The 55,206-nt window shown below is 67.6% G+C and carries 57 protein-coding genes and 2 pseudogenes (2 of these 59 cut by a window edge); 31 read left to right on the top strand and 28 right to left on the bottom strand.

The genetic code is table 11. The annotated features are described in order from the left end of the window. Together LXT13_RS10315 and LXT13_RS10320 are read left to right on the top strand one after the other, a co-directional pair. Nucleotides 1-572: the final stretch of a putative bifunctional diguanylate cyclase/phosphodiesterase gene (locus tag LXT13_RS10315; RefSeq protein ID WP_233371832.1), read on the top strand. 1,648 nt of this gene lie to the left of the window's left edge; the window shows 572 of its 2,220 coding nt (coding positions 1,649-2,220); the start codon falls outside the window, past its left edge; it ends in the stop codon at nt 570-572. Between the two features lie 3 nt (nt 573-575). Continuing rightward, complete coding sequence (locus LXT13_RS10320; protein ID WP_233371833.1) at nt 576-2,414, top strand: GGDEF domain-containing protein; 1,839 nt, start codon at nt 576-578, stop codon at nt 2,412-2,414. A gap of 18 nt (nt 2,415-2,432) precedes the next feature. Here the strand turns inward: LXT13_RS10320 and LXT13_RS10325 are convergent, their stop codons facing one another. The 6 genes from LXT13_RS10325 to flhB all read right to left on the bottom strand — a co-directional run bounded on the left by LXT13_RS10325 (nt 2,433) and on the right by flhB (nt 10,464). Then, entirely contained in the window at nt 2,433-3,767 is a 1,335-nt protein-coding gene (locus tag LXT13_RS10325; RefSeq protein WP_233371834.1) for a methyl-accepting chemotaxis protein, read from the bottom strand. 63 nt (nt 3,768-3,830) lie between these two features. Next, a complete protein-coding gene (locus LXT13_RS10330) occupies nt 3,831-4,544 on the bottom strand; it encodes an RNA polymerase sigma factor FliA (RefSeq protein WP_233371835.1) in 714 nt (237 codons plus the stop codon). 16 nt (nt 4,545-4,560) lie between these two features. Further along, nucleotides 4,561-5,340: a MinD/ParA family ATP-binding protein gene (locus LXT13_RS10335; protein WP_233371836.1), complete on the bottom strand. Its 780-nt coding sequence runs from the start codon at nt 5,338-5,340 to the stop codon at nt 4,561-4,563. 11 nt (nt 5,341-5,351) lie between these two features. Continuing rightward, nucleotides 5,352-7,001 (bottom strand): flagellar biosynthesis GTPase FlhF, encoded by a 1,650-nt coding sequence (flhF, locus tag LXT13_RS10340; protein WP_233371837.1) that lies wholly within the window; start codon nt 6,999-7,001, stop codon nt 5,352-5,354. Nucleotides 7,002-7,080: 79 nt separating this feature from the next. Continuing rightward, nucleotides 7,081-9,171, bottom strand: a complete 2,091-nt coding sequence (gene flhA, locus LXT13_RS10345; protein WP_233371838.1) for a flagellar biosynthesis protein FlhA — start codon at nt 9,169-9,171, stop codon at nt 7,081-7,083. A gap of 117 nt (nt 9,172-9,288) precedes the next feature. Next, the gene (gene flhB, locus LXT13_RS10350; protein ID WP_233371839.1) at nt 9,289-10,464 is read right to left on the bottom strand and encodes a flagellar biosynthesis protein FlhB; all 1,176 of its coding nucleotides are present in this window, start codon (nt 10,462-10,464) and stop codon (nt 9,289-9,291) included. Nucleotides 10,465-10,643: 179 nt separating this feature from the next. Here flhB and LXT13_RS10355 point away from each other — a divergent pair, with 179 nt between their 5' ends. After that, on the top strand, nt 10,644-11,387 hold the full coding sequence (locus LXT13_RS10355) for a substrate-binding periplasmic protein (RefSeq protein ID WP_233371840.1): 744 nt from the start codon (nt 10,644-10,646) through the stop codon (nt 11,385-11,387). 195 nt (nt 11,388-11,582) lie between these two features. Here the strand turns inward: LXT13_RS10355 and LXT13_RS10360 are convergent. Then, a pseudogene (locus tag LXT13_RS10360) lies at nt 11,583-11,762 on the bottom strand (IS630 family transposase); the annotation flags it as partial. Between LXT13_RS10360 and LXT13_RS10365 the strand changes: the two are divergent. The 3 genes and pseudogenes from LXT13_RS10365 to LXT13_RS10375 all read left to right on the top strand — a co-directional run. After that, nucleotides 11,760-11,888, top strand: a pseudogene (locus LXT13_RS10365) (IS6 family transposase); the annotation flags it as partial. The pseudogenes LXT13_RS10360 and LXT13_RS10365 overlap by 3 nt on opposite strands. 121 nt (nt 11,889-12,009) lie before the next feature. After that, nucleotides 12,010-12,282: a helix-turn-helix domain-containing protein gene (locus tag LXT13_RS10370; RefSeq protein ID WP_233371841.1), complete on the top strand. Its 273-nt coding sequence runs from the start codon at nt 12,010-12,012 to the stop codon at nt 12,280-12,282. Further along, nucleotides 12,282-13,517: a type II toxin-antitoxin system HipA family toxin gene (locus LXT13_RS10375; protein ID WP_233371842.1), complete on the top strand. Its 1,236-nt coding sequence runs from the start codon at nt 12,282-12,284 to the stop codon at nt 13,515-13,517. The genes LXT13_RS10370 and LXT13_RS10375 overlap by 1 nt, the downstream gene beginning before the upstream one ends. Before the next feature lie 380 nt (nt 13,518-13,897). On the opposite strand, the gene LXT13_RS10380 is transcribed toward LXT13_RS10375, so the two are convergent. The 6 genes from LXT13_RS10380 to LXT13_RS10405 all read right to left on the bottom strand — a co-directional run bounded on the left by LXT13_RS10380 (nt 13,898) and on the right by LXT13_RS10405 (nt 18,740). Beyond that, the gene (locus LXT13_RS10380) at nt 13,898-14,533 is read right to left on the bottom strand and encodes a protein phosphatase CheZ (RefSeq protein ID WP_419964661.1); all 636 of its coding nucleotides are present in this window, start codon (nt 14,531-14,533) and stop codon (nt 13,898-13,900) included. A 13-nt stretch (nt 14,534-14,546) separates the two neighbouring features. Continuing rightward, nucleotides 14,547-14,939: a chemotaxis response regulator CheY gene (cheY, locus tag LXT13_RS10385; protein WP_233371843.1), complete on the bottom strand. Its 393-nt coding sequence runs from the start codon at nt 14,937-14,939 to the stop codon at nt 14,547-14,549. A 53-nt stretch (nt 14,940-14,992) separates the two neighbouring features. Further along, a complete protein-coding gene (motB, locus tag LXT13_RS10390; RefSeq protein ID WP_233371844.1) occupies nt 14,993-15,967 on the bottom strand; it encodes a flagellar motor protein MotB in 975 nt (324 codons plus the stop codon). Between the two features lie 15 nt (nt 15,968-15,982). Continuing rightward, complete coding sequence (gene motA / locus LXT13_RS10395; RefSeq protein ID WP_233371845.1) at nt 15,983-16,840, bottom strand: flagellar motor stator protein MotA; 858 nt, start codon at nt 16,838-16,840, stop codon at nt 15,983-15,985. A gap of 89 nt (nt 16,841-16,929) precedes the next feature. Continuing rightward, a complete protein-coding gene (locus LXT13_RS10400; RefSeq protein ID WP_233371846.1) occupies nt 16,930-17,685 on the bottom strand; it encodes a class I SAM-dependent methyltransferase in 756 nt (251 codons plus the stop codon). Next, nucleotides 17,679-18,740: a glycosyltransferase family 2 protein gene (locus tag LXT13_RS10405; protein ID WP_233371847.1), complete on the bottom strand. Its 1,062-nt coding sequence runs from the start codon at nt 18,738-18,740 to the stop codon at nt 17,679-17,681. The genes LXT13_RS10400 and LXT13_RS10405 overlap by 7 nt, the downstream gene beginning before the upstream one ends. A 131-nt stretch (nt 18,741-18,871) precedes the next feature. Here LXT13_RS10405 and LXT13_RS10410 point away from each other — a divergent pair, with 131 nt between their 5' ends. From LXT13_RS10410 to LXT13_RS10420, 3 genes are read left to right on the top strand one after another with little or no spacing between them, the layout of a single operon-like run. After that, the gene (locus tag LXT13_RS10410) at nt 18,872-19,513 is read left to right on the top strand and encodes a glycosyltransferase family 32 protein (RefSeq protein ID WP_233371848.1); all 642 of its coding nucleotides are present in this window, start codon (nt 18,872-18,874) and stop codon (nt 19,511-19,513) included. Beyond that, nucleotides 19,510-20,178, top strand: coding sequence for a class I SAM-dependent methyltransferase (locus LXT13_RS10415; RefSeq protein WP_233371849.1), 669 nt, complete (start codon nt 19,510-19,512; stop codon nt 20,176-20,178). The genes LXT13_RS10410 and LXT13_RS10415 overlap by 4 nt, the downstream gene beginning before the upstream one ends. Next, nucleotides 20,175-21,752 carry an O-linked N-acetylglucosamine transferase, SPINDLY family protein gene (locus LXT13_RS10420; protein ID WP_233371850.1) on the top strand — a complete coding sequence of 526 codons (1,578 nt, stop codon included), beginning with the start codon at nt 20,175-20,177 and terminating at the stop codon, nt 21,750-21,752. Before LXT13_RS10415 ends, LXT13_RS10420 begins: the two co-directional genes overlap by 4 nt. Here the strand turns inward: LXT13_RS10420 and LXT13_RS10425 are convergent. The 4 genes from LXT13_RS10425 to LXT13_RS10440 all read right to left on the bottom strand — a co-directional run bounded on the left by LXT13_RS10425 (nt 21,749) and on the right by LXT13_RS10440 (nt 25,455). Further along, entirely contained in the window at nt 21,749-23,836 is a 2,088-nt protein-coding gene (locus LXT13_RS10425) for an O-linked N-acetylglucosamine transferase, SPINDLY family protein (RefSeq protein WP_233371851.1), read from the bottom strand. The two genes, LXT13_RS10420 and LXT13_RS10425, sit on opposite strands and share 4 nt — an antisense overlap. 20 nt (nt 23,837-23,856) lie before the next feature. After that, complete coding sequence (gene flhC / locus LXT13_RS10430) at nt 23,857-24,393, bottom strand: flagellar transcriptional regulator FlhC (protein ID WP_233371852.1); 537 nt, start codon at nt 24,391-24,393, stop codon at nt 23,857-23,859. A gap of 49 nt (nt 24,394-24,442) precedes the next feature. Further along, the gene (flhD, locus tag LXT13_RS10435; RefSeq protein ID WP_233371853.1) at nt 24,443-24,763 is read right to left on the bottom strand and encodes a flagellar transcriptional regulator FlhD; all 321 of its coding nucleotides are present in this window, start codon (nt 24,761-24,763) and stop codon (nt 24,443-24,445) included. A 221-nt stretch (nt 24,764-24,984) separates the two neighbouring features. Next, nucleotides 24,985-25,455: a hypothetical protein gene (locus LXT13_RS10440; protein WP_233371854.1), complete on the bottom strand. Its 471-nt coding sequence runs from the start codon at nt 25,453-25,455 to the stop codon at nt 24,985-24,987. A gap of 440 nt (nt 25,456-25,895) precedes the next feature. Here LXT13_RS10440 and LXT13_RS10445 point away from each other — a divergent pair, with 440 nt between their 5' ends. From LXT13_RS10445 to LXT13_RS10480, 8 genes are all read left to right on the top strand, one after another. Next, on the top strand, nt 25,896-26,759 hold the full coding sequence (locus tag LXT13_RS10445) for a flagellin N-terminal helical domain-containing protein (RefSeq protein WP_233371855.1): 864 nt from the start codon (nt 25,896-25,898) through the stop codon (nt 26,757-26,759). 235 nt (nt 26,760-26,994) lie between these two features. After that, nucleotides 26,995-27,861 carry a flagellin N-terminal helical domain-containing protein gene (locus tag LXT13_RS10450; RefSeq protein ID WP_233371856.1) on the top strand — a complete coding sequence of 289 codons (867 nt, stop codon included), beginning with the start codon at nt 26,995-26,997 and terminating at the stop codon, nt 27,859-27,861. A 198-nt stretch (nt 27,862-28,059) separates the two neighbouring features. Continuing rightward, nucleotides 28,060-28,941 (top strand): flagellin N-terminal helical domain-containing protein, encoded by an 882-nt coding sequence (locus LXT13_RS10455; protein ID WP_233371857.1) that lies wholly within the window; start codon nt 28,060-28,062, stop codon nt 28,939-28,941. Between the two features lie 85 nt (nt 28,942-29,026). After that, nucleotides 29,027-30,478 (top strand): flagellar filament capping protein FliD, encoded by a 1,452-nt coding sequence (gene fliD / locus LXT13_RS10460; protein ID WP_233371858.1) that lies wholly within the window; start codon nt 29,027-29,029, stop codon nt 30,476-30,478. A 175-nt stretch (nt 30,479-30,653) separates the two neighbouring features. Then, nucleotides 30,654-31,088 carry a flagellar export chaperone FliS gene (gene fliS / locus LXT13_RS10465; protein WP_233371859.1) on the top strand — a complete coding sequence of 145 codons (435 nt, stop codon included), beginning with the start codon at nt 30,654-30,656 and terminating at the stop codon, nt 31,086-31,088. Between the two features lie 41 nt (nt 31,089-31,129). Next, nucleotides 31,130-31,429 carry a flagellar protein FliT gene (locus LXT13_RS10470; RefSeq protein ID WP_233371860.1) on the top strand — a complete coding sequence of 100 codons (300 nt, stop codon included), beginning with the start codon at nt 31,130-31,132 and terminating at the stop codon, nt 31,427-31,429. A gap of 142 nt (nt 31,430-31,571) precedes the next feature. After that, entirely contained in the window at nt 31,572-32,306 is a 735-nt protein-coding gene (locus LXT13_RS10475; RefSeq protein ID WP_233371861.1) for a flagellar brake protein, read from the top strand. Continuing rightward, complete coding sequence (locus LXT13_RS10480) at nt 32,303-32,788, top strand: pilus assembly FimT family protein (protein ID WP_233371862.1); 486 nt, start codon at nt 32,303-32,305, stop codon at nt 32,786-32,788. The genes LXT13_RS10475 and LXT13_RS10480 overlap by 4 nt, the downstream gene beginning before the upstream one ends. A gap of 17 nt (nt 32,789-32,805) precedes the next feature. Here LXT13_RS10480 and LXT13_RS10485 read toward each other — a convergent pair whose 3' ends face one another. Together LXT13_RS10485 and fliE are read right to left on the bottom strand one after the other, a co-directional pair. Beyond that, nucleotides 32,806-33,762, bottom strand: coding sequence for a cytochrome P450 (locus tag LXT13_RS10485; protein WP_233371863.1), 957 nt, complete (start codon nt 33,760-33,762; stop codon nt 32,806-32,808). Nucleotides 33,763-34,160: 398 nt separating this feature from the next. After that, entirely contained in the window at nt 34,161-34,487 is a 327-nt protein-coding gene (gene fliE / locus LXT13_RS10490) for a flagellar hook-basal body complex protein FliE (protein ID WP_233371864.1), read from the bottom strand. A 147-nt stretch (nt 34,488-34,634) separates the two neighbouring features. Between fliE and fliF the strand changes: the two genes are divergently transcribed. The 14 genes from fliF (at nt 34,635) to fliR (ending at nt 46,033) form a co-directional block, all read left to right on the top strand. Next, the gene (gene fliF / locus LXT13_RS10495) at nt 34,635-36,329 is read left to right on the top strand and encodes a flagellar basal-body MS-ring/collar protein FliF (RefSeq protein WP_233371865.1); all 1,695 of its coding nucleotides are present in this window, start codon (nt 34,635-34,637) and stop codon (nt 36,327-36,329) included. Beyond that, nucleotides 36,326-36,454, top strand: coding sequence for a hypothetical protein (locus LXT13_RS28455; protein ID WP_255719359.1), 129 nt, complete (start codon nt 36,326-36,328; stop codon nt 36,452-36,454). The genes fliF and LXT13_RS28455 overlap by 4 nt, the downstream gene beginning before the upstream one ends. Before the next feature lie 9 nt (nt 36,455-36,463). Next, the gene (gene fliG / locus LXT13_RS10500; RefSeq protein ID WP_233371866.1) at nt 36,464-37,459 is read left to right on the top strand and encodes a flagellar motor switch protein FliG; all 996 of its coding nucleotides are present in this window, start codon (nt 36,464-36,466) and stop codon (nt 37,457-37,459) included. Nucleotides 37,460-37,478: 19 nt separating this feature from the next. Further along, a complete protein-coding gene (locus LXT13_RS10505; protein ID WP_233371867.1) occupies nt 37,479-38,246 on the top strand; it encodes a FliH/SctL family protein in 768 nt (255 codons plus the stop codon). Beyond that, on the top strand, nt 38,233-39,663 hold the full coding sequence (fliI, locus tag LXT13_RS10510; RefSeq protein WP_233371868.1) for a flagellar protein export ATPase FliI: 1,431 nt from the start codon (nt 38,233-38,235) through the stop codon (nt 39,661-39,663). Before LXT13_RS10505 ends, fliI begins: the two co-directional genes overlap by 14 nt. Before the next feature lie 74 nt (nt 39,664-39,737). Further along, on the top strand, nt 39,738-40,193 hold the full coding sequence (gene fliJ, locus LXT13_RS10515) for a flagellar export protein FliJ (protein ID WP_233371869.1): 456 nt from the start codon (nt 39,738-39,740) through the stop codon (nt 40,191-40,193). A 7-nt stretch (nt 40,194-40,200) separates the two neighbouring features. Beyond that, entirely contained in the window at nt 40,201-41,454 is a 1,254-nt protein-coding gene (locus tag LXT13_RS10520) for a flagellar hook-length control protein FliK (protein WP_233371870.1), read from the top strand. A gap of 115 nt (nt 41,455-41,569) precedes the next feature. Next, on the top strand, nt 41,570-42,163 hold the full coding sequence (locus LXT13_RS10525) for a flagellar basal body-associated FliL family protein (protein WP_233371871.1): 594 nt from the start codon (nt 41,570-41,572) through the stop codon (nt 42,161-42,163). 6 nt (nt 42,164-42,169) lie between these two features. Continuing rightward, entirely contained in the window at nt 42,170-43,174 is a 1,005-nt protein-coding gene (gene fliM / locus LXT13_RS10530; RefSeq protein ID WP_233371872.1) for a flagellar motor switch protein FliM, read from the top strand. Next, nucleotides 43,164-43,610: a flagellar motor switch protein FliN gene (fliN, locus tag LXT13_RS10535; protein ID WP_233371873.1), complete on the top strand. Its 447-nt coding sequence runs from the start codon at nt 43,164-43,166 to the stop codon at nt 43,608-43,610. The genes fliM and fliN overlap by 11 nt, the downstream gene beginning before the upstream one ends. 188 nt (nt 43,611-43,798) lie before the next feature. Continuing rightward, nucleotides 43,799-44,122 carry a FliO/MopB family protein gene (locus LXT13_RS10540; protein WP_233371874.1) on the top strand — a complete coding sequence of 108 codons (324 nt, stop codon included), beginning with the start codon at nt 43,799-43,801 and terminating at the stop codon, nt 44,120-44,122. Next, nucleotides 44,112-44,858 carry a flagellar type III secretion system pore protein FliP gene (gene fliP / locus LXT13_RS10545; protein ID WP_233371875.1) on the top strand — a complete coding sequence of 249 codons (747 nt, stop codon included), beginning with the start codon at nt 44,112-44,114 and terminating at the stop codon, nt 44,856-44,858. Before LXT13_RS10540 ends, fliP begins: the two co-directional genes overlap by 11 nt. A 13-nt stretch (nt 44,859-44,871) precedes the next feature. Continuing rightward, on the top strand, nt 44,872-45,141 hold the full coding sequence (gene fliQ, locus LXT13_RS10550) for a flagellar biosynthesis protein FliQ (protein WP_233371876.1): 270 nt from the start codon (nt 44,872-44,874) through the stop codon (nt 45,139-45,141). Between the two features lie 127 nt (nt 45,142-45,268). Beyond that, nucleotides 45,269-46,033: a flagellar biosynthetic protein FliR gene (gene fliR / locus LXT13_RS10555; RefSeq protein ID WP_233371877.1), complete on the top strand. Its 765-nt coding sequence runs from the start codon at nt 45,269-45,271 to the stop codon at nt 46,031-46,033. A gap of 9 nt (nt 46,034-46,042) precedes the next feature. On the opposite strand, the gene LXT13_RS10560 is transcribed toward fliR, so the two are convergent. The 9 genes from LXT13_RS10560 to LXT13_RS10600 form a co-directional block, all read right to left on the bottom strand. Next, on the bottom strand, nt 46,043-47,359 hold the full coding sequence (locus LXT13_RS10560) for an ABC transporter permease (protein ID WP_233371878.1): 1,317 nt from the start codon (nt 47,357-47,359) through the stop codon (nt 46,043-46,045). A 2-nt stretch (nt 47,360-47,361) separates the two neighbouring features. Then, nucleotides 47,362-48,531 (bottom strand): ABC transporter permease, encoded by a 1,170-nt coding sequence (locus LXT13_RS10565; RefSeq protein ID WP_233371879.1) that lies wholly within the window; start codon nt 48,529-48,531, stop codon nt 47,362-47,364. Between the two features lie 16 nt (nt 48,532-48,547). Continuing rightward, the gene (locus LXT13_RS10570; RefSeq protein ID WP_419964662.1) at nt 48,548-49,249 is read right to left on the bottom strand and encodes an ABC transporter ATP-binding protein; all 702 of its coding nucleotides are present in this window, start codon (nt 49,247-49,249) and stop codon (nt 48,548-48,550) included. After that, nucleotides 49,246-50,460: an efflux RND transporter periplasmic adaptor subunit gene (locus LXT13_RS10575; RefSeq protein WP_233371881.1), complete on the bottom strand. Its 1,215-nt coding sequence runs from the start codon at nt 50,458-50,460 to the stop codon at nt 49,246-49,248. The genes LXT13_RS10570 and LXT13_RS10575 overlap by 4 nt, the downstream gene beginning before the upstream one ends. A 526-nt stretch (nt 50,461-50,986) precedes the next feature. Next, nucleotides 50,987-51,484, bottom strand: coding sequence for a hypothetical protein (locus tag LXT13_RS10580; protein ID WP_233371882.1), 498 nt, complete (start codon nt 51,482-51,484; stop codon nt 50,987-50,989). A 110-nt stretch (nt 51,485-51,594) separates the two neighbouring features. Continuing rightward, on the bottom strand, nt 51,595-52,875 hold the full coding sequence (locus LXT13_RS10585) for a type II toxin-antitoxin system HipA family toxin (protein WP_233371883.1): 1,281 nt from the start codon (nt 52,873-52,875) through the stop codon (nt 51,595-51,597). Further along, the gene (locus LXT13_RS10590) at nt 52,865-53,209 is read right to left on the bottom strand and encodes a helix-turn-helix domain-containing protein (RefSeq protein ID WP_233371884.1); all 345 of its coding nucleotides are present in this window, start codon (nt 53,207-53,209) and stop codon (nt 52,865-52,867) included. The genes LXT13_RS10585 and LXT13_RS10590 overlap by 11 nt, the downstream gene beginning before the upstream one ends. A gap of 607 nt (nt 53,210-53,816) precedes the next feature. Then, nucleotides 53,817-54,464: a response regulator gene (locus tag LXT13_RS10595; protein WP_233371885.1), complete on the bottom strand. Its 648-nt coding sequence runs from the start codon at nt 54,462-54,464 to the stop codon at nt 53,817-53,819. Continuing rightward, nucleotides 54,461-55,206: the 3' portion of a hybrid sensor histidine kinase/response regulator gene (locus LXT13_RS10600; protein ID WP_233371886.1), read on the bottom strand. 415 nt of this gene lie beyond the right edge of the window; only the last 746 of its 1,161 coding nucleotides appear in the window; its start codon lies off the right edge, out of view; its stop codon occupies nt 54,461-54,463. The genes LXT13_RS10595 and LXT13_RS10600 overlap by 4 nt, the downstream gene beginning before the upstream one ends.

Raw genomic sequence — 55,206 nt, forward strand, 5'->3', positions numbered from 1 at the left:
TCAGCGACTCCATCGCCGTGAACCTGCCCAGCCGGTTGTTCGAGCGCACCGATCTCGTCGAGCACATCCACCAGTGCGTCAGTGCCTATGGCGTGCCGCACCGGTCGATCCAGCTGGAGATCACCGAGAACAACCTGATGAAGGATCTGCAGAACGTCATCCCGTCTCTGCACCGCCTCAACGAAGTCGGCGTCGAGATTTCCATCGACGACTTCGGCACTGGCTACTCGTCACTGGCCTACCTGACCACCCTGCCCATCTCCGAGGTCAAGGTGGACCGCACCTTCGTGCGCGACCTCGGCATCACGCCGCAGAGCTCGGCCGTCGTCACGGCCATCATCGCGCTGGCGCGGGCGCTGGGCCTGCGCGTCATCGCCGAGGGCGTGGAGACGCTGCGCCAGATGGAAGTACTGCACCGCCTGGGCTGCTCGCTGATGCAGGGCTTCCTGTTCAGCAAGCCGCTGCCCGCCGACGAGCTGGAACGCTGGATCGCCCAGACCGTGCTGCCGCGCAAGGCGCCCTGGATCACCCAGGCCGACGGTTCGACCGACCTGGCCCGCGGCCACCGCTGAGCGATGCGCTCGACGCTGCCTCCGGCCCAACTTGCCAAGGCGGCGCTGCAGCGCCTGGCCCAGGCGCGTCTGGAACCCACCCCGGAGAACTACGCCCGCGCCTATGCCATCGAGGCAGGCGGCGAAGCGCCCCCGGCCGGCAACGGTGCCGTGCCGGAGCGCGCCCAGCAACTGATGGCCCGGCTCATCAGCCTGGCGCTGCCCTCGGGCACCACGCGCCAGGAACTGCAGACCAAGCTGCGCGAACAACGCTACGACGACCTGCAACGCCAGGTCGACAAGCTGCTCGACGAGGCCGGTCCGGCCGCCCAGGCGGAAGCGCTGGCGCAGGCCATCGAGCGCCTCATGCGCGGGCTGGAACGCGGTGGCCGGCAGTGGACGCTGGCGCGCAAGAAGGAAGGCGTGCAGCGGGCGCTGGAACTGGGCCGCAGCGACGGCACCAAGCTCGTCAAGCGGTTGATGCAGCTGGTTGCCAGCTGGGACAAGGACGGCGACGGCAGCGAAGTGGAGACCGACGAGGACGGCGGCACGCCAAGCCAGCTCTTCGTCGACAGCGGCTTTGCGGATACCGGCTTCAAGGACAGCGGTGAACTGGACGAGCCGGCCCGCATCGGCGACCTTGCCCTGCCCGTGGACCTGGCGCCGTGGCGGGATGTCAGCGCCGAACTCAACGGCACGGTGCGCCATGCGCTGCGTTCGCCGCAGTCCGAGGCCACGCCGGCCGACGCGCTGATCCGCGAACTCGACGCCGCCCAGGCCGAATTGAAGGACCAGAGCGCGAGCCCGGAGCGTGCCGCGCAGATGGCCGCACTGTGCCTGCGCGCGCGCCACCTGCTTGACCACCGCCGCCATCTCTTCGACGAAATGGGCGGACTGTGCCGCGAGCTGAGCGCCAGCCTGGTGGACCTCGCCGAGGACGATTCCTGGGCCAAGGGCCAGGCCGAGGCGATGAATAACACGCTCGCCCAAGGTCTGTCCGGCCGCGGCGTGCGCACCGTCTCCGAGCTGCTGACCGGCACGCGCGAACGCCAGAGGGCGCTGCGCGAGGAACGCTCCAAGGCGCGCGATGCGCTGAAGGGCCTGATCCAGCGCATGCTGGCCGAGCTGGGCGAACTGGGCCAGCACACGGACCGTTTCCAGAACAGCGTAGGTCGCTACGCCGACGCCATCGAGCAGGCGGACTCACTGGAGAGTCTCGCCGGCACCGTGCGCGAGATGGTGGAGGAAAGCCGCAGCGTGCAGGGCCTGGTCGCGCAGACGCAGGCACGACTGACGTTGGAGCACGACCGCGCCAGCGCGCTGACGCAGCGCGTCGAGGAACTGGAGGGCGAGCTGCGCCGGCTGTCCAACGAAGTCCACACCGACCAGCTCACGCAGGTCGCCAACCGTCGCGGCCTCATCCAGGCCTTCGGCATCGAACAGGCCAAGGCTGAACGCGAGTCCACCCGGATGGCGCTGGCGCTGCTGGACATCGACAACTTCAAGAAGCTCAACGACAGCCTGGGCCACCACGCGGGCGACATCGCGCTGAAGTCGCTGGCCGAACGCACGCAGGCATCGCTGCGCCCGGGCGACATGGTCGCGCGCTACGGTGGCGAGGAGTTCGTGCTGATGCTGCCCAACACGCCGCTGGACGAAGCTCAAGCCGTGCTCGTGCGGCTGCAGCGCTCGCTGTCGTCGGCCCTCTTCAACCACGAAGGCAAGGACGTGTTCGTCACATTCTCGGCCGGCGTGACGCTCTACCGGCCCGGCGAGACGCTGGAAGCGGCGCTGGACCGCGCCGACGTGGCCTTGTACGAGGCCAAGCACACGGGCAAGAACCGGGCGTGCATCGCCGAGTGACCGCGCCTGCGCGGCCGGTCAAAAGTTGAACGCCAGGCGCAGGCCGCCCCAGTGCCGGCCGCGGACGATGATGGGCGCGGCCGCCTCCTTCAGCAGCACGAAGCGTCCGCCACCCATGTCGCGGCGGTAGGTCTGCAGCAGGAACGGCTTCGTATTGCGCGCCGAGGCCAGGCCCGTGCGGTCATTGAAAATGCGGCGATACCGGCTGTTGGCCGTGTTCCAGATGGTGTCCCCCGGGCGCTGCGGCTGGCAATACTTGCGGTTGTGCGTCGCGATGTAGCCGTTGCGGTCGGCGGCGATGCAGAAGACGACCTTGTCGCTGAGGCCCAAGCCCCGCTCCTGCACCTCCGGAAACAGGTGGTCGGTCAACCCACAGAAGCGGGTGAGGTGCTGCTGCGGGTCGGTGCCGGCGATGGGACGGTAGTTCTCGTCGAACAGGTCCGCCTCGCTGATCTGGCCGTCGCGCAGCGCGCCCTCCAGCAGCGCGGCAATGTCGCCTGCGACTTGCTGGGCCGTGCGGATGAAGGGCATGTCGTCGACCTCGACGCCGCTGTTGGCCAGCTGTTCGACGAGGTCCTCGGACATGCGCAGGAAGCGGTCACTGCCATCGAAGGCAACCTTCAACCCGCGAGTGGCCTCCATCACCTCCTGCTCCAGCTGCTGCGCGCGCTCGTTGAGCAGCTGCATCTGCCGACCGCTCTCGGTGGCCGACGTGGCGATGCGACCCACGTCCTGCTCCACCTCGTGGAAGGCCGCGTGGATCTGGCTCGGCCGACCCGGGTTTTCGGTCAGCTCGTTGCTGAAGCGATCGATGCGCTCCTGCAGGCTGGCAATGGCGCCGACGATGGCTTTGGACGACGACTCCACCTGACCGGCGAGCGCCTTCACGGCCTCGGCCACGACAGCAAAGCCACGCCCCGCCTCGCCGGCATGCTTGGCCTCGACGGCCGCGTTGAACGCGACAAGCCGCGTCTGCAGCGAAATCTTCGTGATCTCGGCCGCGGCGTCAGACACCTGGGCCAGCGTCGCGGCCATGCCACCCACCTCGCCACCGACCACACCGAGCGCGTCGCGGGCGCGCTGCACGGCCGTGGCGCTTTCAGACGTGGCCGCGGCGATGGCAGCCTGGGCTGCGCCGATCTGATGGAGTTGCTGCGCCAGCGCCTGCATCGCCTGACCCTGGGCCTGCACGACGCGTTGCGTGTCTTCAAGCGCACCGCGCACTTCGGCCGCATCCCGGCCCACGGTGGACATCGACCGCGACAGCCGCTTGACCACGTCCAGCGCCGGGCCATCGCCCCGCCGCACCGGCTCGTCCTGTGACACAACGGCGGGTTCTCTGCCGCCCTTCATCCATCTCAGCATGCACGTGCCCCCGCCGTCCGCCGGGGCCGCCATGAGCAGCTGCCCCTTACGTCACCAGTCACGCAGCTTAACCCGTAACCTCGCAATTGATTGGCTGTGCAGCTGGCACACGCGCGACTCGGTAACCTTGAGAACGGCAGCGATCTCCTTGAGATTCATGTCGTGCTCGTAGTACATGCTCATCACGAACTGCTCGCGCTCGGGCAGGTTCTTGATGGCGGCCACCAGCGCTTCGCGCATGCGGTGGTCCTGCAGCAAGGCCATCGGGTTGCAGCTGTCATCGGCCACGTGACGGTCGAGGTAGTCGTCATCACCGTCGTCGCCCGACATGTCCTCAAGGTAGACGAGTTGCGTGCCGCGCACCTTGGACAGCAGTTCCTGGTACTCGGCCAGCGGCAGGCCCATCTCGGCAGCGATCTCGTCCTCCCGCGGCGCGCGGCCCAGGCGCTGCTCGACCTTGTGCACCGCCTGCTCGATCTCGCGCTGCTGGCGGCGGGTACCGCGGCTCATCCAGTCGCCACCGCGCAGCTCGTCCAGCATCGCACCGCGGATGCGTTGCGTCGCGAAGGTCTCGAACTGCACGCCCTGCTCCACGTCGAAGCGCGACAGCGCGTCGGTCAGGCCGATGAGACCGACCTGGATCAGGTCGTCCACCTCCACGTTGGCTGGCAGCTTGGCAATCATCTGGTGCGCCAGGCGTCGCACCAGCGGGCTGTACTGCTTGATCAGCGTGCTGTTGTCTAGGCGGCCTTTGGGCGTGTACATCGTGAACTCCGGCGGTTCAGTGCGCTGCGATGAGGGGATTGGACGCCATGCGCGCCGGGCGCAGCGGGGTCGCATCGGACGCCGCATCGAGCGCGGCGCCGGGCGGCGCGGCGAGCAGCAGCTCGCGGGCCAAGTGGCGCAGTTCGGGAGTGAGCGGTGCGTGTTGGGAGGCTTTCGGGTCCAGGCAGGCCCAGTCGCGCAGCACTGCGCCGAGGAAACCGTCGGCGCAGGAATGGAGCTGCTGCGCGATGCGTGTGGCCACGCGCAGCTGAGGGTGGCAGGCCATCAACAGACTGTAGACCATGAGCCCGGCGCGTTGTGTGAGCCATTTCATGCCCGCGTAGGCTTCGGTGACGCTGGCAGGTTCGGTGTCGGCCAGCAGCAGCGGGCGCACCTCGCGCAGCGCAACGACGCGCGCCAGCTCAGCCGCCGGCGCGTGCAGCAGGATGACATCCGCCTGCGGCGCCGCGTTGGCGACGGCCTCCAGGAACGACGCCGCCGACCCCTGGGCGTTGATGTGGCGCAGCGGCAGGCCGCGGGCTGCCAGATAGCTGACCTTGGACGACAGCCGCTCGATGCAGTTGGACAGGTCCACCTGTGCGAGCTCAGACGGCTGCGGCGAGTGCTCGCCTGCGTCGACGACGAGGGTGTGGAGGTTCAGCTCGCTGAAGGCGGCGCACAGCCCTTCGAGAAGCACGCCGGCGCCCATGACCCGCGGATTGCTGACAACGGGCACGAAACGCGTCTTGGAGGCCGCGAAGAGGCGGCGCAGACCGTGGGCCTGGTCTTGAAGCATCGTCGTCTCCGTCAGTGGATGGCCCGCATGCCGTCGGTCAGCGGCGCTCCGGCAAAGATGAGGTTCACGTCGGTGTTGTCCATGCGCCAGGCACCGGAGGCCGCACCCTTCAGCGCACGCTGAACGAGCGCCACGCTGGGCAGCCGGTGCCAGTCCTCCGGCACGCGCTGGCCGTTGGCCACGCCCAGCACCTTCAGGCGGTGGCGGATCAGCGTGTCCAGCGCCGGTGCCAGCTTGACGGCCTCGTCGATCTTGCTGAGCACCACGCCCTCGCAGGCGGCGCCCTTCCAGGCGTTGACGACGTCTTCGATCGTCTCGCCCTGCTGTGCGGCATTGATGACGAGCAGCTTCTTGATGCTCGGGTGGGCCAGCATCTCCAGCAGCTCCTGCGTGCGGCTGTCGCGCTGGGCCATGCCGGCGGTGTCGATGAGGACCAACTTCTTGCTGGACAGCAGCTCGAGCAGGTCGTCCAGCGAGGCGCGGTCGTGCGCGGTGTGCACCGGTACGCCGAGGATGCGGCCGTAGGCGCGCAGCTGCTCGTGGGCGCCGACGCGGTAGGCGTCCAGCGTGATGAGGCCCAGCTGGCTGGCGCCGTACTTGGTGGCGAAATGCGCGGCCAGCTTGGCGGTCGTCGTCGTCTTGCCGACACCGGTGGAGCCGATCAGCGCGAAAACACCGCCGCGGTCCTCGATGGCGGGGGCGGCTTCATCGGTCTGCAGGTTGCGCGACAGCACATGGGCGGCCCAGGCGGTCTCGTCGACCGGGTCTTGCGGCGAGCCCGCCTTGAAGTCGGACGGGCAGCTCTCGGCCAGCTTGCGCACCAGCGCCGGCGAGAAGCCCAGTTCCAGCAGCTTCTGCGTCAGTCGCGCCTGCACGGGCTGGCGCTGCAGCTTCTCCATGAAGGCCAGCGACGAGAAGCGCTCCTCGATGAGGCCGCGCATCTGGCGCAGTTCCGCGGCCATGTCCATCTGGCCGCGCTGGGCGGAAGTCGGCTGACCGGGCAGCGGCAGCGGTTCGGCAGTCGCGATGTCGCTGAGCTGCGGCACCGGACGCTGCGGCGCCGGCGTGGTGGCCGTGGGAATGCGGATCTCGTCGCGCAGCACGGGCGGTGCCGGCCGGGCGGCACGTGGCTCGCCCTGCGCGGGCGCCGCAGCGCGGCGGGGCGCGAGCGCGGCCATCGCTTCGGCAGCGCGGCGTTCACGCTGCGCGCGAATGGCGTCCAGCGACACGGCGGCTGGCGCCTGCGGCGCGGGTTGCGGCGTGGCGAGCGGGTCCGGCTGCCCGGCCAGCTCGGCCTGACGGCGGCGCAGCACGCGCTCGCGCACATAGTCCTGGAAGCTCAGCGTGCTCATCGCCAGCTGCTCGACATCGTTGCGCACCTCGGGCGCGCCGAAGCTGGGCTCCATGCGGGCGCGCTCAGCGAACGGCGCGCGCGCCTGTGGCTGCTGGGCGGCGGGCTGCGCGGCCGGCCGGGCCACGGTGCGCGGCGCGGTCTGGGCGATCTGCTCGATCTGCCCCATGCCTTCCGGCGCCATAGCCAGCACTTCCACGCCTTCAGGCACGTTCTTGTTGGACAGCACGACGGCATCGGGTCCGAACGCCTGCTTGACGAGCGCGAGTGCCTCGCGAGACGTTCTTGCGGTGAATTTGCGGACGTTCATGGGGCCTCCTGCCGAGCCGCCTCAAAGGAGGCGAGCGCCCCCTTGGGGGGCAGCGAATGAAAATGAGCGTGAGGGCACATCAAGCAGCACCTCCGATGATGGAGCCGATGCGGATGGTGTGGGTTTCAGGAATCTCGCTATGGCCAAGCACCTTGAGCCGGGGGGCGGCGCGCTTGAGCAGACGCGCCATGGGTGCACGGATCAGGTCGGGCACCAGCAGCGCGGCGGGCACGCCACGATCTTCCTGCTTCTGCGCGGTGTCGGCGGCGCTCTTGGCCAGCGTGTCCGCCACGCCAGGGTCCAGCGCGGCACCGTGAGGCGAGTTCAGCGCCTGCGTGACGAGGCGCTCGAGCTCAGGCTCCAGCGCGATGACGTCCAGCTCCTTCACGCTGCCGTAGATCTGCTGCACGATGGCCGGCGCCAGATGCACGCGGATACGGCGGGCGAGTTCCTGCGGGTCGGTCACGGTGGCGGCGTTCTCGGCCAGGCATTCGACGATGGAGCGCATGTCGCGCACGTGCACGCCCTCTTCCAGCAGCAGCTGGAGGACACGTTGCAGGGTGGCGATGCTGACCATCTTGGGAATCACGTCTTCGATCAATTGGGGCGCCTGCTTGGTGAGGTGTTCCACCAGGGCCTGCGTCTCCACGCGACCCAGCAGACGGGCCGCGTGCACTTGCATCAAGTGTGAAAGGTGGGTGGCCACGACGGTCGAGCAATCAACGACCGTAAACCCACTCATTTGGGCCATCTCCTTTTGGCGCTCCTCGATCCACACGGCTGGCAGGCCGAAGGCCGGGTCGGTGGTGGGCGTGCCGATGAGCTTCTGCGTCGCATGGCCCGGGTTGATGGCCAGCCACATGCCCGGATAGGCCTCGGCCTCGCCAACGACCGCGCCGCGCAGCGAGATGCGGTACTGGCTGGGGCGCAACTCCAGGTTGTCTCGGATGTGCACGGGCGGCGGCAGGAAGCCCACCTCCTGCGCGAACTTGCGGCGCACGCCCTTGATGCGGCTCAGCAGGTCGCCTTCCCTGTTCTTGTCGACCAGCGTGATGAGCCGGTAGCCCACCTCCAGGCCCAGCGTATCCACAGGCACGAGGTCTTCCCAACTCGCCTCACCCGCGCCTTCACTGGGCGGCATGATGGGCTTGACGGCCTTGGCTGCCTCTGCCGCCTGCTCCTTGCTCCGCAACCACCAGGCGAGATAGCCAAGGCCGCCGGCGATCAGCAGGAAGACGATGTGAGGCATGCCCGGGATGAGGCCCAGCGCGCCGATGACGGCCGCCGTGATGGCGATGCTCTTGGCCGAGCCGAAGACCTGGCGACCGATCTGGCTGCCGATGTCCTTGTCGGTGCCGACGCGGGACACGACCATGGCCGCGGCCACCGAGATCAGCAGCGCCGGCACTTGGGCGACGAGTGCATCGCCGACGGCCAGCAGGATGTAGCTGTCCGCTGCCTGGCCGGCCGACAGGCCGTGCTGCGCGACGCCGATGATGAAGCCCCCGACGATGTTGATCGCCAGAATCAGCATGCCGGCCACCGCATCGCCGCGGACGAACTTGCTGGCACCGTCCATGGAACCGAAGAAGTCTGCTTCGTCGCCCAGTTCAGCGCGGCGGCGTTTGGCCTCAGCCTCGTTGATGAGGCCGGCATTCAGGTCGGCGTCCACCGCCATCTGCTTGCCAGGCATCGCATCCAGCGTGAAGCGCGCGCCGACCTCGGCAATGCGCTCCGCGCCCTTGGTCACCACGATGAAGTTGATGACGACGAGGATGGCGAAGACGATCAGACCGACCGCGAAATTCCCGCCGATCAGGAAGTGGCCGAAGCTCTCGATGACCTTGCCGGCCGCGCCCGTGCCGGTGTGGCCCTGCAGCAGCACGACGCGAGTGGACGCCACGTTCAGCGACAGGCGCATCAGCGTCGTCAGCAGCAGCACGGTCGGGAAGGCCGCGAAGTCCAGTGGCTTGACCATGTGGGCCGCCACCATCATCACCATCACCGCCATCGCGATGTTGAAGGTGAACAGCAGGTCCAGCACGAAAGGCGGCAGCGGCAGCACCATCATCGACAGCACCAGCAGCACGGCGATCGGCGCGCCGAGGGCGGCAATGATGCCGGCACGCGGGCCGAGCAGGGCTTGCAGTTTGCTGGTGAGGGCGTTCATGCGCGAAGGGAACGGGGCAACGGACCTGTATGGGCCTCATTCTTCGCCGCAGCACGCAAAACTTGAGGCAGAGAAGCGCCGGGAAAGCCGGCCTGTTCAGTGCTCGCCCGGCGTGCGCTATTCCGCGAAGTCCTCGTCCGGCTCCGGCCGCCAGCCGGGCTTGTTGTGCGGGTCGAGTTCCGGCGGCACATGCGGCTTGGGCGTCTCGGGGTGCGGCACATGGCGCGAGGACATCGCCGCGCGCAGTTGGTAGACATAGGCCAGCACCTGGGCTACGGCACCGAACAGCGCGGCGGGGATCTCGTGGTCCAGCTTGGCGTGGGCATAGAGCGCGCGGGCCAGCACCGGCTGCTGCAGCACCGGCACTTTGCTCTCCCTGGCCAGATCGCGGATCTTCATGGCCAGCAGGTCGGCGCCTTTGGCGACGACCTTGGGCGCGGCCATCTTGCCTTCCTCGTACTTCAGCGCGACGGCGTAGTGGGTCGGGTTCATGACCACCAGGTCGGCCTGCGGCACCGCAGCCAGCATGCGGCGCTTGGCCATCTCGCGCATGCGCGCCCGAATCTTGGCCTTGACCTCCAGGTTGCCCTCGACCTCCTTCAGCTCCTGTTTGGCCTCCTCGCGGCTCATCCTCAGCCGGCGCATCCACAGCTGGCGCTGCAGCGGCACGTCGATGGCGGCAAACACCGCCAGCGCGACGGCCAGCAAGGCCAGCCCGCCCATCAGCTGCTGGCCGGCATAAGCCAGCGCCGAAGGCAGCGGCACGGACATGATGCTGACGTAGGCCGCCAGGCGGTCCTTCAGCACCATCGCGCCGACGGCGCCCAGTACCAATGCCAGCAGCACAGCCTTCAACGCGGCGCCGAAGCCCTGGCCGGTGAACAGCCGGCCCAGCCCCTCGATGGGATTGAGGTGCGTGAACTTGGGCGCCAGCGGCTTCATCGTCCAGTTCCAGCCGCCGCTGGCGAGATGGCTGGCAATGCCCACGGCCATCAACAGCGCGGTGACGGGACCGGCGACCGCCGCGAAGGCCAGCGTCATCTCGACGAGGCGTTCGCCCATGAAGCCCGGCCGGGCCAGCAACTGCGCATCGAAGTGCAGGCCAGAGACCAGCATCTGTCGCAGCTTCTCGATGATCTGGGGGCCTGCCGCCGCCAGCACGGCGCCGCCCGCCACCATGATGGCGAAGTGCGGCAGGTCGCGCGAACGCGGCAGTTGGCCTTCGGCCCTAGATCGCTGGATCTTCTTGGGCGAGGCGGGTAGGTTGCGGTCCTGTGCGTCGTGGTCGGCCATGGGATGGACGCGCCTTGGAGGCGCTGGCCGAATTGTTCGAGGCGCCCGTGCAGGCTTGAGCCGGAAAAGCGGGGCGCTTGCCCGGCATATCCAGGCCATCGGCCAAAGCCGCCTCCCTGCGTGACGGATTACCGCGCAGCACGGGTCAAGGCGACATGGAGCACCGCTCTAATCCTTCCATGCCGCGTCATCTGCTCACCTCGATACTTCTGCTCTGCGCTGGCGCGGCCCTCGCCCAGGGGCCGCTGACGATCGAGTACCGCGACAAGCCGCCTTACAGTTACACGGAGGCGGGCAAGCCCGCCGGCTTCCTGATGGAACGTACGGCGCGTGTGCTCACGCGTGCCGGCCTCGACGTCCGCTATGCCGAGGTGCCTGTGCGTCGTACGCTGCAGAACCTGCAGGCCGACAGGGAGCCACTGTGTTCGCCGGGTTTCTACAAGAATGCCGAGCGCCAGGCCTTCGCCCGTTTTTCACTGCCCATCCATCGCGACCGCCCTCAGGTGGTACTGGCCCATCGCAGCGTGGCGCCACAGATCCGTCGCCTGCGTCGGCTCGCCCAGCTGTTTGCCGACGCATCGCTGCAACCCGGCGTGCTGGAAGGCGTCTCCTACGGCGTGCAGCTCGACCAGTACCTGGCCGCCGCGGCCCGCCCTCCCCTGCGCGCGCAGCACACACCGTTGCAGCTGGCGCGCATGGTCGCCATGCGCCGCGCCGATTACATGTTCATCGACGAGGAAGACTACGGCTGGCTGCGCAAGGAGCAGGATTTTGCGGAGCTGCCGGTCGTGCGCATCGAATTCACCGACATGCCACGCGGCGAACTTCGCTATCTGGTGTGCTCGCGACAGGTCCTGCCGCAAACGATGGAGCGGATCAACCAGGCCATCCGGGCGATGCAACCTGAAACGCCGACGGAATAGCCTGACTACGCTGCTCCAAGCGATTTCAGGCAATTCCGGACACTGCGATGCCGATTGCTTTTGAAAGCGTCGATTCAGGACCGCTAGTCATGAGGAAGGCCGGCGCAGCTGCGTTAAACGCCGCCATGGCTCCAACGAGGGCCTGCGCCTGCAGGTCCGTTAGCACCGTCCCGTCCTTGAATCGGAACTCCTCTCGCGCAGGAAGGACATGAACTCCTGGTGCCGGTGACGCGGCTTGCAGGCGGCCAGCACGGCGCCATTGAGCGCGTTCAGCGCTGCGAATAGCGTGGTCGTGCCGTGACGCTTGTAGTCGTGCGTGACGCCCTCGACGTAGCCGAAGCCCAGAGGCAGCATCGGCTGCCTGCGCTCAAGTTTTGGTCGGCTGCCAGGCTCATCGCCGGCATCGAGACCGTGCACATGATCAAGGCGCGGCAGCTGGGCTGCCATCAAGGTCGGGTCTTGTTCGACGCCGACCGGTTCTACAGCCTGGCCACCCGCTGACCGCGCGCCACCGCGCTGCACTTCCACCGGATTCCGCTAACGCGACAGCGCCAACGCCAATGCGTCGTTCATGGACGACAGAACCCCAAGATTTTTCGAATAACACCGGATAATGTCGTCTATGAAAGACGGCTTTACCCTTCCTACGGATCTCGGAGCCGCGCTGCAGCGCGCTCGCACTGAGGCCGGCCTCAGCGTCACAGACGTGGCCAAGCGAGCTGGCCGGGTGCGCGACGTGGTCTACCGCTTGGAGAAGGGCGAAGAGGTGTCCCTGTCCTCGCTCTTCGCGGTGCTCTCGGTGCTCGGTCTGCGCCTTTCCTTGAACCACGCGCGCATGCCCACGCTCGACGAAGTCCGGGCCCGCTTCAGTCTCGATAGCGACGAGGACAACTGATGGCGCTGCCCGACAAGATCCCGGCTCTGGATGTCTCGATCAACGGGCAGCCTGGCGGCCAGCTCCTGCGGACATCGAATTACGAGTTTCGGTACCCGACCCCGGACCCCGAGCAACCGAGCGTGGGCATCCTGATGCCGGCCCACGCCCGGCCGACTTGGCAGGACGGTGACCTGTTCCCCGTCATGGACCAGAACCTCCCGGAAGGCGACCTGCTGCTGCGACTGAGCTTGATGTTCCCGAAGCAGCAACTGCGGCCCATGCATCTGCTGGCAATGATGGGCCAGAACGGCATCGGGCGGCTGGGCTACAGCTTGCCTGGCGACACCACAGCACGGGCGCAGGTTCGCATCGACAGAGAAGCGCTTTTGGCCACACCGTTCTCGCAGGCGTTTTTCGACGAGCTGGTGTCCGCCTACCTCAGCTCTGGCGCGGGCATTGCCGGTGTTCAGCCCAAGCTCATGCTTGCCGACCGCGCGACCCTTCCGATCCCCTCGGTCATCGTGAAGGTGGCCAGCGCGGCCTACGCGGGGCTGGCGGCCAACGAGTTCCTCTGCCTGTCGGCCGCCCGACGTGCCGGGATCCTGACGCCGGAGTTCGATCTCTCCCACGACGGACAGATGCTCGTGATTGACCGCTTCGATTTGGAGCCCGCCGCGAATGATCAGGTCACGCGCCTGGGCTTCGAGGACATCGCATCGCTGATGGGCCTTCGTGTGCGTGATGCGCTGTCGGAGCGCAAGTACGTGGGAAGCTATGAGCGTATCGCCGAACTACTGAAGTTCCTTCAACTGCCGGCGGAGAACCTGCACCGCTTCTTCGAGCAAGTGGCTTTGAGCGTCATGGTTCGCAACGGAGACGCGCACCTGAAGAACTTCGGCGTGCTGGTGCCAGAGGTCGGCTATCCGCGGTTGTCGCCCTTGTTCGATGTCGTGACCACCGCGGTCTACACCTATACGCGCTACGTCGGCGACGACGAGCACACGGACCGAACGATGGCCCTCAAGATGTTCGCGGGCCGCCACCAGACGAAGGCCTACCCGATCACGGAAGAGCTGATTCGATTCGGTACCGATGTCTGCGGCGTGGTGCGGCCGCGGCCGGTGCTGGAGCGCATCGCCCAGGCCATGCGTGAAACGCTTCGGGACGCTCGGGCGGACGAGCGCATCCCCCGCACGTTGCTGGACCTCATGGCGTCCGTGTGGGAAGCCGGCATGGAGTACGCCAGAGCCTGAAGCGGTTCGAACTGCGCGGGCGGCATGGTGCCGCGGTGCTACCCATCAGCATCACACCGTCAACCAACGTCACAACGGCGTTTCCTACGGCCCTCAACTGGACCATCACCTCGCCACCGCCGCCCGCGCACCGCTGCGTGCCCAACTGACGCCGCAGCATCTGGCGCGCATGGAGGCGCTGCGGCGGGTCACCTCGAACCAAAGATGAGCGATCGCGCCCGTGCGATCGGGTCCATGGGGAGCGAGCCAGCTAGCGGCGCAGTGGCAGCGAACCATTCCAAGAAGCGCTACATCTCGGAGTGCGCCGTGCTGGAAGAAAGGCCGGCGCTGCCGCCGGCCTAATGCTCACTGCCCGAGGGGAATCGGGCAGTTCAGGTGGGTCAGAAACCCAGGCTCGCCAGCAGGTCGTCGACCTCGCTCTGGTCGGCCACGACATCGGTGCGGCCTTCCGGATTGACGACGGGGCCCTGCAGGATGTTGGGGTCCACCTTCTCTCGCTGCTCGGGCGGCACGACCTGCACCAGCAGCTTGACCAGGCTGTCCTCGAGGTCGTTGGCGAGCGTGACGACCTTGGCCACCACCTGGCCGGTGAGGTCATGGAAGTCCTGGGCCAGCATGATGTCGGTCAAGTGGCTGTCGATGCTCTGAGTGCGGGCCTCGACGTCCTTGACGAAATTCATCACCGCGCCGCTGGACACCGCACGAACCGGGTCGGAGACCAGGGCCGCCGCCAGATCGCGCGTCGCGGCGCTGATCCCGGCATGCTCGGCCTTGGCCTGATCGACGGAGTTCAGCACCTTCTCGGCTGCCGCGGCCGTCTTGGTGGCGATGTAGTTGAGGCGGCTGCGCGCATCGGGCAGGCCGTCGGTCGCCACCTGCAGCTTGGGCATCACGCCCAGACGCTGCATCGTGTCGTGCAACGTGCGCGTGATCGTGCCGAGCTGCTGAAAGACTTCCGGGGAGACCAGCAGCGGCTCCGAAGCTTTGGCCAACTGGTCCAGCTGTTCCATCGACATGGCAGTCCCCCTGTTAGGCCGCCGCGGCCAGCTTCTGCATGATCTTCAGGACCTTCTCCTCGAGCGTCGCTTTCGTGAACGGCTTGACGATGTAGCCCGCAGCGCCGGACTGCGCCGCCAGCACGATGTCCTCCTTGCGCGCCTCGGCCGTGACCATCAGCACCGGCAGGTGCTTGAGGTTGGGGTCTTCCTTGATGGCCTTCAGCAGCTCGAAGCCCGTCATGTTGGGCATGTTGATGTCGCTGACGACGAAGTCGAACTTGGCACCCTTGAGCATGCTCAGCGCCTCGACGCCGTCTTCGGCCTCTTCGCAGTTGTTGTAGCCGATCTCCTTCAGCAGGCCGCGGACGATGCGGCGCATGGTGGAGAAGTCGTCAACGACCAGGAATTTCATGTCAGCGCTCATGGCGATCCTCTCTCTGGGGGCAGGCGGGGCTCAATCAACCTGCAGTCTAGTTTCTAGCGGGCTGGGGCCGACGTTTCAGTTTGCGGCATTTTTCCGGTCCGGGCCGGTTGTGTGGCTCCGCCATCAGCAGATGCGGCATCGGACTCGGTGTCGTCGGGCACGTTCTTCAGCACCGCGTCCTCGGCATCGCGGTTCATGACGATGATGCTGATGCGCCGGTTCAGCGGGCTGTTGGGGTCTTTCGCGTCCAGCAGCTTGCTGGCGGCCAGGCCCTGCACGCGCAGCATGCGCGCCTCCGACAGCCCGCCGGACACCAGTTCGCGGCGCGACGCATTGGCGCGGTCGGCCGACAGCTCCCAGTTGCTGTAGCCTTTGTCGCCGCCCGGGAAGGGCTGGGCATCCGTGTGTCCCTCCACCGTCAGCCGGTTGGGCACCTCGGTCAGCACGCTGCCCAGCTCGCGCAGCAGATCGCGCATATAAGGTTTCACGACAGCACTGCCGCTGTCGAACATCGGGCGGTTGCCCTCGTCGACGATCTGGATGCGCAGGCCTTCCTTCGTCATGTCCAGGCGGATCTGGCCGCCCAGCGCGGCGAGCTTGGGGTTCTCAGCCAGCACTTCCTCGACCTTGGTCTTGAGCTGCTCCAGCCGCGACTTCTCGGCCTTGCGCTGTTCTTCCTTCAGCGCGCGCAGCGTGTAGCTGGCTTTCTTGGCGTTGCTGTCGCCTTCCTTGACCTGACCGGTCTCGCGCGTGAGGTCCTTGCCGCCGCCGCGCACGACGCTGGAGGAGTCGCCCGAGCCCGAGCCGCCGAGCATGGCCACGCGTAGCGGCGACTGGAAGAACTCGGCGATCCCCTTCTTGTCGCCCTCGGTCGTGGAGCCCAGCAGCCACATCAGCAGGAAGAAGGCCATCATGGCCGTGACGAAGTCGGCGTAGGCGATCTTCCACGCGCCGCCGTGCGCCGCGTGGCCGCCCTTCTTCACCTTCTTGATGATGATGGGCTGTAGCTTCTTGGCGTCTCCGGCCATGTCAGTGCACCACCGTCACTTCTTCTTGACGTGACTCTCAAGCTCCGTGAACGACGGGCGGTCACCGGAGAAGAGGACCTTGCGGCCGAACTCGATCGCGACCTGCGGCGCATAGCCCTGCATCGACGCCAGCAGCGTCGTCTTGATGCACTGGAATTCCTTGCCTCCGTCCTCGACCTTCTGCTCCAGCAGCCCGGCCAACGGCTCGGCGAAGCCGTAGGCAAGCAGGATCCCGAGGAACGTGCCGACCAGCGCCGAGCCGATCATGCCGCCCAGCACGGCCGGTGGCTGGCCGACCGAGCCCATCGTGTTCACGACGCCCAGCACGGCGGCCACGATGCCGAAGGCCGGCAGACCGCCGGCCAGGCGCTGCAGCGCCGCGACGGCGGCATGCTCTTCCTGGTGGTGGGTCTCGATCTCGCTGTCCATCAGCGACTCGATCTCGTGGGCGTTCAGGTTGCCCGACACCATCATGCGCAGGTAGTCGGTGATGAACTCGGTGACGTGGTGGTCGGTGCCGACGTTCGGGTACTTCTGGAACAGCGGGCTGGAGTGCGGGTCCTCGACGTCCTTTTCGATGGACATCAGGCCCTCTTTGCGGGCCTTCTGCAGGATGTCGTACATCAGCGCCAGCAACTCCATGTAGCGCGCCTTGCTGTACTTGCTGCCCTTGAAGCACCGCCCCAGGCCGGCGGCCGTGGCCTTGACGACCTTCATCTGGTTGTTGGCCAGGAAGGCGCCGATGGCCGCGCCGAAGATGGTGATCATCTCGAACGGCAGCGCGTGAAGGATCACGCCGATGTTCCCGCCGTGGGCGATGAACACGCCGAAGATGCAGGCCATGGAAACGGCCCAGCCGATGAGGACGAACATGCGTTGAAGGGTTGGAGTTCTTCAGACCTTATCGGCCCGATGCCGGGGGGCTTGAGAAAGTATGCCGTCCGTGTCTGGCGCCGAACACATCAATTGGCCGGGTTTGGCGCAGCTTTCCGCGCAGGCCGGTAAAGCCACACGAACTGGCCGTTGCCAAGTTGCCAACGGGCTGCGGGCACGACGTCAGGCACCTGGAAATCCAGGCTCGCCAGCCATGCGTCGGCTGCCAGCTCTGCACAGGCCTTGGCCCAGATCCGGGGCATGGACTCCGGCCGCTGGAAGACGTAGACCAGCGCGAACGGCGCCCAGTCGTCCGCCCACAGATCACCCCGGCGGACCACCGCGCCCCGCGCCCGCCAGCGCGCCAGCAGCGCCAGCGGCCGGCTCCACTCCACCCCTTCCACGCGGGCCTGCGGATAGGCGTGCAGCAGTTCACGCAGGCCGTCGCCCACGCCGCAACCGGCATCCAGCACACGGGCATCGGGGCACAGCGGGGCCTCGGCGGGCAGCCGGGCCAGCGCGCCGCGCGGCGTCGGGAACAGCGGCGCCTCGCTCCAGCTACGTCGTGGATACAGCCACCACAGCAGCGCCACCGGCACCAGCCATAGCCACGCCGCGAGGTCGCCCTGCCAGCCCAGCAGCAACGTGGACACCGGAAACCCGAGTGCGGCAATCAACCGCCGCCAGCGGCGCTGGAACAACAGCGCCAGCATCGCGCCCAGCAGCGCGCCGCCGACGAAAGCCACCTCGCGCCCCCAGGGCGACAGCACCGCATGGCCCGCCCAGGCGACGACCCAGACCTCCAGCGCCGACAGTGGCCAGGCCGTGACGAGCCGCTTCAGCACGGCCGCGGATGAGCGGCACGCAGCGCGGAGGCCTCGGCACTGCGGCCGGTGCCCTCCAGCACGACGGCCAAGTTGTGCGCCGCCAGGTAGCTGCCGCGCCCGACGACCGCACCGACCTGCTCGGGGCGCTCACCCAGGACCAGACAGCGCTGCCAGGCAGCTTCGATCATCGGCAGCAGTTCACCGGCCTGCTCGGGCTGGCTGGCGGCCAGGTCCAGCAGCAGGTCGCCGATGGCGAAGAAGAAGTCGGGCGATTCGTCGCCAGCCGCCATCTGCGACTGCGCGAAGTCCATGGCGTCCGCGTGGCGCCCCAGGCATTTCAGCTCGAACAGCCGGCGCACAACGAGGTCCATCCACCATGGCGCCGCCGCCACGCCGGGCAGCGCGCAGGCCTGGGCAAAGGCGGCTTCCGCCGCTTCGTGTTCGTCGTAGACAGCGCAATCCTTGCCCAACTGGTAGTGCAGGTAGGCGTCGCCCGGCGCCTCGGCCAGCGCCTTGTGCAGCAGCCGGCGGTTGCGGCCGCGCTTGTCGGCCAGGCGCTCGCTGACATAGCCGTCGTGGCCCACCACCAGCGGCAGACGCCGCACGGGCAAAGTGTGGACGGGCTGTTCGTGCACCCGGCCGGCGTAGCGCAGCGGGCCGGGCAACACGCGGCTGAGCCAGTCTACGGCCTCGCCCTGCTGGCCGGCCCCACCGTCGAACCGGTCGCGCAGCTGCAGTGCGCCGACGAAGCCTGGCGGCGTCTCGCGCAGCGCCTGCAAGGCCTCGCCGCCGCCGATGAGCCATTCATCGGCGTCCAACACCAGGTGCCAGTCGGCCCCCGCCAGCGCCAGCGCCTGGTTGCGGGCCACGGAGAAGTCGTCGCACCAGGTGAAGGCCGAGACCCGTGCGCCATGGGCACGGGCGACTGCCGGCGTGCCGTCGATGGAGCCTGTGTCCAGCACCAGCATCTCGTCGACCCACGGCCGCACGCTGTCCAGCAGCCGGGCGATGCGGCTCGCCTCGTCGCGCGCGATCACGACGAGGGCCAGGCGGCGCAGGGCGGCAGCTGTCATGCCGGCATTGTGGTCAGGCGCCAGCCCGGCCCGGCGGCGAGTCAGACCCGGATTTCCCCCGCTTCACGACGCTTCGAAAACGCATGCAATGCCTAGAGTGTCAGCCTTCAGCATTCCCGGGAGGCTCTCCCATGATCCCCCGCACCCTGCATGTGATCTGGGTCGGCGACGAATCCAAGCGCCCCGACAACTGCATCACCACCTGGCGCCAGCACAACCCCGACTGGACCGTCCGCGTCTGGGGCAATGACGACCTGGCCAGCTACGGCTGGGTCAACGCCGCGCACATGCGCGAGATGGCCAAGCGTGAACTCAACGGCGTGGCTGACCTGATGCGCTGGGAGATCCTGTATCACGAAGGCGGTTTCGTCGTGGACGCCGACAGCATCTGCAAGCGCCCGCTGGCGCCCTGGCTGTTCGAGGGCGAGGCCTGTGCGAGCTGGGAGAACGAGCTGATCCGCCCCGGGCTGATCGCTGCCGGCTACGTGGCCTCCATTCCCGAGAACCCGTTCTTCGGCCAGATGATCCTGGACCTGCAGAAGGAACCGACCGTTGTCGACCGCATGGCCTGGCAGAGCGTCGGCCCGCTGTACCTGACCGAGCAGGTGCGCATGCAACGCTACACGGGCCTAACGATCTGGCCGAGCCATTTCTTCATCCCGCGCCACTTCACCGGCCTGGAATACACCGGCGGCGGCCCCGTCTTCGCCGGCCAGGAATGGGGCAGCACGCTGGGCAAGTACGACGAGCTTCACAAAAGGAAAGTGGCATGAGCGCTGCACTTGCAACGGAACGCCCCGTGGCCGACCTGCCCGTCTCCCCGCTGGAATACGCCCACCAGAAGTACTTCGTGCAGAAGGTAAGGGTCGGCGAAGACTTCGTCGGCCTGCCGCGGCTGGACGTGTTCGCCGCGCTGTGCGCTGAGAAGCGCGTGCTGCATGTCGGCTGCGTGGACTGGCCCATCACCGACCTGCAGCGATCCCTGCACCTGCAGCTCGACGCCCACTGCCAGCTCGACGGCTTCGACATCCACGGCGAGGCCTTCGCGCTGATGCAGCCGCACGTCAACGGCCGGCTCTACAGCGACTGGGCCGATGTGACCGGCCCCTACGACACAGTACTGTGCCCCGAGGTGCTGGAGCATGTACCGGACGTGCAGGGCTTCCTGAAGCAGCTCGATGCCGTCGGCGCACAGCAATACATCATCACGGTACCCGACGCCTATTCGTGCTTCCGCCGGCACTTCGACTACAACAGCGGCGCACAGACCTTCGTCGAGGTCGTCCACCCCGACCACAACTGCTGGTACACGCCGTACACGCTGACCAACGTGATCAAGAAGTACACCGACTGGCAGATCGACGGCATGTTCTTCTTCAACGGCATGTCGCTGCTGGTCGTCGCCAGCAGGAAGACGCCTGACACGACCGACGCGTGACACCTGCCACCTTACGCAGCCAGGCCGAACAGCTGCGCCACGCCGGCCGCGCGGCCGAGGCGGTGGACCTGCTGCTGCAGGCCCTGGCGCTGGCGCCCACCGACACGGCCACCTATCTGCAGCTGGGCTTCGCGCTGCAGGCGCTCGGCCTGCACAGCCAGGCGGCCGAGGCGCTGCGCACACCGGCGCTGCTGGAACCGGCCAGCGTGATGGCTCAGGGCTATCTGATCCATGCAACGCAGAAGGCCGCCGACTGGACGCAATTCGACACCGACCTGGCCGCACTGCGCGCCGCGCTCGCCGCCAAGCCCGACGGCGCCGACGATGAATTCGGCATGCCGTTCGCCCTCGTCGGCTTGCCGCACACGCCGGCGGAGCTGAAGAAGGCCGCCGCGCTGGCGAGCCGCCACCTCGCGCGCGGCCTGCGGACGCTGCCAACACGCCGGCCGGTGGCACGCGAGCGGCTGCGCATCGGCTATCTGTCGGCCGACTTCCATGCCCATGCCACGGCGGCGCTGATCGTCGACCTGCTGGAATGTCACGACCGCAGCCGCTTCGATATCCATCTGTATTCGCATGGCCCGGATGACGGCTCGGCGCTCCAGAAGCGCGTGCGCGCCGCGGCCGGGCATGTCGTCGACGTGCGCGCGCTGGATCTGGCCGCGACCGCCGGGCGCATCCGCGCTGACGGCATCGACGTGCTGGTCGACCTGAAGGGCCACACCGCGGGCAGCCGCATGGCGGCCCTGGCCTGCCGGCCGGCGCCGGTGCAGGCGACGTGGCTGGGCTTCCCGGGCACCAGCGGCGCCGACTTCATCGACTACGTCATCGGCGACCCCATCGTCACACCGCTGGCCGATGCGGCCCATTACAGCGAATGCATCGCGCAACTGCCGGCCTGCTACCAGCCGCAGGACCGTCACCGCACCGCGGGCGCCACGCCATCGCGCGCAGTGCTGGGTTTGCGCGACGACGCGCTGGTGCTCGCCAGTGCCAACGCCGTCTACAAGATCACACCCGACCTGTGGGCCGCCTGGATGACCCTGCTGCACCGGCTGCCGCAGGCCCAGCTCTGGCAACTCAGCGGCGGTGAACAGGCGGATGCGCGGCTGCTGGCGGCTGCCGCCCAGGCCGGCGTGGCGGCGGAGCGCATCGTCTTCGCACCGCCGGTCGGCATGGACGAGCACCTGGACCGGCTGGCGGTGGCCGACCTGGCGCTGGACAGCTGGCCCTGCAACGGCCACACGACGACCAGCGACCTGCTGGCCGCCGGTGTTCCGGTCGTGACGCTGGTCGGCGATGGCTTCCCCGGCCGCGTGGCCGCCAGCATCCTGTCGGCAGCGGGGCTGGCGGATTGCGTGACGGCCGACGCCGGCCGCTACATCGACCGCATCTGCCAGCTGGCGGTTGACGCATCGGCCCGCCAGACGCTGCGTGACCGCATCGCGACGCGACCTGCCGCCCTCTACGACACGCCCCGCCTGGCGCGTGAGCTCGAAGCGCTGTACGAGCGCATGTGGGCCCGCGCGCTGGCCGGCCAGGCGCCCGCCGCCCTGCCCGCCCTACCCCCCTAACCCGCCGAAACGGCGAAGTCCTGCGGCGCCTGCCCGGCGACACGCCGGCGGTGCGCCTCGCGAAAGGCGGCTTCGAGATGGCGGGTGAAGCCTGGCGTGTCGAACAGCGCCGAGGCCTCGCGCGCCGCCAGCTGGCCCCGAATGGCCTGCAGCGCGCCCGGCTGCGCGCCCAGCCGGACCGCGGCGGCGACATAGTCCGCCGTCGTCGTGGTGACCAGCTCCGGCAGGCCAACGGCCCGCAGCAGGCTGGCCGCCACGCGCGCCGGGAAGGACCGACCCGCCTGCGTCAACACCGGCAATCCCATCCACAGGGCGTCGCTGGCCGTGGTGCCGGCGTTGTAGGGCAGCGTGTCGAGAAAGAGATCGGCCGCGGCGAGCTGGGCCAGGTAGGCCTCGCGGCCGGTACGCCGCGCAAATGCAATGCGGGCTGGATCCAGCCCGGCCGCCACCGCGTGCGCGCGCAGGTTCAGGCGGGCTTCGTCGTCTTCATCCAGCACCCACAGCAGGCTGCCCGGCACGGCATGCAGGATGTCGGCCCAGGTCGCGAATATGGACGGATTGAGCTTGCAAGGGTTGTTGAAGCAGGCGTAGACGACCGCCTCTTCCGGCAACCCCAGCGTCGCCCGGTCCGCGCGCGCCGGGCGAGGACGCCGCCGGTCGTTGGGCTGATAACTGGGCAGCGTGATGATCCGCTCGTCATAGGCGGTGCGGGTGTCGGCGGTCACCAGTGTCGCGTCGGCAAGCAGGTAATCGACGAGCGGCGAGCCCGCCGTGCCCAGCGTGCCGAGGTATTGCATCTGCACCGGCGCCGCGCGCGCAGCCAGGATGCCGCCGCGAGCGCCGTCGGTCAGGCCGGTCAGGTCCACGACGATGTCGGCGTCGAGGCTGCGCGCCTGCGCCGCCACCTCGGCGTCGGACAAGGCCTCCACGTCAAGGAAGCGGTCGAACGCTGCGCGCAGTCGTTGCTGCATCGGATCGTCGGGCAGCGCCGGGCCGTAGTTCAGCGCGATGACCTCGAACTGCGCGCGGTCGTGCAGCTCGAACACCTCCGCCATCAGGTAGGCCACCGGATGGGACTTGAAGTCCCGCGACAGGTAGGCCAGCCGGATGCGAGCACCGCGCGCCGGGGACGGCACCGCGTCGGCGCGTGGCGGGAAGCTGTGCCGCGCCCACACGCGCGCGGCCTGCTGATGGGCGAACGGGTCATCCAGCAGGCACTGGAGCGCCAGCGGCTGGACGGCGCGGCGGCCCTCGGCGACGGCCTGCCTCAGCGCGGCCAGCTTCGCGTCGAAGCCGTCCCAGCGGTACAGATGCATTGCGGCGTACAGCCGCAGACCGGCCAGCCAGTCGGCATCGGGTTGCAGCGCATGGGCGCGGTTCAGGTCATCGGCGGCCCCACCCAGCCGGCGCACCAGCAGGCGCAGGTTGCCGCGGTTGCCGAGCGCCTCGGCATGGTCGGGCTGCAGGGCCAGCGCCTGGTCGTAGGCGTCCAGCGCGGCATCGAGCCGGTGCAGGTGCTTGAGGGCGATGCCACGGAGGTTCAACGCCTCGGCTGTCCCGGGCACGGCGTCCAGGTCGGTCAGTGCCTCGGCCCAGCGGCCGCGCCTGATCTGCACGCGCGCACGCTCAATGCGGTAGGCGGGATGCGCGGGCGCCAGCGTCACGGCGCGGTCGAGCGACGTGAGCGCGGCGTCGAACGCCTGCTGCTGCTGGCGCACCAGCGCCAGCGCGTGATGGGCGGCGGCGTAGTCGGGTTTGAGCGCGATGGCGCGCTCGTAGGCGGTGGCGGCTTCGGGCAGGCGACCGAGTTCCACCAGCACAACGCCCCAGTTGTAGAACGGCTGCGCGGCGGGCGGCTTCAGCCGGCAGCGGGCGGCGTAGCAGCGTTCGGCGGTGGCCCACTGGCCTGCACCGGCCAGCAGGTTGCCCAGCGTGAGCCAGGGCTCGGGCTCGGCGGGAAACTGGTTGACGAGCTGGCTCAGCAGTTGCGCCGCCTCGTTGCCCTGGCCGGCGGCGAGCAGGGCCTGGGCACGCTGCAGCTGCGGGGCGGCGCCCAGCTTGGCACGTGCGGATCTGGCGGACACGACCGGACCGGCCTGCCGGCTCAATGCATCTGGATGGAACCCTGAGCGCGGCCCTTGCCGGCGCGGGCGGGCGGGTTGCACAGGCCACAGACAAAGTGGCGGGCGATTTCGTGTGGGTGCGTCACGAACTGGCCGTTGCACTTGGAGCACTTCGTCAGCGTCAGCATGCCGTTGTCGACGAACTTCACGAGGCGCCAGGCGCGCGTGACGGACAGCATGGCTTCCAGACCCTGTGCCTGGGTCTGCTCCTGGTAGAGCTGGTAAGCCTTGATGACGGTGTCGATCTCGTCCATCTCGGCAGCCTTGTTCAGGTACTCGTGGATGTTCAGGAACAGGCTGGCGTGGATGTTGGGCTGCCAGGTCATGAACCAGTCCGTCGAGAACGGCAGCTGGCCCTTGGACGGCGACTTGCCGCTGACTTCCTTGTACAGGCGCAGCAGGCGCTCGTAGGACAGGTCGGTCTCGGACTCCAGCACCTGCAGGCGGGCACCGAGGTGGATCAGCTGAACGGCACGTTCGATCTGCTTGGCTTCGGTGAGGATGCTCTTGACGCGCATGGTGGGCTCCGGAATCTGTGACTGAGTGGGCAGTGAAGTGCGGGTGGGGTCAGGCGTGCTCGTGGCGGCCGGCCATGAGGATCGACGCATGCAGACGCGACACCGACTCGTTCGCACCCGGCTTGGTGTGGTTGGTCAGCAGGCCCCACACCAGGTCGTCGCTCATGCGGAAGGCGCACAGCAGCGTGTTGCCGGAAGCGATCTTCATGATCTGGGCCGGGCTCAGAGTGCCGATCAGCGTCGCCGTCTCCTCACTAATGCCCAGGCGGTACAGCGCCTGTTCACGGTCCGCACGGATGAGGCTCTGAGCCAGCATCAGGTAGGACAGGTTGGCTTCACGGATCTCGGCGAGCATTTGATCGGTGTTCATGGCGGCGTTCCGTTTCGGAGAGTTGAAGGGGTGTTGCGGATCAGTGAAACGGATTGTGTTGACCGCCCTTCTCCAGCGATATCAGGCTCTGTCGGTGCGCGGCGTCCCCTTCGCAGGAAGGCCGTGTCAGGCAAATTCCTACAGCGGCGTCAGGGACCCAAAGCAAAGGCCCCGGCAGCTTGCGCTGGCGGGGCCTTTGTGAGGCAAGGGATACGGGAGCGTCAGTCGCGGGCGCGCTTCAGGCGCTCCAGTTCGATCATGGCCACCGGCACCAGCTCAGGCGCCTCGGCCTGCAGACTGTCGCGGCCGACACCACTTTGCAGTTCGGTCAGCACGCCGATGGCACGGTCCGTCTGTCCCAGGCCCGACAGCGCGAAAGCCAGCGTGTAGAGGCTCGGGCCATGCTTGACGCGAGCCTGCAACGCGCGGTCTGCATAGCCGGCGGCATGCTCCAGCTTGCCGGCGGCCAGCAGCAGCGCGGCCATGTCGGACAGCAGCTCGTGGCTCATCGGTTCGTCCTGCAGCGCGTCATACAGCACACCCAGGCCGCCGCCAAAGTTGCCCTTGGCCGCTTCGGCATACGCGGCGTTGCGGGCCCGGGCCAGCAGCATGGCGGGGTCGTTGGCCGGGACCGCGACGGGGCGGTGGCCGTTGCGTGGGGTGGTGCGTTGTGCGGTCGGTTGGGCGCGCATGGCGGGGGCTCCAGTCCGGCACAGGGGTTCGGCCGGGATGGGTCGCACTTTAGGAATGGGGCCAGCTGCCGATCCCTTGAAAAGCCGCGCTTTCCCGGGCCGCTTCCCGCGCCGGCGGCCGATCCGATGAACAGGCACCTGCATCGCCTTTTATTCAAAAGATCACGGCCTTGACAAATCGGCCTAAAGAAACTTGTCCCGCACTCCGATAGCCATTCCAACGCACCCCGAAACGGGTTCGTGGTCCGGCTGGAAGGCCGAGGTGGTGTGACGACGCTCACGGGTGGCGTCACGGGCTTCAACGGTTGACTGGCGTCGGGCGTCGCTCCCGAAGGCGTGCCTCACGGCAGGCTTGAGGGAGCAGCACGGGTGCCTCACCCGGGCACTCGGGTCTTCGTCCGGCGCCTTGCCGGGTATATCAAGCTGAAAGGAAGCGCATCATGGCCTCTGTCATCAACACCAATTTGCTGTCGCTGAATGCGCAGCGCAACACCTCTGCGTCGCAGAGCTCGCTGGCCACCTCGCTGCAGCGCCTGTCCTCGGGTCTGCGGGTCAATTCCGCCAAGGACGACGCCGCCGGCCTCGCGATCTCCGAGCGTCTGAACGCCCAGGTCCGCGGCTCCAACGTCGCCATCCGCAACGCCAACGACGGCATTTCGCTGTCGCAGACGGCGGAAGGCGCGCTGGCCAAGGTCAACGACTCGCTGCAGCGCATGCGTGAACTGGCGGTCCAGGCCCGCAACGCGACGAACACCAGCGCCGACAAGGACTCGCTGGACAAGGAATTCGGCGAGCTGTCCAAGGAAATCCAGCGCGTGCTGGGCGGCACGACCTTCAACGGCCGCGCCATCCTGGCAACCGACTCGGGCACCCAGACCTTCCAGGTCGGCGCCAACGTGACGAGCAACGACCGCATCGACGTCTCCACGTCCAACATGACGACCGCGACGGAAATCACGACCGTGGCCGGCTCGGACAACACCGGCACGGGCCGCGCCGTCATCGACAACACCGCCGACGGCACCGCCATCGATGGCGTCATCTCGAACATCGACACTGCGATCAACAAGGTCAGCTCCGAGCGCGCGACCCTCGGCGCCGCCCAAAACCGCATGGACCAGGTCATCTCCAACCTGCAGATCTCGGTGGAGAACCAGAGCGCCGCGAAGAGCCGCATCACCGATGCCGACTTTGCGCAGGAAACCGCCAACCTCTCCCGAGCGAACATCCTCCAGCAGGCAGGCAACGCGATGATCGCCCAGGCGAACCAGATCCCGTCGCAAGTCCTGTCATTGCTTCGATGACGCCGGGCCAGCACCGCTGGCCCTGAGTGAAGCGTCCACTCCGAAGACGCAAAACCTCACGCCTCCAGCACAAGCACCTTGAACGCCGCCCCGCCCTGGCGGGGGGCGTCTTTCAGGCGCCGTGTGAAAAAAGGATTCAAGTCAATCCGTCGTGCCGACGATAAGCATCCCAACGGGTTCGCGATTCATTCGAGGACTACGTACCAGACGCCCTCGTCAACGAAAGGATTGAGTCATGCCCCAGATCATCAACACCAACCTCGCCTCGCTGAACGCACAGCGCAACACGGCGATGTCCCAGTCGTCCCTGCAGGTGTCCATGCAGCGCCTGTCGTCGGGCCTGCGCGTCAACTCCGCCAAGGACGACGCCGCCGGCCTGGCCATCGCCGAGCGCATGAACGCCCAGGTGCGGGGCTCTCAGGTCGCCATCCGCAATGCCAACGACGGTATCTCGCTGGCACAGACTGCTGAAGGCGCGCTGTCCAAGGTGGGCGACGCGCTGCAGCGCATGCGCGAGCTGGCGGTGCAGTCGCGAAACGCCACCAATACCAGTGCCGACAAGGACTCGCTCGACAAGGAGTTCGGCGAACTCGCCAAGGAAATCCAGCGCGTGCTGGCCGGCACCACCTTCAACGGCAAGGCGGTGCTGGCCACCGAGTCGGGCACTCAGACCTTCCAGGTCGGCGCCAACACGACGGCCAATGACCGCATCGACATCGTCACGAGCAACATGACGACGACGACCGAGATCACCACCGTCGCTGGCAGCGACAACACCGGCACGGGCCGCGCCGTCATCGACAACACGGCGGATGGCGCCTCGATTGACGCCGTCATCTCCAACATCGACACCGCGCTGGACAAGGTCAACGGCGAACGCGCGACGCTGGGCGCCTCGCAGAACCGGTTCGACGCCGTCATCTCCAACCTGCAGGTCGCTGTGGAGAACCAGAGCGCGTCGCGAAGCCGCATCATGGACGCGGACTTTGCCCAGGAAACCGCCAACCTGAGCAGAGCACAGATCCTGCAGCAGGCCGGCAACACGATGGTGGCGCAGGCCAACCAGCTGCCGCAACAAGTGCTGGCGCTGCTGCGCAGCTGAGTTCGACGACACTGGGGCAGGCGTCGCCCGCGGTCCGGCCCGGCCGGCACCGCGGCGGCGGCCAAAGCGCCAGCAGAGCAACAGATTGGACGTGGTTTGAGGTCTTGATCGGCCTTTTGGCCCCGCATCGCATCCGCAGAATTCGGTCCATCGAGTCTGGCTTTGAGCCGGCTCGGCGACTGACCCCAGGAGTGCGCGATGCCCCAGACCATCAACACCAACATCAACTCGCTGAACGCTCAGCGCAATCTGAATGCCTCGCAGAGTTCGCTCGCGACGTCGATGCAGCGCCTGTCGTCCGGCCTGCGGGTGAATTCCGCCAAGGACGACGCGGCGGGCCTGGCCATTGCCGAGCGAATGAACACGCAGGTCCGCGGCATGAACGTCGCGATCCGCAACGCCAACGACGGCATCTCCCTGGCGCAGACCGCGGAAGGCGCGCTAGGCAAGATCGGCGACAACCTGCAGCGGATGCGGGAGCTGACGGTGCAGGCGCGCAACGCCACCAACAGCAGTTCCGACAAGGACTCGCTGAACAAGGAATTCGAGCAGCTCGGCTCGGAAATCTGGCGGATCATCAACGCCACGACCTTCAACAGCAAACCGATCCTGGCCGACACGGCAGGGGTGGGGGCCGGCACGGGGCAGACGTTCCAGATTGGCGCCAACACGACGGCCAACGACTCCATCACGGTGACGGCGCTGGACCTGACGCAGGACACGACCGTCACGAAACTGCTCGGCAGTGGCACGGTGCCCTTCCCCGCGCTGATCGACAACTCGGCCGACTTCGCCGCGCTGGGTACCGTTATCGACGATATCGACACGGCGCTGAACACCGTCAACAACACCCGGGCCACCTACGGCGCCATCCAGTCGCGCTTTGACGCTGTCATCTCCAACCTGCAGGTGGCCGTGGAGAACCAGACTTCCGCCCGCAGCCGCATCATGGATGCCGACTTCGCACAGGAAACGGCCAATATGAGCCGCGCCCAGATCCTGCAGCAGGCGGGCAACGCCATGGTGGCCCAAGCCAACCAGTTGCCGCAGCAGGTCCTGTCGCTGCTGCGGAACGGCTGAGGAAATTTTTAGCCAAAGCCCTAAAGTCCACGCAAACCCGGCCGATATCGCCTTGGCATATCGGCCTTTTTTGCATTGCTGAGCCATGGCCACCATTTCATCTCTCGGTATCGGAAGCGGTCTCGACGTCGAATCGGTCATCACCAAACTGATGTCCGTCGAGCAGCAGCCGATCAATGACATCGCCCAGAAGACCGACGGCCTCAAGACCAAGCTGTCGACCTACGGCCAGATCCAGAGCTCGCTGTCGGCCCTGCGCGACGCCGCGTCCAAGCTGACCAGCCCCGACACCTGGGCTGGCGCAAAGGTTTCCTCCAGCGACGCCACGGCCCTCACGGCCGTCGCGTCGTCCGGCGCCGCCATCGGCAGCGTTTCCATCAGCGTCAGCCAGCTGGCGGCCGCGCAGACGCTGGCGTCCTCCACGTTCTCCAGCCCCACGGCCAGCATTGGCCAGGGTTCGCTGACGATCGAGTTGGGCAGTTGGTCGACCGACGCGAACTCGGGCACCACCAGCTTCACGAGCAAGCCCAGCACCACGCCGGTGACCATCGCCATCGCGCCGGGGCAGGACCAGCTCACGCAGATCCGCGACAAGATCAATGCGGCGGGCGCCGGCGTCACGGCAGCCGTCGTCACCGATGCGACGGGCTCGCGGCTGACGCTGACGTCCCGCACCAGCGGTGAAAGCAATGCCTTCCGCGTGACCGTCAACGATGCCGACGGCAATGGCGGCGATGCCTCCGGGCTGTCGCAGCTCGCCTACGACCCCAGCACATCGGTCAGCCAGATGTCGCTGTCGCTGCCAGCCGCCAACGCGCGGGCCATCCTGAACGGCTTGCCGATCAGCTCCGAGACGAATTCGCTGACCTCCGCCATCGACGGGCTGAACATCACGCTGCTGCGGACCATCCCGCCCTCGCAGGCCGTCATGCTGAGCGTGACGCAGGATGCCGATGCCATCAAGAAGGCCGTCACCGACTTCACGACCGCCTACAACGCCGTCAACCAGCTGCTGCGGGCCCAGACCAAGTACGACTCCTCCAGCAAGACGGCCGCGCCGCTGCAGGGCGACTCCACGGCCGTCGGCCTGAACAACCGGCTGCGCGGCATCGTCGGCGGCTCCACGTCGATGAGCACGACGCTGCATCGGCTGGCCGACATCGGCCTCGCACCGGGCTCCGACGGCAATCTGCCCACCACGGGCGCCAAGCTCGACGGCGCGCTGACCAATCTGACCGACCTGAAGGCCTTCTTTATGGGCGTGGACAGCAACGACGGCAGCAACAGCGGCTTTGCGACGCAGATCCGCAGCCTGGTGGACCAGGCGCTGAGCGTGGACGGCAGCGTGTCCTCCCGCCAGAAGGGCCTGCAGGCCGAGATCGACAGCAACAACAAGCGCGTGGATTCACTCAACGACCGGGCTGCCTCCACAGAGAAGCGGCTGCGCGCGCAGTACTCGGCGCTGGACACCAAGATGAGCCAGTACAGCAGCCTGTCCAACTACCTCACCCAGCAGCTCGCCGCACTGAACAAGTGAGCCTGGCGTCACGATGAGAAGGCGGCCCGCGAGGCCGCCTTTTCGTTGTCTGGTCGAGACAAATAAGCGCACAGTTCCGTCGTGTTCCGCGGCAAGGCGGCTCAAGTCCGGCGGGCGGAGGCCGAAAAAACATTCAACAACGACGATGCCTCCGGCCCACCCCATGTACGGCAACATGACCTCCCCCTTCGCAGCCCGCAACCAGCGCGCCACCCTCTATGCCAAGGTTGGCCTGGAGACGGACGTGCAGGCCGCCAGCCCGCACCGTCTCGTGGCCATGCTGTTCGACGGCGTGTTCGACGCGATGGCTCAGGCCAGCGCCGCCATCCAGGCGCAGAACGTGGAGCTCAAGGGGCGGGCACTGACCCGCGCGGTGCGCATCCTGGACGAAGGCCTGCGTGCCGGCCTGGATCTGTCCGCCGGCCAACTGGCCACTGACCTGCGCGAGCTCTACGGCTACGTGTGCATGCGGCTGACGCAGGCCAACCTGCGCAGCGACCTGACCGCCATCGAGGAATGCCAGCGTCTGCTGACGCCCGTGCGCGAGGCGTGGACCGCCATCGCCGGCACGCCGGCCGCCCAGGGCGACGGCGCGAGGCGAGCCGCGTGAGGCGCCGTCACTCCTTTGCAGATTCACCCGGTGACCCCGCAATGAACTCCGAACTGCTGAACTACTACGAGGCCATCGAGCAGGCCAGCGCCGACATGCTGACAGCCGCTCGCACGGGCAACTGGGACGAAGTCGTCAAGCTTGAAGGCGCCTGCGTGCTGCTGATCTCGCAGCTGAAGGCCGCCGCGCACCAGAACCATCTGGCACCCGGCGAGTCGCAGCTGAAGACGCGCATCATGCAGCGCATCCTGCTCAATGACGCCGAGATCCGCCACCTCGCCGAGCCCTGGCTGGAAGACCTGGACCATGTGCTGAAGGGCAAGAGCCGGCTGGTGCATTGAGCCCCTCGCCCGGTCCCCGAGGGGACGGCGATGCAAGCGGCATAGAGTCGCTCGCACTTCGCTCAGGCCGGGCCCGGCGCCCGGCCCCCAAGCGTGATGCGTTCACGCGCCGAGCCCCTGCCTCGCGACTACCATCTCCGGCATGACCGCCCCCGAAGCCGCTCCCGAGGAATTCCGCGTCGCAGCGCCGGCGGAGATCGCGGCCTACCTGCAACAACTGCAGCGTGAGGGAGCGACAGTACTGCTCAACGGGCCGCCTGGCCAGAGTCTGGCCAGCCGCATCACCGCGCTGGACGCCGCCTCGAACGTGCTGGGCCTGGAGATCGGTGCCGACCCCGACGGGATCAGCCAATCCCTGGTGGCCAGCGCCGAGATCACGGCCGTGGCCTACATCGGCGCCATCAAACTGCAGTTCGAGCTGGAGGGTGCCGTCCTCGTCAGCGGCGAGCAGGGTGCCGTGCTGCGCACGGGCCTGCCCGAGCGGCTCTATCGCTTCCAGCGCCGCCACGCGTTCCGTGTGCAGCCGGCCGGCAGCGTCTACCCGCGCGTCGTGCTGCCCGGGCCGGTCGACCAGCCCGGGCGCGCGCTGCGCGTGCTGGACATCAGCATCGGCGGCCTGGCGCTGGCGCTGCCGGCCGACGTGTCGCCGCTGCCCGACGGGCGCACCAGCGAAGGCCTGGTGCTGGAGCTCGACCGCATGACCGCGCTGCGCATCGCGCTGCTGCCCCACCACACCAGCCCGATCGCGGGTGACCCGCACGGCATGCGCCAGCTGGGCTGTGCCTTCGTCGATCTCGACGCCGCGGCCAGCCGCTCGCTGCAGGTCTACGTCGACCAAACGCAGAAGCGCCGCCGTCTGCTGAAGCTCGACGCATGAGGCGACGCCGCGGCTTCACGCTCATCGAGGCCGCCTTCACGTTGGCCGTGATCGCCATCATCCTGGCCGCGGCCGTGCCCAGCTATGCCAGCTACATCGCGCGGCAGCGCCTGCGCCACGTCGCCGAGCTGCTGGAGATGGACCTGCGCCGCGCCCGCACCTCGAGCGTGGACGAGCGGCGCAATATCCACGTCACCTTCAACAGCGGCCCGCAGTGGTGCTGGGGCGTCAGCCGCCAGGCGCCCTGCGACTGCGCCACCGGCTTGCCGCGCTGCGAGCTGGGCAGCGTGTCATTTCGCGACCACAAGGGCACGCTGCTGCAGTCCGGCCAGGCCATCACCTTCGAAGCCGGCCTGGGACGCGCGATGGGCTGGACGCGCATCGGCCTGTCCAACGACCACAACCAGCAGCTCCACATCGACCTGAACCCGCTGGGCCGCCCGGCCATCTGCGGCGCGGACGCGCGCAAGGGCAGCTGCTGAGGGCGCCGTGACGCCCGTCAGCGGCGCAACTGCAGCGACTTCAGCCCCCGGTAGAGGGGTGCTTCGATCCACGGCGGGTCCGCCTCGGCCAGTGCGAGTTGCGGCCAGCGCCGGACCAGCGCACCGAGCGCGCACTCGGCCTCCATCATCATGAGACCGGCGCCGATGCAGACATGGGGGCCCGTGCCGAACGACAGCGGCATGCCGAGCTTGCGGTCCAGCACGAGGTGATCCGCGCCGTCGTAGCGCGCCGGATCGCGATTGGCCGCGCCGATGAGCGGCAACACGAGGTCACCACGCCGGATGTCCGCGCCGAACAGCTGGAAGTCGCAGTTGGCGCGGCGGCCGGTGTACTGCACCGGGCTGTCCCAGCGCAGCAGCTCACGCACCGCGGAGCCGAGCAGCACAGGCTCCTGCAGCGCCTGCCACCGGCCGCGTTCGCCGAGCAGCCAGTACACGGCGGTGCCCAGCAGATGTCGCGTCGTCTCGTGTCCGGCGAACAGCAGCATTGCGCACTGGGCCAGCAATTCCGCACGGCCTTCGACAAGGCCGTCAGCCTCGGCCGTCGCCAGGCCCGCAATCAGGCCGTCCTCGTCGAGGTCCTTCTCCCGGATGCAGCGGTCGATCTCGTCGCTCATGGCGACGAGGCTCGCATGCGCGGCCAGCGTTTCGTCCATCGTCGGTGCCACGGAACCCAGGAATGTGGCCAGCTGCTGCGACCAAGCGAGGAACCGGCCCTCATCCGTCACGCGCAGCCCCAGGAATCGAGACATCACGCGGCTGGGCAGGGGCATCGCGAACCGCTGGATGAAGTCGAACGACGTGGTGCCCGGCAGATCCCGCTCGATGTCGTCGATCAGCCCGTCGACGACATCGCGGACCTGTCCGCGCATCGCCTCGATCCGGGCGGGCCGAAACGCATGCTGCATCGCTGCACGCAGACGGGGGTGGGCCGGCTTGTCGACGAACAGCATGGCGCGAGCGAACAGCCGTTGCATGTCCGTCAAGCGGCGCCGGTCCGGGCTGCCGCGCAGCGCATTACGCATGACCCATCCCCCCGTGCGCTGTGCTGACAATCGCGCGTCCTTCAGCGCAGCCTGCACACCGTCGAACGTGGTCAGCAGCCAGGCGCCGCCGAACGCGTCCGGCGCCCAGTGGATAGGGCCGCGGTCACGCAGCGCACGGTACTGTGCGTACGGATCGCCGCGGAATACGCCTGTCGCCACAGGTGCCTGCTGGGTGAGTTCGTGAGGAATGGTCTCGTCTCCGGGCGCCGCGGCCCGGGTGCCCAGGGAACGATCGGGGCGCCCCGGCGGCGCGGGCCGGGCGGCATGTTACGGCCCCCACTCCGGGAGCCGCGCCGGCGACGCCGTCAGATCTGCATGTTCATGATCTCGGAGTACGCCGAGACCAGCCGATTCCTCACCTGCAACGTCGCCTGGAAGCCGATCTGCGCCTTCTGCATGGCGACCATCGTCTCCTCGAGGCTGACGGTGGGGTTGTCCAGTTGCACCTCGCGCTGCAGGCGAGAGGCCTCGTTCTGCTGGGCGCTGACGTTCTTCAGCGCCTGCGTCATCGCATCGCCGAAGCTGGCGCCTGACGTGGCGGCCGGCTTCACCGACAGCGGCTGGCCATTGACCGCCAGGCCCGCGCGGGCAGCGGCCTGGGCGAAGTCGAAGGGGCGCAGCTTCATGTCCATGGGACGGCACTTTGGCAGCAAGCCCCTCGCGCGAAGGGCCGAGATGCGGCGCCCGCGTCGGCTACTTCGGCGCTTTCTTGAGGGGGCCGCCACGAATAATTTGCGCCATCGCCGGACTCCCCGGCCCCGCTGCCTGACCCTGCCCCGATGGACAACGCCCTGAGCGCCCCCGCTGCCGCCGCCCCCGTGGTGCTGACCCCGGTCGACGCCGGGCCACCCAACTTCGTCCAGCGCCTGAACGGCCTGCCGCTGCGCAGCAAGCTGACGATGGGCGCCGGCCTGCTGGCGCTGGCCGGCGCCGTGCTGGCCATAACACTGTGGTCGTCCCAGGGAGACTACCGGCCGCTGTTCAGCGGCCTGGCCGACAAGGACGGCGGCGCCGTCATCGGCCAGCTGTCGGCGATGAACGTGCCCTACAAGCACGAGGCCGGAGGCACCATCCTCGTGCCGGCCGGCCAGGTCTACGAGCTGCGCATGAAGCTGGCGGCGCAAGGCCTGCCCAAGGGCGGCAACGGCAATGCGGTGGGCTTCGAGCTGATGGACAAGTCCAGCATCGGGCAGACGCAGTTCGCCGAACGGCTGAACTTCCAGCGCGGCCTGGAAGGCGAACTGGCCCGCACGATCGCCGCCATGTCCGATGTGGCCGACGCCCGCGTGCACCTGGCCATTCCGCAGCAGAACGGCTTCTTCCGCGAGCAGCAGAAGCCCAGCGCGAGCGTCTTCCTGACGCTGCGCGGCGGCCGGGCGCTGGACCGCAACCAGATCGCCGGCATCGTGCACCTCGTGTCCAATGCCGTGCCCGAGCTGTCAACCAAAGCCGTCAGCGTGCTGGACCAGACCGGCGCGCTGATCTCGCAGGCCGGGGCCGACGCGGCGACCGGTCTGGACAGCCAGCAGCTGCAGTACAAGCAGCAGGTCGAGGCCGGTTTCAACAAGCGCATCTTCGAGCTGCTGGAGCCCGTGGTGGGCCGCGACAACCTGCGTGCCACCGTCACCGCCGACGTGGACTTCTCGCAGACCGAGGCCACCGCCGAAGAGTACCGCCCCAACCAGGGCGCCAACACCCAGGCCGCCGTACGCTCCAACCAGACCAGCGAGAGCACCAACGCCAACGCCACGCCACCCACCGGCGTGCCGGGCGCGGCCACCAATCAGCCGCCCGTGCCGGCCACGGCGCCCATCAACGGCGCAAGCGCCCCGCTGCAGCCCACGCAAGGCGGCGCCGGGACGAACAGCAGCCGCCGCGAGCAGGTCACGAACTACGAGCTGGACAAGACCGTGCGCGTCACGCGCGGCGCTGTCGGCAACGTCAAGCGGCTGAACGCGGCCATCGTCGTCAACCACCGCACGGTCACCGACAGCAAGGGCAAGACGACGCAGCAGCCCGTCCCGGCCGAAGAGATCGAACGCCTGACCGACCTCGTGAAGGAGGCCATGGGCTTCAACGCCGAACGCGGCGACTCGGTCAAGGTCGTCAGCGCACCGTTCGTCGGCGACAAGACCGAGCCGGGCGACCTGCCGATCTGGAAGCAGCCGTGGCTGCTGGACCTCGCCCGCAGCGCCATCGTGCCGCTGGCCTTCGTCGCCATCGCGCTGATCGCCGTCTTCGGCATGATCCGCCCGGCCATCAAGGCGGCCGCCCCGCTGCCGCCGGAAGAGAAGCCCGAGACGGTCGACGAGATCGTCGACGACACCGAGCTGCTGCCCACCGCAAACGGCATGCCCAAGCTGGAGGCCCCGTTGCACAACGAAAAGCTCGACCGCGCCCGCGCGCTGGCGCGCGAGAATCCGGTGGCTGTCGCCAACATCGTGCGCGACTGGATGGCCGGCCAGACCGCATGAACATGAGCCCCTCGCCCAACCTCGCATCGCTGAACGCGAGCTTCGTGCGCATCGCCAAGCGGGCCGGCTTGGGAGCGGCCCGGCGCTCGACCCGCAAGCGCGGACACTACGCTCCGGGCAGTTGAGGTTTGAACATGGACGACAAGGGCATCGAGAGCGCCGCAATACTGTTGATGTCGCTGGGCGAGGAAGAGGCCAGCGAGGTCTTCAAGCACCTGTCGCCCAAGGAAGTGCAGGCGCTCGGCGAGACCATCGCCAAGCTCAAGGTCATCAAGCGCGCGCAGGTGGAGGAGGTGCTGGAGAAGTTCGACACCCTCGCCGACACCCACCACACGCTCGTCACGGACACCGACGAGTACGTCCGCGCCGTGCTGCGCAAGGCGCTCGGTGAGGACAAGGCCAACCTGCTGCTGGACCGCATCCTGCAGGGCAGCGACGTATCGTCCATCGAGAGCCTGAAGTGGATGGACGCCGCCAGCGTGGGTGAACTGCTGCGCAACGAGCACCCGCAGATCATCGCGGCCATCCTGGCTCACCTGGACTTCGACCAGACTAGCCAGGTGCTCAAGACCTTCACCGAGCGCGGCCGCAACGAGGTGCTGATCCGCATCGCCACGCTGGACGGCATCCAGCCGACGGCGCTAAAGGACTTGAACGAGGTCATGAGCCAGATCCTGGCCGGCGGCGAGCGCATGAAGAAGAGCTCGCTGGGCGGCGCCAAGACAGCTGCCGAGATCATCAACATGATGGGCTCGAGCGTCGAGGCATCGGTGCTGGACTACATCCGCGAGGCGGATGCCGACCTGGCCCAGAAGATCATGGACAACATGTTCACGTTCGACGACCTGAACAAGATCGACGACAAGGGCATCCAGGCGGTGCTGAAGGAAGTGCAGAGCGAGAGCCTCATCGTCGCGCTCAAGGGCGCCAGCGCCGACCTGCGCGAGAAGGTCTTCCGCAACATGTCCAGCCGCGCCGCCGAGACGCTGCGCGAGGACCTCGACACCCGTGGCCCGGTGCGGCTGTCCGAGGTGGAGGCCGAGCAGAAGGAAATGCTGAAGATCGTCCGCCGCCTCGTCGACGAAGGTCAGATCGTGCTGGCCGGTGGCGGCGATGATCAGTTCGTCTGACCCCGACCCGCGCTGAGCCATGGCCTCCCGTCCCCCACCCCGCCAAGTCCCCCCCCCCGAGCGCCGGGAGGGCGACCGCCGCGGCAGCTATGCCCGCTTCATCCCCGGCGAGGAATTGCAGGGCGCGCGCTCCTGGAGCCTGGACAACTTGGGCGGCAACACCGCGGCCTCGCCGTTTGCCCCCACCAAGCCGGCCGCGCCGCCCGCCCCCGCCGAACCGCCGCCGCCGCCCGAACCGGACATCCACGAGCTGCTGCATACCGCACGGCAAGGCGGCTACCAGGACGGCTATCGCGATGGCATGGCCGCGCTGGACGCCTTCAAGCAGAGCTTCGCGCAGCAGATCAGCGCCCAGGTCGGCCAGCTCGTGAAGAGCTTCGACGCCGAGATGCAGGCGTTGGAAGGCGACATGGCGCAGTCGGTGGCGCGCATCGCCGTCGAACTGGCCCGTCAGGTCGTGCGCAGCGAACTCGAACAACGCCCCGAGCTGATCGCGCGCGTGGCGCACGATGCCGTCGAGGCACTGCAACTTTCCGCCCGCCACGTGCGCGTGCGCGTGCATCCGGACGACTTCCCGCTCGTGCAGGACGGCGCCGGCAACGAGCTGCAGGCCCGCGAGGCGCAGCTCATTCCCGATGCCGAGGTGGCGCGCGGTGGCGTGAAGGTGGACGCCGACATCGCCAGCGTCGACGCGACGATCGCGACGCGCTGGCAGCAGGCGGTGTCCTCCATCGGCCAGCAGTCCATCTGGGAAGACCGCCGCGGAGCCGACGGTGACGACGACTGAGCGCACCGACCGCTGGCATCGCTACCTCGCCGACCTGGAAGCGCTGGCCGGCAACGTCGCGCCGCTCGAATCGCAGGGCAAGCTCGTGCGCGTGGCCGGTCTCGTGCTGGAGGCCACCGGCATCAAGGTGCCGATGGGCTCGGTGTGCCGCATCCAGATGCCCAGCTCCGGCAACAGCCCGCGCCGCGGCCTGGCACCGGTCAACGCCGAGGTCGTCGGCTTCTCGGGCGACCGCGCCTACCTGATGCCCACCGACGAGGTGCAGGGCCTGTCCAGCGGCGCCACCGTCGTGCCGCGTCACCTGCCGCCGCTGGCGCCACAGCTCGGGGCTCCGCTTCACCCGTGGCGGCGCGGCGAGGACCGCGGCCTGCACCTGCCGATGGGCGACGGCCTGCTGGGCCGCGTCGTGGACCCGCACGGCCACCCGCTGGACCGCGGCGGCGACCTCGCCAACATCCACAACGAGCCCATGGTGCGCCGGCCCATCAACGCGATGGACCGCGACCCGGTGCGCACGCCGCTGGACACTGGCGTGCGCGCCATCAACGCGCTGCTGACCGTCGGCCGCGGCCAACGCCTGGGCCTGTTCGCCGGTACCGGCGTCGGCAAGTCGGTGCTGCTGGGCATGATGGCCCGCTACACGCAGGCGGACGTCATCGTCGTCGGGCTCATCGGCGAGCGCGGCCGCGAAGTGAAGGAGTTCATCGAGGACATCCTCGGCGAGCAGGGCCTCAAGCGCAGCGTCGTCGTGGCCGCGCCGGCCGACGCGCCGCCGCTCATGCGCATGCAGGGCGCGCATTACGCGACCGCCATCGCCGAGCACTTCCGCGACCAGGGCCGCCACGTGCTGCTGCTGATGGACAGCCTCACCCGCTACGCGATGGCGCAACGCGAGATCGCGCTGGCCATTGGCGAGCCGCCGGCCACCAAGGGCTACCCGCCCAGCTGCTTCGCCAAGCTGCCGCAGCTCGTGGAGCGCAGCGGCAACGGGTTGCCGGGCGAAGGCTCCATCACTGCGTTCTACACCGTCCTGACGGAAGGTGACGACCCGCAGGACCCGATCGCCGATGCGGCGCGCGGCATCCTGGACGGCCACATCGTGCTGAGCCGCGAGCTGGCCGAGTCGGGCCACTATCCGGCCATCGACATCGAGCGCTCCATCTCCCGGGTGATGACCAGTGTTGCACCCCAAAACCAGGTCGATTCCGCGCGTCGTTTCCGCCAGCTTCTGGCGAAATACAACAAGGCCCGCGACCTGATCCAGCTCGGCGCCTACGCCCCGGGCGCGGACCCCGAGCTGGATCTGGCCGTTCGCCTGCATGCCGACATGACGCGGCTACTGCAGCAGGACATGCACAGCCCGGCACTTCTTCACGCCAGCGTCAGCCAGTTGCAGGCCGTGGTCCAGGGCGCCTAAACCTCCGGTCGGCGCCTGCCGATATCGATAAAGCGTCGGACCGCACGGTCCGGTGCCGCGCTGGAGTTGTTTGAATGAGTGCATCCGCCACCGACACGCTGGGCCTTTTGCTGGAACGCGCCGAGGGCGAACGTGACGCCGCCGCGCGCGCGCTGCATGCCGCCGGCCAGCAGGCTCAGGCCGCCCGCGCGCAACACGGCGAACTGGCCGGCTACCGGCAGGACTACCAGCAGCGCTGGACACAAAGCTTCGGACAGGCCACGACGATGGAAATCGTCGGCTGCTACCGCAGCTTCGGCCAACGGCTGGACCAGGCGGTCGACGCCCAGGGCAACGTGGCCCAGTACGCCGACCAGCGGCAGGTCCGGGCGCGGGAGGCGTTGCGCGAGGCCGAGATGCGCGTGGCCGCGCTGCGCCAGCTCATCGCCCGCCGCCGGGCCGAGGCCACCAAGGCTGATCAACGCCGCGAGCAGCGCGCTGCCGACGAATTCGCTGCGCGCGCCCACCTGCGCCGCGTCGCCCACCTCTGAACCGACCATGCTCAGCAGCGCCCAGACCATCGCCCCCAAGCCGGCCGCACTGCCGCCGGCTCCCCAGCCCGCGGCCAGCCCGTCCAGTGGTCCGAGCTTCTCGCAGTTCCTGACCGGGCAGCCAGCGCCGCAGGCCGCCCCGCCCACCCCGCCGGCGCCGGCCCCGGCACCCCGCGCTGACGCCTCTTCCGAGGCCTCCGGAAACAAGCCGCCTGCAACCAGCACGCATCGCGACGCTCCGCCCAAGGCCACAGCCCCGGCGCCGCGCCGCCCAGCGGACGCGCCGCCGCAGGGCAAGGTTGCAGGCGACAAGAACGGCAAGGCGGACAAGACTGACAAGAGCCAGACCAGCGACGCTGCCGCCACGGACCCGGCCGCAGCCGATGCCGACGACGACAAAGACGTTGCACCTCAGCTCCAGGAATTCACGCAGCTGCTCGGCATGACGCCGCAGGCACCGTCAGACACCGCGGCCCGACCCGAGGCTCGCCTGGGCCACACGGCGAAGAACAACCCCACGGAGGACGACAGCGCGCGCACCGTCACGGGCGGACGCGCCACGGCCCGCCCGGGCAGCCCTGAGTCCCGGACCGAAGCCCCGATCGAGCCCACGACTGCGACGCCAGCCCAAGCCGCGGAGGCCCGCGCAGAGCGCGCCACCACGCAGGCCAGCGCCATCACCGCCGCGCCACTGGCGGCCGCACCCGACTCCCGCCCCGGCACCGACACGGTGGCGCCGGCCGCGAGCTTCGCCGCCACGCTGGCCCACGCGCTGCCTGCGCAGGTCGTCGCCCCCCAGGCCGACGCCACGGCGACGCCGGCCCCTGTCCAGGCATCGCTGCACAGCGCGGCCTTCGCGCCGGAGCTCGGCACGCGCGTCAGCCTGATGGCGGTGGACGGCGTGCAGCACGCCGAACTGCAGCTCAACCCGGCCGAGATGGGGCCCGTGGCCGTGCAGATCACCGTCGACGGCAGCCAGGCCCAGGTGTCCTTCCATGCGGCGCACGCCGAGACGCGCCAGGTGCTGGAGCAGAGCCTGCCCGACCTCGCCGCAGCGCTGCAGGGCCAGGGGCTGACGCTGTCGGGTGGCGGCGTCTTCCAGCAGGCGCGGCGCGACGCGGACGGCATGCGCCAGGGTGCTGACGACAACAAAACCGGCACGCGCAGTGGCGGCGGCGGTGGCGATCGTCTCGGCGCCACGGCCAGCATCGGCACACCAGCGGCCCGGCGAACCGTGGGCCTGCTCGACACCTTCGCCTAGACGGGAAATAGCCACGCCTGGCGCGTCCTAATCCACGCTTGCCGCCAGGGGGGCGGGTCAATAATCGAACGCAAAGTGACCCTTGCCATGGGTCGCTGACGTCCAAGGAGTTCTCATGGCGACTGCGCCAGCTGCCGATGCCGCCGCCCCCGTCAAGGGCGGCAACAAGAAGAAGCTGATCATCATCATTGCGGCCGTGCTGCTGCTGGTGCTGATCGGCGGCGGCGCCGCGCTCATGCTGCTGAAGAAGAAACCAGCCGCAGAGGACGGCGAGGACGGCGCCGACGCCGTGGAAGCCGCGCCCAAGCCCAAGGCTCACGCCAAGAACGAACACCCGCCCACCTTCGTGCCGCTGGACCCGTTCACCGTGAACCTGGCCGACAAGGACGTGGACCGTTTTGCGCAGATCGGCGTCACGCTGCAGGTCGAGGACCCGAAGTTCGCCGACCAGATCAAGGCCTACATGCCGGCCATCCGTTCCAACGTGCTGATGGTGCTGGCGCACAAGACGGCCGTCGAGCTTCTGACCCGCGAGGGCAAGGAAAAGCTGGCCAAGGAAATCATGCGCGAGTCGGTCCGGCCCATGGGCATCGAACTCGACGACGACGAGGAAGAACCCACCGACCCGCCCAAGAAAAAGAAGAAGAAAAAGGCCCACGTCGAGAGCCCGGTGACCCAGGTCCTCTTCTCCAACTTCATCGTGCAATAAGCGCAAATGAATCAGCAGATTCTTTCGCAAGACGAAGTCGATGCACTGCTCCAGGGCATCACCGGCGAGAGCCAGAAGCTCGAGCAGGAAGAGGAGCAGGTCGGCGGCATTCGCGAATACAACATCGCGAGCCAGGAACGGATCGTCCGTGGGCGCATGCCCACGATGGAGATCATCAACGAACGCTTCGCGCGCAACATCCGCGTGGGGATGTTCAACTTCATCCGCAAGAGCCCCGAAGTCGCCATCGGTGGCATCAAGGTGCAGAAGTACAGCGCCTTCCTGCGCGAGATCGTCGTCCCGACCAACTTCAACATCGTCTCCGTCAAGCCGCTGCGCGGCAGCGGGCTGATCGTCTGCGACCCGACGCTGGTCTTCGCCGTCATCGACAGCCTGTTCGGCGGCATCGGCAAGTTCCACGCACGCATCGAGGGCCGCGACTTCTCGCCCACCGAGCAGCGCGTCATCACGCGCATCGTCGAGGTCATCCTGGCCGAGTACCACAAGGCGTGGAAAGGCATCTATCCGCTGGAGCTGGAGTACCAGCGCTCGGAGATGCAGCCGCAGTTCGCCAATATCGCCACGCCCAGCGAGATCGTCGTGTCGACCTCCTTCACGCTGGAGATCGGCGAGACCAGCGGCACGATCTATTTCTGCATCCCGTACTCCACGCTGGAGCCCATCCGCGACGTGCTGTATTCGACGACGGTCGGCGACTCCTCCGAGCCTGACCGCCGCTGGATCAACCTGCTGAAGACGCAGATCCAGGCCGCCGAGGTGGAACTGGTGGCCGAGCTCGGCACCGCACCGGCGACGATGGAGCAGCTGCTGGCCTTCAAGCCGGGCGACTTCATCGAGCTGGACCTGGACCCGATGATCCAGACCAAGGTCGACGGCGTGCCCGTCTTCCAATGCCACTACGGCACGTCCAACGGTCGCTACGCCCTCAAAGTCGACAAGATGCTGACCAGTTCGCAGGAGAGCTGGCTGGGAGCCAAACATGAGTCCTGATTCACCCAGCCAAGAAGAACAGGACGCGATGGCGGCCGAATGGGCCGCCGCGCTGGCCGAGGCCTCCGCGGCCACGCCATCGGCGTCCGAGGTCGTGGCCGAAGTGCCCGAGCAGGTGTCCACGCCGAGCTTCGCCAACTTCACGCCGACGACCGCGGGCGGCCCGGCCGGCGACATCAACATGATCCTGGACATCCCCGTCCAGCTGACCGTCGAGCTCGGCCGCACGCGCATCCCGATCAAGAACATCCTGCAGCTGGCCCAGGGCTCCGTCGTGGAACTGGACGCGCTGGCCGGCGAACCGATGGACGTGCTCGTCAACGGCTACCTGATCGCCCAGGGCGAGGTGGTGGTGGTGAACGACAAGTTCGGCATCCGGCTGACCGACATCGTCACGCCGTCCGAGCGCATGCGGCGCCTGTCGAAAGGCGGCTGAACAGCCCACCCCTTTGCGGCGCCGCTGGGACCCTCAAGGGGGTGCCGATGGCGCCCCGGCAAAGCCGGTTCCGCGGCGGCTGATAGAAGGCGCCGTGCCTGCGGCGGCGGCAATCGCCTGACTAGGCAGTGACTGCCCGCCTATTTGGCGGCTTCGACAGCTCAAGTCGCCCCACAGAATGCCGAGGCATGAATGCTTCCGGCCTGCTCCCATTTCTCTGGTTCCTCGGCATCGTCGCGCTGATTCCCGTCGCGCTGTGGCTGCTCAAGCGCACGCCGATGGGCGGTGCGGCTGCCGCTGGCGTGCTGCGCGTCGTCGCGCAGCTGCCGACCGCGCCCAACCAGCGGCTGCTGGTCGTTGAGGTTGGCCAGGGCGATGACCGCCGCTGGCTGGTGCTCGGCGCCACGGCGCAGAACATCAACACGCTGCATGTGATGGCGCCACAGGCCGAGCCGCCAGCGCCCGCATCCTTCGCCAAGCTGCTGAACCGGGAGCGTGGCCATGAGGCGTAAGGCCTTCATCGGCGCCACGCTGCTGCTGGCTGCCGGCGGCGCCCTCGCCCAGGCCCAGACGCCACCAGCCACGCTGCCGCTGCTCGTCGGCCAGGGCGCCGGCGGCAGCTACTCGGTGCCCATCCAGACGCTGCTGTTCTTCACGGCGCTGGGCTTTCTGCCGGCGGTCATCCTGATGATGACGGCGTTCACCCGCATCGCCATCGTGCTGAGCCTGATGCGCCAGGCGCTGGGCACGCAGGCCGCGCCACCCAACCAGGTCATCGTGGGCCTGAGCCTGTTCCTGACCTTCTTCGTCATGAGCCCGACGCTAGACAAGGTCTACAGCGACGCGTGGCAGCCCTACAGCGCCGGCCAGATCCAGTTCGACGAGGCGCTGAGCCGGGCCGAGGTGCCGATGCGCGGCTTCATGCTGAAGCAGACGCGCCAGGCCGACGTGGCGCTGTTCTCCAAGCTCGCCAAGGTGGATGCCAGCGTGAAGCCGGAGAACGTGCCCTTCAAGGTGCTGGTGCCGGCCTTCGTCACCAGCGAGCTGAAAAGCGCCTTCCAGATCGCCTTCCTCGTGTTCATCCCCTTCCTCGTCATCGACATGATCGTGGCAAGCGTGCTGATGAGCCTGGGGATGATGATGCTGTCGCCGGTGCTCGTCGCCCTGCCCTTCAAGCTGATGCTGTTCGTGCTGGCGGACGGCTGGAACCTCCTGCTCGGCTCGCTCGCCGCGAGCTTCGTGACCTGACTGCAAGATTGCCATGGACGCCCAACAAGTCTTCACCTTCGGCCAGCAAGGCCTCTACATGCTGATGCTGGTGGCCGCACCCATCCTGATCGTGGTGCTGCTCGTCGGCGTCGTGATCAGCGTGATTCAGGCTGCGACGCAGATCAACGAGGCGACGCTGTCCTTCGTGCCGAAGGTGGTCGCCGCCGTGCTGACGCTGGCCGTGGCCGGACCGTGGATGTTGACGACGCTGGTGGAGTACATCCAGCGGACGCTGCAGGCGATTCCGTCGGTGGTGGGCTGAGGCTTCGGGGGATTCGCGATGGCGGTGTCTCGTTGGCCAGCCTCGGCCGGGAATCCCTCCCGGCCGCAGGCTCCCGGCACGGCCCTGCCCAGCCCGCCGAAACAACGACGGAGCGTCTGAACCCGCCATGTTCTCCGTCACCGAAGCCCAGCTCCTCGCCTGGCTGAATCCGCTGCTGTGGCCCTTCATCCGCACGCTGGCGCTGTTCGCCGGCATGCCTACCTTCAGTCAGCGCAACGTGCCGTTGCGGCTGCGCGTCGGCCTGAGCCTCTTCATCGCTGTCGCCGCCCAGCCGTCGCTGCCGGACATCCCGCCGACGCCGCTGGACTCGCTCCCCGCCCTCACGCTGCTCATCGCCCAGCAACTGCTGATCGGCCTGGCCATGGGCTTCGCCGTTCGCATCGTCTTCGCCGCGCTGGAGTTCGCCGGCGAGATCATCGGCTTGCAGATGGGCCTGAACTTCGCCGGCTTCTTCGACCCCGGCACCGGCGCCCAGGGCACGGCCAGCGCGCGCTTCTTCGGCAGCATGGTGGCCTTCCTGTTCATCGCGATCAACGGCCACCTGCTGCTCATCAACGCGCTGATCCAGAGCTTTCACGCGTTTCCGGTCGGCGCCGAGCCCTTCGCCTTCCTGCGCGTGGCCATGCCCCAGCAATGGGGCGCGGAGATCTTCAGCATCGGCCTGTGGATCGCGTTGCCGCTCATCACGATGCTGATGTTCGTCAACCTCGTGATGGGCGTCATTTCGCGCGTCGCCCCGCAGATCGGCGTCTTCTCCGTCGGTTTCCCGCTGACCGTCAGCATCGGCCTCATCGGCATGGTGGCCACGCTGCCGCTGATGCAGACGCCCTTCATGGTGGCGCTGGAGCGGCTGCTGGCCGCCTTCAGCTGAAAGCCTTCCTCAGGCCTCCCGCAATGCGGTCGTCACCGGCAGCGACGCTGCCCGTACCGCCGGGAAGAGCCCGCCGACGAAGCCGATGGCCAGCGCCCACTTGATGCCTTCCCACAGAAGCTGCGGCGACACCGCGAGGTTGAAGCTCAGCTTGCCCACCGAGCCTGCCGCCATCGTGGATGCCTCGAAGCCGTTGAACACCAGGTAGGCCAGGCCACCGCCAATCACCCCGCCGACAAGCGCCAGCAGCGTTGTCTCCAGCATCACGGCGATGACGACCGGCAGGCCGCGGAAGCCGATGGCACGCAGCGTGGCGATCTCCCGTGCCCGGGTGGCGACGGCAGCGAACATCGTGTTGAGCGCGCCGAACACCGCGCCCACGGCCATGATCGCGCCGACGGTGATGCCGATGATGCGCAAGATCTGCGTCATCCGCTCACTCTGCTTGGCGAAGAACTCCACCGTCGTCATCGCCTTGACCTTGAGCTGCGGGTTGTTCTCCAGCGACTCGCCGAAGGCCTTGATCGCCGCCGGGTTCTCGAGCTTCACGGTGGCGGAGTTGGCGCCGTTGCCGCGCCGGTAGGCGTCGTTGACCATCGTCGCGTCGCCCCACAGCTCGGATTCCATCGCGTCGCCCGACGCAAAGATGCCCACCACCGTCCACGGCTGGTTGCCCAGCTTCATCGTGGCACCGACCTGCAACCCGTCGAACTGCCGCAACGCGCCCTTGCCAACGATGAGCTCGCGCAGACCCGGCTGGAAACTCTTGCCCTGGACGATCTTCACGTTGGGCCGCACGGCGAAGGCGGCTTCGCTGACGCCACGTACCTGGGCGCTGGCCTGGTCGTCCGTCTTGCTGCCCTTGACCGGCAGGTTGGCGGCCACGACCGTCTCGGCCGACAGGATGGCTTCGCCTTTGGCGTTGCGCGCCACGCCCGGCGCTTGCGAGATCTGCACGAGGTCGTCGCGCGTCAGTGACGACGACACCTCGTTGGCCGAGGCGCCGCGCATGACGATGGCCGTATCCAGGCTGCCGGAGTTGCGTAGCGTCTGCCCGTAGCCCTCCGCCATGGCCAGCAGCGACACCAGCACGCCCACGACACCGGCGATGCCGACAACGATGACGGCCGACGAGCCGAGTCGCTGCGTCAGCGTGCTGATGCCCACCGCCGCGACCGAACGGGTCTGCATGCCACTGCGGAAGACGAACATCCACAGCGCCAGCAAAGCAGCCAGGATCAAGGCCCCCTGCCAGGGCAGCACCACCCACACGGCCAGCAGGATGAACAGCAGCAGGACGAGTCCGAGGTTCTTCAGGAACTTCATGGTCAAGCCCTCCCGGCCAGAGCATCGGTGATGTTGACGCGCATCGCGCGCAGCGCCGGGGCGGCACCCACGGCCAGACCGAAGACGAGAGCCAGGCCCACGCCGGTCATCCAGCTGCCCAGGCCCGCGGCTGGCAGGTTCAGCACGCCACCGCTGCCGGCGCTAACCGCCGGGCCGATGACGCTGGCCAGCAGCAGTCCGATCGCGCCGCCTATGAGCAGCAGCAGCACGGCTTCGGCCAGCACCATGCCCAGCACGCTGCCACCCGGGAAGCCCAGTGTCTTCAGCACCGCGATCTCGCCGGTGCGCTCACGGACCGCCTGCATCATCGTGTTACCGGCCAGCAGCAGCAGCGTGAAGAACACGGCGCCCATGATGGACGTGACGATGAGGTTGATGTCCGCCACCTGCTTCATCCAGCCGGACATTGCGGCGGCCTCGGTCTGCGTGCGGGTCTCGTGGTCGGAGTTGGCGGAGATCTCGTCAATCGCCTTGAGCACGCGGTCGGCCTGGTTCACGTCCTTCACGCGCGTCACGTACCAGCCGACCTGGCCGTTGTTCCACGACGTCGTGTCGTCGAAGTACTTCCAGTTGAACAGGAACATCTGATCGAACCAGCCGTTGGACTTCTTGTCGGCGACATGGAGGATGCCGACGATCTGGAAGGACCAGTTCTGGCTGCCGTTGCGGTCCGGGTAGATGGTCGACTGCATCGGCACCTGATCGCCCAGCTTCCAGCCGAACTTCTTCGCCAGACCCTCGCCGACGATGGCGCCGTTCTTGGTCTCGGCAAACGCCTTGCGCTGCTCGGCCGAGACCTCCATCTCCGGATAGACGTCCAGATAATTGGGCGACACCGCGAAGCTGAACACCGCGTTCTCGGGCTTCTGGTAGGCGCCGCCAAACCAGTTGGCATAGGCCACGTCCTTGACGCCGTCGATGGCGGCAATGCGCGCGCCCAGCGACATCGGCAGAAGCTGAATGAAGCTCAGCCGCGAGTTCGTCTGCAGCCGCTGCGCGCCGTTGGCGCTCTTGCCGGCCTCGTCGAAGCCCACGCGCACGGCGTCCAGCAGCCCGAACAGCAGGAAGGCCGTGATGATGGACACGAGGGTCAGGATGGTCCGCAGCTTGCGCCTGAACAACGCCGCCCAGATCAGGTGGAGGTATTTCATGGTCGGGCTCCTTGCGTCAGGCGGCCGCGAGTTCGGCCTCGGTGACGAGGCGGCCCTTGTCCAGGTGCAACGTGTGGCTCGCACGGGCTGCGGCGCGCGGGTCGTGCGTGACCATGACGATGGTCTTGCCATGCTCCCGGTTGAGTGCCTGCAGCAGCGTCAGCACATCCTCGGCGGACTGGCGGTCCAGGTCGCCGGTGGGCTCGTCGCAGACCAGCAGCGTCGGGTCCGACACGATCGCCCGCGCGATCGACACGCGCTGCTGCTGGCCGCCGGACAGCTCGGTCGGCTTGTGCGAGGCGCGGTCGGCCAGGCCCACCAACTGCAGCGCGATGCCAGCACGCTTCTTGCGCTCCCCCGCCGACAGCCTCGTCAGCAGCAGCGGCAGTTCCACGTTCTTCTGCGCCGACAACGTGGGCATCAGGTTGTAGAACTGGAACACGAAGCCCACGCGAGACGCACGCCACTTGGCCAGTGCCGCGCCGGAGAGCTGGTCGATGCGTTCGCCACCGACGTTGATCGAGCCGCCGCTGGGCGCGTCCAGCCCGCCCATCAGGTTGAGCAGCGTCGTCTTGCCGGAGCCCGACGGCCCCATCAGCGCGAGGAAGTCACCCTGCTGCACGTCCAGGTCGATGTGGTGCAGCACCTCGACCTTCTGCTTGCCGCGGATGTAGACCTTGGACAGGTCACGGACTTGGATCAGTGCGGTCATGGTCATTCCTTGTTCACGACGGTGGAGCCCTGCTTCAGCTCGGGCGGTGGCGACACCACGACGGTCTCGCCGGATTTGAGGCCGCTAGTGGCCAGCTTGAACTTGCCGACATCGGCACCCAGTTGCACCGCGCGGGGTTCGGCGCGGTTGTCCCGCACGACGAACACCACGGGGGCACCATCACGCTGGGTGACGGCCTCCGGCGGCACCAGCACGCCCGGCACCGGCCTGGACTCGGTCTTGGGCTTGGCGGCCAGGAAGCTCACGCGCACGCCCATGTCAGGCACAACGCGATCGTCCTTCTGCTCCAGCGCCACGCGCACTTTGACGGTGGCCTTGCCGCGGTCGGCACTGGGGATGACGGCCACGACATGCGACGGGATCTTCCAGTCCGGGTAGGCGTCCAGCACCGCCTCGCAGGGCATGTCCGGCTTGACCTGGGCGATGTAGGCCTCGTTGACGTCGACGTTCACCTCCAGCGAGTCCATGTCGACGATGGTGCCGACGCCCGTGCGCGTGAAGCCGCCGCCCGCCGACAGCGGCGAGATGATCTCGCCCACCTGGGCCGCGCGGGCCGTGACGACACCATCGAACGGTGCCCGCACCGTTGCATAGTCGTAGTTGACCCGGGCCTGGCGCAGCTGCGCCTGGGCCACCTCGATCTGGCGCCGCGACGCCTCGATCTGCGCCTTGTACGTCTTGACAGCGGTAGCCGTCTGTTCCTGCGTCTGGCGCGTCGTCATGCCACTGGCGGCCAGCTCTGCCTGCCGTCGCGCGTCGGCCTCGGCCTGGGCGAGCTGCGCCATGAGCTGGCCCTGGTTGGCCTCGGCGGTGCGTACCTGCGCCTCGGCGGCGGCCAGGCCCGCCTTCAGACCCGTATCTTCCAGCCGCGCGAGCACCTGGCCCTTCCTGACCTTGAAGCCCTCGTCGATGAGCACCTCGGTCAGCGTGCCGGTGATCTGGGCTGACACCGTGGCCATGCGCCGGGCCGTCACGTAGCCGGTGGCCTGCAGCACGGCGTCGGCGCTGACGCCCTGGCCGTTGGCGCGGACGCTCACCGTCTGCACGGGCACCGGCTTGTTGCCGGCCAGGAACCACCAGGCGGCCCCGCCCGCGGCCACCGCCACCACCGCGGCGGCCACGGCGCCCCAAACCCACTTCGGCGGCCCACCGCCATGTTCATCGCGTTGCGCGTTGTCGATGCGCAAGTCCTTCAACAGTCCGGTATCGATGGCTGGCTCCCGAGAGGGTCTGCACCCGTTGATTTCCGGGAATTGTGCACAGACAGCGCTGCCATGAGACCCGGGGTTTCGACGAGCGGCGCGTGACGGAGCCGAATCGACGACAGGACGGGATGAACGGCAAGTCGCCGCGCCAATGGTGAAAAGCCAGCACCTGCGCCGCCTCGCCCCATAAGGCTGCCCCGCCGCACGCCTGACAGCCGTGCTGGCCCTCAATAGCGTGCTGGGGGACGCGAACCACACGCTGCCGGCATGGGCCCCGCACGACCGGCCCATCAGCGGTGCTGGCCCCGGGTTCTAGCCTGGCCAGGGGCCCGCGCCGCGCCTTGCCTGGCCGGTTTCTCCAATACCCGCTACCGCGACAGAGGTGGAGACTTGTTGTCGCCAAGGCTATGAGGCTGGTAGCTCGCCAGAAGAGCCACCTGAGCCAACTTAACAATCAGGCCAAGTCATGTCAGCACTAGCGACTTCGACTGCTCCGCTGGTAAGGTCAGTACTATTTCTATTTTTCTTCGTACTGTTTCAAGCCGGCTTGGTTGAACGCCTTAAACATGTTGTCTTTTACTGTGGGCAGGTCGCATTTGATGTCTGCCACCAATGCGCCATTTTTAAACACACGCACGCCGGCCTCATTCGGTGTTTCATCCTCCACGCCGGCTGTCGATGCATGATGAACGAAATATCGGTAACCTCCATTGACGAAGGAGACCACCGAGCGTTCACCTTTGGACCAAGTATCGTGGTTGTAGGTAAAGGCATCATGTGCACGAGTGGTCGCATTCGCAGGATATGCCAGCTCTATATTGCCACCAATGCGCTCATAACGATATTTTACAATCCATGATTGCGACTTCGCAGATCCGGTTTCACAAAATGTCACGCGATGAGTTTTTGACTGGCATTCGAAGATCACCTTTTCCGAAGATTCGCAAGCAGTAGCTGATGAGCAAAGGAACGCTGCTTGAACGAGCGTCAATGAAAATAGGAATTGTTTAGTCATCTTAATTCTCAAGATTATTGAAAACCAACACGCAACTCAGTTCATGGGTGCCAAACCTCGCCTCCCAATCGGTGGCTGACGCATCGATGGTCGATGAGCTGACAGTGGCATCACGAAAGCGATTCATTGCGCGTCGTATCAAACCCCGGATAGGCGAACGCACCAGCAATCCGCCCGCAATCGCGCTCGGTGACGCCGGCCGCCCTCGCCGTGGCATACCAAGTCGAACGCACCTGCTCGCGCATCGTGCGGACGATGGTGCTCGCCTCGTCGGGCGTCAGCAGGAACCGCGCATGTTGGCTCAGTAGGTTGCCGGCGCTGGCCAGACGGCCCGCGTCGCCACAGATCATCGCCAGGTCGCGCCGCTCCAGACTCACCGGAGCGGTAGGAGTCAGGTCATAAGCGGGCGACAACATCCATTCGGCGCTCCGTGCGATCACCGCATGGTTGCGCGGATGGTCATCAGTGTTGCTGATGAGCGCGTTGAAGCACATGCGCCGGAACAGCTCACGCGCATTGCGCTCAGGTTCGGCGCAGGCGCGCCGCAGCTCTTCGGCCAGCGCAACATAGGACCATCGCTCGCGTGAGCGATGCGTGTCTTCGGCACGCAGCAACGTCAGCGCGCTGACCATGCGGGCGCGCATGTAGCCATCGTCGATTCGTTGCCGGTCGAAGCGCTTCACCAGCAGCACGGAACGCCCGGCTACCTGGGCGACGCGACTCTCCGCCACGTCCAGGCCGCATGCTCGCGCGAGGACCAACATGGCATGCTCCACCTTCGCGCTGTCCCATGTGTCATCGGGCCGGTTGAACTTTGCGATCCACAGCCCGTCATCGTCCTCCACCACGGCCTTTGGCCTCGCGCCGCCCATGGAGGTGCCGAGCAGCAGCAGATTCTCGACCTGCGCGGTATCACCGCTGTCAGCATCGCCTTCCTGGGCAACGATGGCGTCTGCCAGGCGCTGCAGTTCGGCCAAGTCCAGCGTTCGATTGAACTGGCGCTTGGGTGCGGGTGGCTCGCGGTTCAAGCCGAAGCCAAGCGCACCCGCTCGGTCGTCAGGCGAGTGCAGCAGATAGTCCAGCTCGCCAAGCGAGACGCGCCCAAGATGTCGCTCAATGACGCGCCGGCCCCAGAAATCCGGGCTTGAGTCGCGCAGCGCGCCAAAGACGCCGCCGAGCGCCGCCGTCTCGTACACCCTGGGCGTCAGCTTCAGCTCGATTGGATCGAGCGGTACCGCGTCGGGGCGCTCCAGGTAGCTACGGCCATAGACGAAGCGACCTTCCGGCAGGCCCGTGCGGCCCAGACTCAACGAAAAACGACCTGCCGTCACCGGCACGGTCCACCCCGGCAGCGTGATGTAGACGAAGCACTCGCCGGGCTCAGAAGTCATTGTCGAGCGCTCCTGCACCTCGCCGTGCCCGCATGCGCTCGCGCGCCAGTGCCAGCGTCTGGCCCTCAGCGTCCGTTTCTGGCGCGGCAAGGCTCGCTGCCTGATCGAGCAGCCCGAGCGCCCACAGCAAGGCCAGGTACACAGCAATGCCCGTCGAGGGCTTGCCCTTCTCGGCATCCGTCACGGCGCGCACCCCCGTCCCGATCTTCTCGGCCATCTCGGGAATGGTCAGGTTGCGCCGCAGACGTGCGGTTCGCAGGTTTGCGCCAAGGCGTGTCAGCGTCTGCTCAACCTCATAAGGCGGAGCCGTGAGGAGCTTGTTGCGTGCGGTCATCGCGGTGTGTAGTCGCTGGCGCATGCCTATGGCCTTACGGCCCGCACCACGCAAAGTCAATGAAGATGCTCTTGAGAGCACTTTAACAAACCTAGAATGCTTTCTAGGTTGTTTTTTTACTCACGCCCGGCAAATCAGCACGCCCCCCAAGCACCCGCATGCGCACGCTGCTGTGCAGCAATCGAGCACCTGAAGGAAATCGCGATGAGACAGGCACTTAGGCGCGCTGGGCAAGGCTTATCAACAGGCTTGCTCACCAGTTTGCTGGCTAACTTTGGTCTGGTCGAGCGTGGTGCGTAGCTGCTGCAGCCCGTACCGCGCACCGCGCTGGCGCTCACGAAAGCGAGCCCACGCGTCGTCCTCTGTAGGTGCAACGGCGTCGAGTGCCGGTTCCAACGACGCGATCTAGTTGTCCAGGCAACGGTGGATCAGAGCGCCTGTCACATCCAGTCGACCGGGGCCGGCGCTGGCATAGATCGCGAACAGTTCGTTGATCTGAAATCCACCTGCGCCGCTAACCTGTCGAAAAAGCAGCAGACTGGCGTGCAGCTGTTTAGAAATCACCGCAGCAGCTGCAGCAGCGCGCAACACGGCTGCTGCGCAGTGGTCAACTCGCGACGAGGCCGTTGCGGATCGCGTAGACCGTCAGCTCGGAGTTGTTCGTCAGCCCCAGCTTCTCCAGCACGCGGGCGCGGTAGACGCTGACGGTCTTGGGGCTGAGCATCAGCTCCTCGGCGATGTCCGAGAGCCGCTTGCCCGACGCGATCATGACGAGCGTCTGCAGCTCGCGGTCGGACAGCTTCTGGTGCGCCTGCTCGGTCACAGGCGCGGTGAGGCTTTCCACGAGCATCTGCGCGATCTCCGGCGTCACGTACTTGCGCCCCTGCGCGACGGTGCGCACCGCCTGCACGAGCGTGGCCGGGTCGCCGCCCTTGTTGACGTAGCCGTAGGCGCCGGCGCGCAGCGCGCGGATGGCGTACTGGTCCTCCGGGTACATCGACACGACGAGCGCCCGCACCGGCGCGCCCTCTTCCTTCAGCACGTGCAGCACGTCCAGGCCCGAGCGGCCGGGCATGTTGATGTCCAGCACCAGCACGTCGCACGGGTTATCCTTGCCGAGCTTGTGCAGCAGACCGCGGAGCTCGGTGTAGTCACCGGCCTCGCCGATGACCTCGATGTCCTGGGCGTCGCTGAGGGTGTCGCGGATGCCACGGCGGATCAGGCCGTGGTCGTCACAGAGGATGACCTTAATCACAGACGCCCCCAGATGGATTGGCTGACGTCATCCTTGCCGAAGTCGGTCGAGTCGTCGAGGGCGTCGATGGCGTCGGCCTCCAGCGGCACGGTCAGGATGAGGCTGGTGCCGGAGCCTGGCGTGCTGGACAGGTCCACCCAGCCGCCCACCGTCGCGGCGCGTTCATGCAGGCCGCGGATGCCGAAGGAGCGCTCCTTGGCCAGATCCTCGGGGGCGATGCCCCGGCCGTTATCGTGGATCTCCAGCGTCAGCACCCCAGAGTCCAGGCTCAGCTCGACGTCCACACGCGTCGCGCCGGAATGCTTCGACACATTCGTCAGCGCCTCCTGCGCCGTGCGGTAGGCCACGAGCGGAACGCCCGATGGCAGGGCGAGGCGCTGCTCGCCGACCCGCAGTGCCGCCTCGATGCCGGTGCGGCGCTCGAAGCGAGCCGTCATCCATTGCAGCGCAGCGACCAGGCCCTGCTCCAGGATGGCCGGCCGCAGGTTGTGCATGATGCGCTGGCTGGCTTCGATGGCCGAGCTGACAGTCTCCAGCGCCGCGACGACGCGCTGCTTGATCTGCGGATCCTGCGCATGACGGTCGATCCAGGCAAGGTCGAACTTGATCGCGGTCAACGAGCCGCCGACATCGTCATGAATCTCGCGGGCGATGGCCGCCCGCTCCAGCTCCACGCTGGTCTGCAGATGGCCGGCCAGTTGGTGCAGCCGTTGCTTGGACTTGACGAGTTCCTCGTCGGCGA

Source organism: Pelomonas cellulosilytica, assembly GCF_021353265.1.
GTDB classification, from domain to species: domain Bacteria; phylum Pseudomonadota; class Gammaproteobacteria; order Burkholderiales; family Burkholderiaceae_C; genus Pelomonas; species Pelomonas cellulosilytica.

Bases quoted from the DNA above. Each gene is read 5' to 3' on its own strand.
- LXT13_RS10560 (WP_233371878.1), bottom strand. From the start codon at position 47,359: ATGAAGTTCCTGAAGAACCTCGGACTCGTCCTGCTGCTGTTCATCCTG.
- LXT13_RS10405 (WP_233371847.1), bottom strand. From the start codon at position 18,740: ATGACAGCTGCCGCCCTGCGCCGCCTGGCCCTCGTCGTGATCGCGCGC.
- fliQ (WP_233371876.1), top strand. From the start codon at position 44,872: ATGGACGCCCAACAAGTCTTCACCTTCGGCCAGCAAGGCCTCTACATG.
- LXT13_RS10375 (WP_233371842.1), top strand. From the start codon at position 12,282: ATGGCGCTGCCCGACAAGATCCCGGCTCTGGATGTCTCGATCAACGGG.
- LXT13_RS10355 (WP_233371840.1), top strand. From the start codon at position 10,644: ATGCCGCGTCATCTGCTCACCTCGATACTTCTGCTCTGCGCTGGCGCG.
- LXT13_RS10475 (WP_233371861.1), top strand. From the start codon at position 31,572: ATGACCGCCCCCGAAGCCGCTCCCGAGGAATTCCGCGTCGCAGCGCCG.
- LXT13_RS10540 (WP_233371874.1), top strand. From the start codon at position 43,799: ATGAATGCTTCCGGCCTGCTCCCATTTCTCTGGTTCCTCGGCATCGTC.
- flhC (WP_233371852.1), bottom strand. From the start codon at position 24,393: ATGCGCGTCAAGAGCATCCTCACCGAAGCCAAGCAGATCGAACGTGCC.
- LXT13_RS10440 (WP_233371854.1), bottom strand. From the start codon at position 25,455: ATGCGCGCCCAACCGACCGCACAACGCACCACCCCACGCAACGGCCAC.
- LXT13_RS10320 (WP_233371833.1), top strand. From the start codon at position 576: ATGCGCTCGACGCTGCCTCCGGCCCAACTTGCCAAGGCGGCGCTGCAG.
- LXT13_RS10415 (WP_233371849.1), top strand. From the start codon at position 19,510: ATGAGCGCTGCACTTGCAACGGAACGCCCCGTGGCCGACCTGCCCGTC.
- fliG (WP_233371866.1), top strand. From the start codon at position 36,464: ATGGACGACAAGGGCATCGAGAGCGCCGCAATACTGTTGATGTCGCTG.
- flhB (WP_233371839.1), bottom strand. From the start codon at position 10,464: ATGGCCGACCACGACGCACAGGACCGCAACCTACCCGCCTCGCCCAAG.
- fliE (WP_233371864.1), bottom strand. From the start codon at position 34,487: ATGGACATGAAGCTGCGCCCCTTCGACTTCGCCCAGGCCGCTGCCCGC.
- LXT13_RS10330 (WP_233371835.1), bottom strand. From the start codon at position 4,544: ATGTACACGCCCAAAGGCCGCCTAGACAACAGCACGCTGATCAAGCAG.
- LXT13_RS10380 (WP_419964661.1), bottom strand. From the start codon at position 14,533: ATGTCGATGGAACAGCTGGACCAGTTGGCCAAAGCTTCGGAGCCGCTG.
- LXT13_RS28455 (WP_255719359.1), top strand. From the start codon at position 36,326: ATGAACATGAGCCCCTCGCCCAACCTCGCATCGCTGAACGCGAGCTTC.
- flhF (WP_233371837.1), bottom strand. From the start codon at position 7,001: ATGAACGTCCGCAAATTCACCGCAAGAACGTCTCGCGAGGCACTCGCG.
- LXT13_RS10480 (WP_233371862.1), top strand. From the start codon at position 32,303: ATGAGGCGACGCCGCGGCTTCACGCTCATCGAGGCCGCCTTCACGTTG.
- fliN (WP_233371873.1), top strand. From the start codon at position 43,164: ATGAGTCCTGATTCACCCAGCCAAGAAGAACAGGACGCGATGGCGGCC.
- motB (WP_233371844.1), bottom strand. From the start codon at position 15,967: ATGGCCGGAGACGCCAAGAAGCTACAGCCCATCATCATCAAGAAGGTG.
- LXT13_RS10410 (WP_233371848.1), top strand. From the start codon at position 18,872: ATGATCCCCCGCACCCTGCATGTGATCTGGGTCGGCGACGAATCCAAG.
- flhA (WP_233371838.1), bottom strand. From the start codon at position 9,171: ATGAACGCCCTCACCAGCAAACTGCAAGCCCTGCTCGGCCCGCGTGCC.
- LXT13_RS10585 (WP_233371883.1), bottom strand. From the start codon at position 52,875: ATGACTTCTGAGCCCGGCGAGTGCTTCGTCTACATCACGCTGCCGGGG.
- LXT13_RS10580 (WP_233371882.1), bottom strand. From the start codon at position 51,484: ATGACTAAACAATTCCTATTTTCATTGACGCTCGTTCAAGCAGCGTTC.
- LXT13_RS10335 (WP_233371836.1), bottom strand. From the start codon at position 5,340: ATGCTTCAAGACCAGGCCCACGGTCTGCGCCGCCTCTTCGCGGCCTCC.
- LXT13_RS10525 (WP_233371871.1), top strand. From the start codon at position 41,570: ATGGCGACTGCGCCAGCTGCCGATGCCGCCGCCCCCGTCAAGGGCGGC.
- LXT13_RS10570 (WP_419964662.1), bottom strand. From the start codon at position 49,249: ATGACCATGACCGCACTGATCCAAGTCCGTGACCTGTCCAAGGTCTAC.
- fliF (WP_233371865.1), top strand. From the start codon at position 34,635: ATGGACAACGCCCTGAGCGCCCCCGCTGCCGCCGCCCCCGTGGTGCTG.
- LXT13_RS10565 (WP_233371879.1), bottom strand. From the start codon at position 48,531: ATGAAATACCTCCACCTGATCTGGGCGGCGTTGTTCAGGCGCAAGCTG.
- motA (WP_233371845.1), bottom strand. From the start codon at position 16,840: ATGTTCGTCCTCATCGGCTGGGCCGTTTCCATGGCCTGCATCTTCGGC.
- LXT13_RS10505 (WP_233371867.1), top strand. From the start codon at position 37,479: ATGGCCTCCCGTCCCCCACCCCGCCAAGTCCCCCCCCCCGAGCGCCGG.
- LXT13_RS10445 (WP_233371855.1), top strand. From the start codon at position 25,896: ATGGCCTCTGTCATCAACACCAATTTGCTGTCGCTGAATGCGCAGCGC.
- fliJ (WP_233371869.1), top strand. From the start codon at position 39,738: ATGAGTGCATCCGCCACCGACACGCTGGGCCTTTTGCTGGAACGCGCC.
- fliS (WP_233371859.1), top strand. From the start codon at position 30,654: ATGACCTCCCCCTTCGCAGCCCGCAACCAGCGCGCCACCCTCTATGCC.
- LXT13_RS10455 (WP_233371857.1), top strand. From the start codon at position 28,060: ATGCCCCAGACCATCAACACCAACATCAACTCGCTGAACGCTCAGCGC.
- fliR (WP_233371877.1), top strand. From the start codon at position 45,269: ATGTTCTCCGTCACCGAAGCCCAGCTCCTCGCCTGGCTGAATCCGCTG.
- LXT13_RS10370 (WP_233371841.1), top strand. From the start codon at position 12,010: ATGAAAGACGGCTTTACCCTTCCTACGGATCTCGGAGCCGCGCTGCAG.
- LXT13_RS10520 (WP_233371870.1), top strand. From the start codon at position 40,201: ATGCTCAGCAGCGCCCAGACCATCGCCCCCAAGCCGGCCGCACTGCCG.
- fliP (WP_233371875.1), top strand. From the start codon at position 44,112: ATGAGGCGTAAGGCCTTCATCGGCGCCACGCTGCTGCTGGCTGCCGGC.
- LXT13_RS10450 (WP_233371856.1), top strand. From the start codon at position 26,995: ATGCCCCAGATCATCAACACCAACCTCGCCTCGCTGAACGCACAGCGC.
- flhD (WP_233371853.1), bottom strand. From the start codon at position 24,763: ATGAACACCGATCAAATGCTCGCCGAGATCCGTGAAGCCAACCTGTCC.
- LXT13_RS10590 (WP_233371884.1), bottom strand. From the start codon at position 53,209: ATGACCGCACGCAACAAGCTCCTCACGGCTCCGCCTTATGAGGTTGAG.
- LXT13_RS10485 (WP_233371863.1), bottom strand. From the start codon at position 33,762: ATGCTGTTCGTCGACAAGCCGGCCCACCCCCGTCTGCGTGCAGCGATG.
- LXT13_RS10325 (WP_233371834.1), bottom strand. From the start codon at position 3,767: ATGAAGGGCGGCAGAGAACCCGCCGTTGTGTCACAGGACGAGCCGGTG.
- fliD (WP_233371858.1), top strand. From the start codon at position 29,027: ATGGCCACCATTTCATCTCTCGGTATCGGAAGCGGTCTCGACGTCGAA.
- cheY (WP_233371843.1), bottom strand. From the start codon at position 14,939: ATGAGCGCTGACATGAAATTCCTGGTCGTTGACGACTTCTCCACCATG.
- LXT13_RS10470 (WP_233371860.1), top strand. From the start codon at position 31,130: ATGAACTCCGAACTGCTGAACTACTACGAGGCCATCGAGCAGGCCAGC.
- fliM (WP_233371872.1), top strand. From the start codon at position 42,170: ATGAATCAGCAGATTCTTTCGCAAGACGAAGTCGATGCACTGCTCCAG.